This is a genomic window from Isoptericola sp. GX10416, from assembly GCF_056590155.1.
Map to the genome: position 1 here is coordinate 113392 of NZ_JBWPVO010000008.1, position 57408 is coordinate 170799.

47 protein-coding genes and 1 tRNA gene (2 of these 48 cut by a window edge) are annotated in these 57408 nt (G+C 73.1%); 27 read left to right on the forward strand and 21 right to left on the reverse strand.

The features are described 5' to 3' along the window. Window positions 1-1824, reverse strand: the 5' portion of a protein-coding gene (locus tag ACWAT2_RS12965; protein ID WP_402374408.1) for a dolichyl-phosphate-mannose--protein mannosyltransferase. 72 nt of this gene lie to the left of the window's left edge; the window shows 1824 of its 1896 coding nt (coding positions 1-1824); its start codon is at window positions 1822-1824; the stop codon falls past the left edge of the window. A 48-nt stretch (window positions 1825-1872) separates the two neighbouring features. On the opposite strand from ACWAT2_RS12965, the gene rsmI reads away from it, so the two are divergent. Then, a complete protein-coding gene (rsmI, locus tag ACWAT2_RS12970) occupies window positions 1873-2739 on the forward strand; it encodes a 16S rRNA (cytidine(1402)-2'-O)-methyltransferase (protein WP_402374410.1) in 867 nt (288 codons plus the stop codon). 37 nt (window positions 2740-2776) lie between these two features. On the opposite strand, the gene ACWAT2_RS12975 is transcribed toward rsmI, so the two are convergent. After that, entirely contained in the window at window positions 2777-3355 is a 579-nt protein-coding gene (locus tag ACWAT2_RS12975) for an isochorismatase family protein (RefSeq protein ID WP_402374412.1), read from the reverse strand. Window positions 3356-3471: 116 nt separating this feature from the next. On the opposite strand from ACWAT2_RS12975, the gene metG reads away from it, so the two are divergent. The 7 genes from metG (at window position 3472) to ACWAT2_RS13010 (ending at window position 12425) form a co-directional block, all read left to right on the forward strand. After that, window positions 3472-5268, forward strand: coding sequence for a methionine--tRNA ligase (gene metG, locus ACWAT2_RS12980; RefSeq protein ID WP_402374414.1), 1797 nt, complete (start codon window positions 3472-3474; stop codon window positions 5266-5268). 2 nt (window positions 5269-5270) lie between these two features. Then, window positions 5271-6188, forward strand: a complete 918-nt coding sequence (locus tag ACWAT2_RS12985; protein WP_402374416.1) for a TatD family hydrolase — start codon at window positions 5271-5273, stop codon at window positions 6186-6188. Between the two features lie 75 nt (window positions 6189-6263). Next, window positions 6264-7460 carry an aggregation-promoting factor C-terminal-like domain-containing protein gene (locus ACWAT2_RS12990; RefSeq protein ID WP_402374418.1) on the forward strand — a complete coding sequence of 399 codons (1197 nt, stop codon included), beginning with the start codon at window positions 6264-6266 and terminating at the stop codon, window positions 7458-7460. 278 nt (window positions 7461-7738) lie between these two features. Beyond that, window positions 7739-9001: a transglycosylase family protein gene (locus ACWAT2_RS12995; RefSeq protein WP_402374420.1), complete on the forward strand. Its 1263-nt coding sequence runs from the start codon at window positions 7739-7741 to the stop codon at window positions 8999-9001. Between the two features lie 268 nt (window positions 9002-9269). Beyond that, complete coding sequence (locus ACWAT2_RS13000) at window positions 9270-10595, forward strand: aggregation-promoting factor C-terminal-like domain-containing protein (RefSeq protein ID WP_402374422.1); 1326 nt, start codon at window positions 9270-9272, stop codon at window positions 10593-10595. A 28-nt stretch (window positions 10596-10623) separates the two neighbouring features. Further along, window positions 10624-11496, forward strand: coding sequence for a 16S rRNA (adenine(1518)-N(6)/adenine(1519)-N(6))-dimethyltransferase RsmA (rsmA, locus tag ACWAT2_RS13005; protein WP_402374424.1), 873 nt, complete (start codon window positions 10624-10626; stop codon window positions 11494-11496). Further along, on the forward strand, window positions 11493-12425 hold the full coding sequence (locus tag ACWAT2_RS13010; protein ID WP_402374426.1) for a 4-(cytidine 5'-diphospho)-2-C-methyl-D-erythritol kinase: 933 nt from the start codon (window positions 11493-11495) through the stop codon (window positions 12423-12425). The genes rsmA and ACWAT2_RS13010 overlap by 4 nt, the downstream gene beginning before the upstream one ends. 55 nt (window positions 12426-12480) lie before the next feature. Here ACWAT2_RS13010 and ACWAT2_RS13015 read toward each other — a convergent pair whose 3' ends face one another. Beyond that, window positions 12481-13458, reverse strand: a complete 978-nt coding sequence (locus tag ACWAT2_RS13015; RefSeq protein ID WP_402374428.1) for an acetylxylan esterase — start codon at window positions 13456-13458, stop codon at window positions 12481-12483. Between the two features lie 90 nt (window positions 13459-13548). On the opposite strand from ACWAT2_RS13015, the gene ACWAT2_RS13020 reads away from it, so the two are divergent. Next, window positions 13549-14088 carry a putative immunity protein gene (locus ACWAT2_RS13020; protein WP_402374430.1) on the forward strand — a complete coding sequence of 180 codons (540 nt, stop codon included), beginning with the start codon at window positions 13549-13551 and terminating at the stop codon, window positions 14086-14088. Between the two features lie 13 nt (window positions 14089-14101). Then, entirely contained in the window at window positions 14102-15937 is a 1836-nt protein-coding gene (locus ACWAT2_RS13025) for an ABC-F family ATP-binding cassette domain-containing protein (RefSeq protein ID WP_402374432.1), read from the forward strand. A gap of 61 nt (window positions 15938-15998) precedes the next feature. Here ACWAT2_RS13025 and ACWAT2_RS13030 read toward each other — a convergent pair whose 3' ends face one another. From ACWAT2_RS13030 to ACWAT2_RS13045, 4 genes are all read right to left on the reverse strand, one after another. Continuing rightward, window positions 15999-17249 (reverse strand): MFS transporter, encoded by a 1251-nt coding sequence (locus ACWAT2_RS13030; RefSeq protein WP_402374434.1) that lies wholly within the window; start codon window positions 17247-17249, stop codon window positions 15999-16001. Next, on the reverse strand, window positions 17242-17745 hold the full coding sequence (locus tag ACWAT2_RS13035; RefSeq protein ID WP_402374435.1) for a MarR family winged helix-turn-helix transcriptional regulator: 504 nt from the start codon (window positions 17743-17745) through the stop codon (window positions 17242-17244). Before ACWAT2_RS13035 ends, ACWAT2_RS13030 begins: the two co-directional genes overlap by 8 nt. A gap of 135 nt (window positions 17746-17880) precedes the next feature. After that, window positions 17881-18780 carry a hypothetical protein gene (locus ACWAT2_RS13040; RefSeq protein WP_402374437.1) on the reverse strand — a complete coding sequence of 300 codons (900 nt, stop codon included), beginning with the start codon at window positions 18778-18780 and terminating at the stop codon, window positions 17881-17883. A gap of 154 nt (window positions 18781-18934) precedes the next feature. Further along, a complete protein-coding gene (locus ACWAT2_RS13045) occupies window positions 18935-19531 on the reverse strand; it encodes a TetR/AcrR family transcriptional regulator (protein WP_402374543.1) in 597 nt (198 codons plus the stop codon). Window positions 19532-19771: 240 nt separating this feature from the next. Between ACWAT2_RS13045 and ACWAT2_RS13050 the strand changes: the two genes are divergently transcribed. The 7 genes from ACWAT2_RS13050 (at window position 19772) to ACWAT2_RS13080 (ending at window position 27361) form a co-directional block, all read left to right on the forward strand. Next, window positions 19772-19843 (forward strand) — tRNA-Gln (locus tag ACWAT2_RS13050). A 98-nt stretch (window positions 19844-19941) separates the two neighbouring features. Then, entirely contained in the window at window positions 19942-21573 is a 1632-nt protein-coding gene (gene glmU, locus ACWAT2_RS13055) for a bifunctional UDP-N-acetylglucosamine diphosphorylase/glucosamine-1-phosphate N-acetyltransferase GlmU (RefSeq protein ID WP_402374545.1), read from the forward strand. Between the two features lie 43 nt (window positions 21574-21616). Continuing rightward, window positions 21617-22600, forward strand: a complete 984-nt coding sequence (locus ACWAT2_RS13060; protein WP_402374439.1) for a ribose-phosphate diphosphokinase — start codon at window positions 21617-21619, stop codon at window positions 22598-22600. Window positions 22601-22928: 328 nt separating this feature from the next. Beyond that, window positions 22929-23531, forward strand: coding sequence for a 50S ribosomal protein L25/general stress protein Ctc (locus ACWAT2_RS13065; RefSeq protein ID WP_402374441.1), 603 nt, complete (start codon window positions 22929-22931; stop codon window positions 23529-23531). 179 nt (window positions 23532-23710) lie between these two features. Further along, a complete protein-coding gene (gene pth, locus ACWAT2_RS13070) occupies window positions 23711-24313 on the forward strand; it encodes an aminoacyl-tRNA hydrolase (protein ID WP_402374443.1) in 603 nt (200 codons plus the stop codon). A gap of 120 nt (window positions 24314-24433) precedes the next feature. Next, window positions 24434-25588: a glycosyltransferase gene (locus ACWAT2_RS13075; RefSeq protein ID WP_402374445.1), complete on the forward strand. Its 1155-nt coding sequence runs from the start codon at window positions 24434-24436 to the stop codon at window positions 25586-25588. Between the two features lie 6 nt (window positions 25589-25594). Beyond that, window positions 25595-27361: a Wzz/FepE/Etk N-terminal domain-containing protein gene (locus tag ACWAT2_RS13080; protein ID WP_402374447.1), complete on the forward strand. Its 1767-nt coding sequence runs from the start codon at window positions 25595-25597 to the stop codon at window positions 27359-27361. On the opposite strand, the gene ACWAT2_RS13085 is transcribed toward ACWAT2_RS13080, so the two are convergent. The 4 genes from ACWAT2_RS13085 to ACWAT2_RS13100 are packed head-to-tail and all read right to left on the reverse strand — an operon-like array spanning window position 27304 to window position 32916. After that, on the reverse strand, window positions 27304-28497 hold the full coding sequence (locus ACWAT2_RS13085; RefSeq protein WP_402374449.1) for a glycosyltransferase: 1194 nt from the start codon (window positions 28495-28497) through the stop codon (window positions 27304-27306). The two genes, ACWAT2_RS13080 and ACWAT2_RS13085, sit on opposite strands and share 58 nt — an antisense overlap. Next, window positions 28494-29570, reverse strand: a complete 1077-nt coding sequence (locus ACWAT2_RS13090; RefSeq protein ID WP_402374451.1) for a glycosyltransferase family 4 protein — start codon at window positions 29568-29570, stop codon at window positions 28494-28496. Before ACWAT2_RS13090 ends, ACWAT2_RS13085 begins: the two co-directional genes overlap by 4 nt. After that, on the reverse strand, window positions 29570-30886 hold the full coding sequence (locus tag ACWAT2_RS13095; RefSeq protein ID WP_402374453.1) for an O-antigen ligase family protein: 1317 nt from the start codon (window positions 30884-30886) through the stop codon (window positions 29570-29572). Before ACWAT2_RS13095 ends, ACWAT2_RS13090 begins: the two co-directional genes overlap by 1 nt. Then, a complete protein-coding gene (locus ACWAT2_RS13100; RefSeq protein WP_402374455.1) occupies window positions 30883-32916 on the reverse strand; it encodes a glycosyltransferase in 2034 nt (677 codons plus the stop codon). Before ACWAT2_RS13100 ends, ACWAT2_RS13095 begins: the two co-directional genes overlap by 4 nt. A 187-nt stretch (window positions 32917-33103) precedes the next feature. On the opposite strand from ACWAT2_RS13100, the gene ACWAT2_RS13105 reads away from it, so the two are divergent. Genes ACWAT2_RS13105 through ACWAT2_RS13125 form a run of 5 tightly spaced genes read left to right on the forward strand, consistent with a single transcriptional unit; the run spans window position 33104 to window position 38006 of the window. Beyond that, window positions 33104-34135 (forward strand): NAD-dependent epimerase/dehydratase family protein, encoded by a 1032-nt coding sequence (locus ACWAT2_RS13105; protein ID WP_402374457.1) that lies wholly within the window; start codon window positions 33104-33106, stop codon window positions 34133-34135. Next, the gene (locus ACWAT2_RS13110) at window positions 34132-35373 is read left to right on the forward strand and encodes a methyltransferase domain-containing protein (RefSeq protein WP_402374459.1); all 1242 of its coding nucleotides are present in this window, start codon (window positions 34132-34134) and stop codon (window positions 35371-35373) included. The genes ACWAT2_RS13105 and ACWAT2_RS13110 overlap by 4 nt, the downstream gene beginning before the upstream one ends. 1 nt (window position 35374) lies before the next feature. Continuing rightward, window positions 35375-36565: a class I SAM-dependent methyltransferase gene (locus ACWAT2_RS13115; protein WP_402374461.1), complete on the forward strand. Its 1191-nt coding sequence runs from the start codon at window positions 35375-35377 to the stop codon at window positions 36563-36565. Continuing rightward, the gene (locus tag ACWAT2_RS13120; protein WP_402374463.1) at window positions 36562-37359 is read left to right on the forward strand and encodes a glycosyltransferase family protein; all 798 of its coding nucleotides are present in this window, start codon (window positions 36562-36564) and stop codon (window positions 37357-37359) included. Before ACWAT2_RS13115 ends, ACWAT2_RS13120 begins: the two co-directional genes overlap by 4 nt. Continuing rightward, on the forward strand, window positions 37356-38006 hold the full coding sequence (locus ACWAT2_RS13125; RefSeq protein ID WP_402374465.1) for a PIG-L deacetylase family protein: 651 nt from the start codon (window positions 37356-37358) through the stop codon (window positions 38004-38006). Before ACWAT2_RS13120 ends, ACWAT2_RS13125 begins: the two co-directional genes overlap by 4 nt. A 51-nt stretch (window positions 38007-38057) precedes the next feature. Here the strand turns inward: ACWAT2_RS13125 and ACWAT2_RS13130 are convergent, their stop codons facing one another. The 6 genes from ACWAT2_RS13130 to ACWAT2_RS13155 all read right to left on the reverse strand — a co-directional run bounded on the left by ACWAT2_RS13130 (window position 38058) and on the right by ACWAT2_RS13155 (window position 44463). Next, window positions 38058-38990 (reverse strand): glycosyltransferase family 2 protein, encoded by a 933-nt coding sequence (locus ACWAT2_RS13130; protein WP_402374467.1) that lies wholly within the window; start codon window positions 38988-38990, stop codon window positions 38058-38060. Continuing rightward, window positions 38987-40207 (reverse strand): polysaccharide pyruvyl transferase family protein, encoded by a 1221-nt coding sequence (locus ACWAT2_RS13135; RefSeq protein WP_402374469.1) that lies wholly within the window; start codon window positions 40205-40207, stop codon window positions 38987-38989. The genes ACWAT2_RS13130 and ACWAT2_RS13135 overlap by 4 nt, the downstream gene beginning before the upstream one ends. Further along, window positions 40204-41205, reverse strand: a complete 1002-nt coding sequence (locus tag ACWAT2_RS13140; protein ID WP_402374471.1) for a glycosyltransferase family 2 protein — start codon at window positions 41203-41205, stop codon at window positions 40204-40206. The genes ACWAT2_RS13135 and ACWAT2_RS13140 overlap by 4 nt, the downstream gene beginning before the upstream one ends. Before the next feature lie 82 nt (window positions 41206-41287). Continuing rightward, complete coding sequence (locus ACWAT2_RS13145) at window positions 41288-42436, reverse strand: glycosyltransferase family 4 protein (protein WP_402374473.1); 1149 nt, start codon at window positions 42434-42436, stop codon at window positions 41288-41290. 1 nt (window position 42437) lies between these two features. Next, window positions 42438-43253, reverse strand: a complete 816-nt coding sequence (locus ACWAT2_RS13150; RefSeq protein ID WP_402374475.1) for an ABC transporter permease — start codon at window positions 43251-43253, stop codon at window positions 42438-42440. A gap of 4 nt (window positions 43254-43257) precedes the next feature. Continuing rightward, window positions 43258-44463, reverse strand: coding sequence for an ABC transporter ATP-binding protein (locus tag ACWAT2_RS13155; protein WP_402374477.1), 1206 nt, complete (start codon window positions 44461-44463; stop codon window positions 43258-43260). A gap of 209 nt (window positions 44464-44672) precedes the next feature. Here ACWAT2_RS13155 and ACWAT2_RS13160 point away from each other — a divergent pair, with 209 nt between their 5' ends. Continuing rightward, window positions 44673-47972 carry a glycoside hydrolase family protein gene (locus ACWAT2_RS13160; protein ID WP_402374479.1) on the forward strand — a complete coding sequence of 1100 codons (3300 nt, stop codon included), beginning with the start codon at window positions 44673-44675 and terminating at the stop codon, window positions 47970-47972. Window positions 47973-47974: 2 nt separating this feature from the next. Here ACWAT2_RS13160 and ACWAT2_RS13165 read toward each other — a convergent pair whose 3' ends face one another. Continuing rightward, the gene (locus ACWAT2_RS13165; RefSeq protein ID WP_402374481.1) at window positions 47975-49024 is read right to left on the reverse strand and encodes a glycosyltransferase; all 1050 of its coding nucleotides are present in this window, start codon (window positions 49022-49024) and stop codon (window positions 47975-47977) included. 137 nt (window positions 49025-49161) lie between these two features. Here ACWAT2_RS13165 and ACWAT2_RS13170 point away from each other — a divergent pair, with 137 nt between their 5' ends. Next, on the forward strand, window positions 49162-50352 hold the full coding sequence (locus ACWAT2_RS13170; protein WP_402374483.1) for a glycosyltransferase family 4 protein: 1191 nt from the start codon (window positions 49162-49164) through the stop codon (window positions 50350-50352). On the opposite strand, the gene ACWAT2_RS13175 is transcribed toward ACWAT2_RS13170, so the two are convergent. After that, complete coding sequence (locus ACWAT2_RS13175) at window positions 50312-50944, reverse strand: phosphatase PAP2 family protein (RefSeq protein ID WP_402374485.1); 633 nt, start codon at window positions 50942-50944, stop codon at window positions 50312-50314. The two genes, ACWAT2_RS13170 and ACWAT2_RS13175, sit on opposite strands and share 41 nt — an antisense overlap. 139 nt (window positions 50945-51083) lie before the next feature. Between ACWAT2_RS13175 and ACWAT2_RS13180 the strand changes: the two genes are divergently transcribed. Both ACWAT2_RS13180 and ACWAT2_RS13185 read left to right on the forward strand, forming a co-directional pair. Next, complete coding sequence (locus tag ACWAT2_RS13180) at window positions 51084-52262, forward strand: glycosyltransferase family 4 protein (RefSeq protein WP_402374487.1); 1179 nt, start codon at window positions 51084-51086, stop codon at window positions 52260-52262. Window positions 52263-52393: 131 nt separating this feature from the next. After that, window positions 52394-53452: a PDDEXK nuclease domain-containing protein gene (locus ACWAT2_RS13185; RefSeq protein WP_402374489.1), complete on the forward strand. Its 1059-nt coding sequence runs from the start codon at window positions 52394-52396 to the stop codon at window positions 53450-53452. Here ACWAT2_RS13185 and ACWAT2_RS13190 read toward each other — a convergent pair. Together ACWAT2_RS13190 and ACWAT2_RS13195 are read right to left on the reverse strand one after the other, a co-directional pair. Beyond that, a complete protein-coding gene (locus ACWAT2_RS13190; protein WP_402374491.1) occupies window positions 53421-54401 on the reverse strand; it encodes a glycosyltransferase family 2 protein in 981 nt (326 codons plus the stop codon). The two genes, ACWAT2_RS13185 and ACWAT2_RS13190, sit on opposite strands and share 32 nt — an antisense overlap. After that, window positions 54394-55275, reverse strand: coding sequence for a hypothetical protein (locus tag ACWAT2_RS13195; RefSeq protein ID WP_402374493.1), 882 nt, complete (start codon window positions 55273-55275; stop codon window positions 54394-54396). Before ACWAT2_RS13195 ends, ACWAT2_RS13190 begins: the two co-directional genes overlap by 8 nt. A gap of 201 nt (window positions 55276-55476) precedes the next feature. Here ACWAT2_RS13195 and mfd point away from each other — a divergent pair, with 201 nt between their 5' ends. Next, on the forward strand, window positions 55477-57408 hold the 5' portion of the coding sequence (mfd, locus tag ACWAT2_RS13200) for a transcription-repair coupling factor (RefSeq protein ID WP_402374495.1). It continues 1689 nt past the right edge of the window; 1932 of the gene's 3621 nt are visible here — the first part of the coding sequence; its start codon is at window positions 55477-55479; its stop codon lies off the right edge, out of view.

A 57408-nucleotide genomic window follows, 5' to 3' on the forward strand; every position in this document is an offset into this window, starting at 1 on the left:
GTAGAACGCCACCGACACCGCCGTGATCGCCAGCAGCACGCCGGCGATCACGGCGAGGGTCCCGCCGCGCCCGGACCGGTGGCGCGTGCGTTCGAGGGCCACCACCATCGGGTACAGGAGCGTGAGGATCACCCAGGGCGTGAACACGATCGAGTAGAACGTGAAGATGGTCCGCTCGGAGTAGAAGAACCACGGGGCCCAGCCGGCGATCGTGCCGGACAGGACGGCCAGGGCCCGCCAGTCGCGCAGCCAGACGCCGAGCACGATCGTCACGACGATCGCGATGGCGGCGAGGAACCACAGCAGCGGGTTGCCGATCGCCGAGACCGCGACGGCGCACGCGCCGCCGTCCGGCGGGCAGCCGTTCTCGCCGGCGGCGGAGCGCTCCCAGAAGAACGACGTGGGCCGCCACTGCACGATCCAGCCCAGCGGGTGCGAGGCGTAGGCATGATCGGAGTTCAGGCCCGTGTGGAAGCCGAACATCTGCTGGTGGTAGTACCAGAGGCTCGCGAGCCAGTCGGGCATCCACGAGACCGCCTCGTCCGGATGGTCGGCGGCCCAGGTGCGGTAGTAGCCGTCCTTGCCGACGATCCATGAGGTCCACGACCCCACGTAGGTGACCACCGCGACCGGCACGATCTGCAGGAAAGCGAGCGGGGCGTCGAGCGCCAACGACTGCAGCCAGCCGTGCCGGATGCCCGCCCGCTGCCGGGCCGTCAGGTCCCACAGCACGGTGAGCAGGCCGAACACGGCCACGAACCACAGCCCCGACCACTTGACCCCGCACGCCAGACCCAGCGCGATGCCGGCGGCCAGGCGCCACCAGCGGAACCCCAGCCCGCGCGGTCCGAACCTCGCGACGGTGCCGCCCGCCTCGAGGACCGACCCGACGCCGGCTGCCAGCCGCCGGCGGGACTGCTCGCGGTCCAGCAGCAGGCAGCCGAAGGCCACGAGCACCCAGAACATGAGGAACTGGTCCAGCAGTGCGACCCGCGAGTGGACGATCGCCTCGCCGTCGATCGCCAGGAGGAAGCCCGCGGCGAGACCCATCACCGTGCTCGAGAAGAGACGACGGGCGATCCGGACGAGCAGCAGCACGGCCAGGATGCCGACGACGGCGCTCGCCAGGCGCCACGCGAACGGGTTGGCCGGACCGCCACCGGCCTCCATGCCCAGCCAGATCATCCACTTGCCGACGGGCGGATGGACGACGTAGGCGGCCTGGTCGAGGTACGAGTCGACGTCACCCGCCTCGAACGCCGGGTTGGGGTCCTCGGGCCACTGCCGCTCGGTGCCCTCGCGTCCCAGCGTGTACGCGTCCTTGACGTAGTAGGTCTCGTCGAAGACCAGGCTGCCCGGCCGGCCGAGCTCCCACAGGCGGGTCACCGCCGCGAGCAGCGTGACCACGATCGTGCCCACCCAGCCGAGCACCTGGGCACGCCGGGTGGCCCCCAGCGCCAGGCGACGCTCGCCCAGCAGCCGCACCAGCAGGGTCTGCTCCGTGGCGGCCGGCTCGCCCGGCGTGGTCTCCGCCTCGTTCGCCGGCAGGTCCGTGCCCGACGGCGGTACGTCCGCCCCGCTCCCGGCGGCGGTGGGAGTCCCGTCGGCCGGCGTGGGCGGGGTGCGCGACGAACCGTTCTGCCCGACGCTCGGGACGGCACCGGTGATGGCGCGGAACGCGCCGGTCACGATGGGGATGCCGCGGGTGTCCGTGCGGTGGCCGTGGACGTCACGCCGTGAGGGGTACTGGCGGCGCGGCGCGGACGGCGAGTCGATCTCCGGGTTCTCACCCGTGGCGGGAGCGTCGGCATCAGGGGCGGTCACCTCGGCCACTTTAGAGGGTCATGACGTCGCCGTGGGACAGTTGCCCGCATGAGTCGTGAGGCAGGGTCCGTCGTGCTGGCCGCCACCCCCATCGGCAACGTGGAGGACGCCTCGCCGCGCCTGCTGCGCCTGCTGCAGGAGGCGGACGTCGTCGCCGCCGAGGACACCCGCCGGCTGCACGGCCTGGCCGGCCGGCTCGGCATCAAGGTCGGGGGCCGCGTGGTCTCGTACCACGAGCACAACGAGCGGGACCGGGCCGACGACCTGCTGGACGTGGTCGACGGCGGCGGGACCGTCGTCGTCGTCACCGATGCCGGGATGCCGGCCGTCTCCGACCCCGGGTTCCGGCTCGTCGAGCGTGCCGTCGAGCGGGGGCTGCCGGTCACGGCGGCGCCGGGTGCCTCGGCGGTGCTCACGGCGCTCGCGCTGTCCGGGCTGCCGACCGACCGCTTCACCTTCGACGGGTTCGTGCCGCGCAAGGCGGGGGACCGGGGCCGGTTCCTCGGCGCGCTGGTGACCGAGCCGCGCACCATGGTCTTCTTCGAGGCGCCGCACCGTGTGGTCGAGACGCTGGCCGCGATGGCCTCCGCGTTCGGCCCGGGCCGTCCTGCGGCCGTGTGCCGCGAGCTGACCAAGACGTACGAGGAGGTGCTGCGCGGCCCCCTGGGTGAGCTCGCGGCGCTGGCGGGCGAGCGGGCCGGGTCGGGTGCCGGGCTGCGCGGCGAGATCTGCGTCGTCGTCGGCGGAGCCCCGGCCGCGGAGACGCCGCGCGTGGAGGACCTGGTGCCCGAGGTCCTGGAGCGCGTGCAGGGTGGGGAGCGGCTCAAGGCCGTCGTGGCGGAGGTGGCGACGGCGGCCGGCGTCCCGAAACGGGACCTCTACGCCGCCGCCCTCGCTGCCCGCCCGCCGAGGTAGTAACGCCGGCGCCGAGGTAGGAGCGGCGGGAGCGGCGCTACCTCGCGGCGCCGGAGTCGGCGAGCTCGACGCCGGCGGCGGCCAGCTCCTCGCGCGCCCGCTCGCCCAGCTCGGGCGACACCGGCGCGGTGAGGTCCGCCAGCACCCTCGTGGAGAACCCGAGCCGCGTCGCGTCCAGCGCCGTGTGCTTGACGCAGTGCGACTCCGCCAGGCCGACGACGTCCACCGCGGTGGTACCGGCCTCCCGCAGGACCGACTCGAGCGACCGGCCCGCGACGTCGGCCCCGTCGAACCCGGAGTACCCGTGGTCGTACTGCCCCTTCTTGACCGCGACGTCGGCGGCGAGGTCCGCGAGCGCCGGGTGCAGCTCCGCGTTCGGCGAGCCCGCGACGCCGTGCACCGGCCACGAGTCGACGAAGTCCGGGGTGTCGCTGAAGTGCTCGCCCGGGTCGATGTGCCAGTCCTGGGTGGTGACGACCAGGCCGTACCGGTCGCGGTGCTCCCCGGCGTACGCGGCGACGTCGGCCGCGACACGGTTCCCGCCGTCGACGCCGAGCTCACCGCCCTCGCAGAAGGTCGGCTGGACGTCCACGACGATCAGTGCGCGCGTGCTCATGCCCACCACTGTGCCACCTTCGTCGCCACCTTCGTCGCCACCGTCGCCGCCGGCCGTGGCGGCCGGACCCTGGACGCCCGGGCCCGCGACCGTCGTCGGCCATTAGGATTCGGGGCATGACCCACATCCTCTCGGCCGTGGCATGGCCCTATGCCAACGGCCCGCGGCACATCGGCCACGTCGCCGGCTTCGGCGTTCCCTCCGACGTCTTCAGCCGGCACATGCGGATGGCGGGTCACGACGTCCTGATGGTCTCCGGCACGGACGAGCACGGCACGCCGATCCTCGTCCAGGCCGAGTCGGAGGGCGTCACCCCGCAGGAGCTCGCGGACCGCTACAACCGGGTCATCGTCGAGGACCTGACCTCCCTGGGCCTGTCCTACGACCTGTTCACGCGCACCACGACGCGCAACCACTACGCCGTCGTGCAGGAGATGTTCCGCACGGTGCACCAGAACGGCTACATGGTCGAGAAGTCGACGATGGGCGCGATCTCGCCGTCCACGGGCCGCACGCTGCCCGACCGCTTCATCGAGGGCACCTGTCCCATCTGCGGCTACGACGGCGCTCGCGGCGACCAGTGCGACAACTGCGGCAACCAGCTCGACCCGATCGACCTGAAGAACCCGCGCAGCCGCATCAACGGCGAGACGCCCAAGTTCGTCGAGTCGAACCACTTCTTCCTCGACCTGCCGGCCCTCGTCGACGCGCTGTCCTCGTGGCTCGAGAAGCGCGACGGGTGGCGGCCCAACGTGCTCAACTTCAGCCGCAACCTGCTCGACGACGTCCGCCCGCGCGCCATGACGCGCGACATCGACTGGGGCATCCCCGTGCCGCTGGAGGGGTGGGAGGACAATCCCGCCAAGCGGCTCTACGTGTGGTTCGACGCCGTGATCGGCTACCTGTCCAGCTCGATCGAATGGTCGCGACGCCAGGGCACGCCCGAGGCGTGGCGCGAGTGGTGGACGAACCCGGACGCCCGCTCGTACTACTTCATGGGCAAGGACAACATCACCTTCCACTCCCAGATCTGGCCGGCGGAGCTGCTGGCGTACGACGGTGGCGGGTCGCGCGGGGGTGCGCCGGGCCGGTTCGGCTCGCTGCAGCTCCCGACGGAGGTGGTCTCCAGCGAGTTCCTCAACGTCGAGGGCCAGAAGTTCTCCTCCTCGCGCGGCGTCGTCATCTACGTGCGCGACATGCTGGCCCGGTACCAGCCCGACGCGTTCCGCTACTACGTCGCGGCGGCGGGACCGGAGAACCAGGACGTCGACTTCACGTGGGACGGGTTCCTGCGGCGTACCAACGACGAGCTCGTCGCCGGCTGGGGCAACCTGGTCAACCGCACGGCGTCGATGGTGCACAAGAACTTCGGGCAGATCCCGACGGCGGGCGAGCTGACCGACACCGACCGTGACGTCCTGGCCGCCACGAGCAAGGCGTTCTCCGACATCGGCTCCCTCATCGAGTCCAACCGGCAGCGGGCCGCGATCGCGGAGGCGATGCGCGTCGTCGGCGACGTCAACCGCTACGTCTCCGAGACCCAGCCGTGGAAGCTCAAGACCGACCCGGAGCGGCTGGCCACCGTGCTGCACACCACGACGCAGGCGGTCAGCGACTGCAACACGCTGCTGGCACCGTTCCTGCCGCACTCGGCGCAGTCGGTGCACGAGGTCCTGGGGGGTATGGGTGAGTTCGCCCCGCAGCCGCGCATCGAGGAGGTCACCGACCTGGACGACGACTCGCGGCACTACCCGGTCATCACCGGCGACCACGACGGCGGCTACCGGTTCCCCGCGTGGGCGTCGAGCCCCGTGACGCCGGGCACCCCGATCGCGAAGCCGTCCCCGGTGTTCACCAAGCTCGACGACTCGATCGTCGAGGAAGAGCTCGAGCGGCTGCGCGAGAAGGCCTGAGCGTGGCGCGCAAGCGTGAGCGCGGGTTCCCGCGCGACCCCGAGCCGCTGCCGGTCCCCGTCGTCGACAACCACACGCACCTGGACGCGATCGCGGACCTCGTCCCCGACGGCTCGCCGGTCCCGACCGTGGCCGAGCACGTGGCCCGGGCTGCCGCCGTCGGCGTCGACCGGATGGTGCAGGTGGGCTGCGATCTGCCGTCCGTCGAGTGGACCGACGCGCTCCTGCGGGATGCGGAGGCCGACGCGCTCCTGGGTGCGGTGGCGATCCACCCCAACGAGGCGGTGCTGCACGCCGGTGTCCGGGAGGTCGGCCCCGACGGGCTCGAGCCGCAGCCGCGGCCGCACCACTCGACGTCGCTGGCGGACGCGATCGCCCGCGTCGCCGAGGTCGCCCGCGACAACCCCCGCGTGCGGGCGGTGGGGGAGACGGGCATGGACCTGTTCCGCACCGGGCCGCAGGGCGAGGAGGCGCAGCGCGAGTCGTTCCGCGCCCACGTCGCGCTCGCCAAGGAGCTCGGGCTGGCGCTGCAGATCCACGACCGCGACGCCCACGAGCAGGTGGTCGAGGTCCTGCTGGCGGACGGCGCACCGGAGCGGACCGTCTTCCACTGCTTCAGCGGGGACGCGGCGATGGCGGCGCTCGCCGCCGAGCACGGCTGGTACCTGTCCTTCGCCGGGACGGTCACCTACCCGAAGAACACCCATCTGCGCGAGGCGCTGCGCACGGTGCCGCTCGAGCTCGTCCTCGTGGAGACCGACGCGCCGTACCTGCCGCCGCACCCGTTCCGCGGGCAGCCGAACGCCCCGTACGTCGCCGCGCACACCGTGCGGGCCATGGCCGAGGTGCTCGACCGACCGCTCGCCGACGTCTGCCGAGCGGTCTCGGACAACACCGGACGGGTCTACGGGTCGTGGTGACCCCTGTCGCTCGAGCCCAGGTTCGGCTACGGTCTGGTGACCGTGGCGACACCTGAGGCTGGACGACGGCGTGACATGACCCGGAGGCGCCGTCCCCCGGAGCGGTACGTCGGCCGCCGCGGCCCCCTGGGCGCGATCACCCGCGGTGCGCTGCAGGTGCTGGTGGTCGTCGCGGTGGCGCTCGGCACGACGGGCGTCCTCGCGGCGCACAGCACGGTCACTGTCGACATGGACGGCCGGGTGCAGACTCTCGACGGCTACGGGCGCACGGTCGGCGAGGTCCTCGCGTTCCACGGCATCGAGCCGGGCCCCGACGACCTGGTGCAGCCCGTCGCCTCCGCCCCCGCGCCGCGGGACGGCGAGGTCGTGGTGCGCACCAGCAAGGAGGTCACGCTCGAGGTCGACGGCGAGACCACGAGCTTCCGGACGACGGCGCACACGGTGGGCGAGCTCCTCGCCGCCCTGGGGCCGCGGGGCGACGGCGCGGTGGCCTCGGCGTCCCGCAGCGACCCGTTGGGCCGCGGCCCGGTGCGGGTGTCCACGCGCAAGACCGTCTACGTGTCGGTCGATGGCTCGGTGCTGCCGCTGCGGACCACGCAGGCGACGGTGCGGGACGTGCTGGCCGAGGTCGAGATCTCCCTGGGCGAGGACGACCGGACGTCGGTCCCGCTGGGGGCGGCCGCCGTCGACGGCATGGTCGTGGTGGTCAACCGTGGCGGGACGGCGTCCGACATCGTCACCGAGGTCGTCCCGTTCGAGACCGAGCGCATCGAGTCCGACGACCTGCCGAAGGGGCACGAGACCGTGCGGACCCGTGGCGTGCCGGGCGAGCGCGTGACCACCTACGAGGTGCACACGCTCGACGGCGCGGAGGTCCGGCGCACGGTCGTCGACCGGTCGGTGACGGTGGAGCCCGTCGACGAGGTCGTCGTGGTGGGCACGCTGGACGTGTCGCAGGTGCAGGCCGACCCGGGGTCGGCGAAGGCCATCGGCCGGGCGATGGCGGCCGAGCGCGGCTGGGGCGACGACCAGTTCGTGTGCCTGGACAAGCTGTGGACCAAGGAGTCCAACTGGCGCTGGAACGCCGAGAACCCCTCGAGCGGGGCGTACGGCATCCCGCAGTCCCTGCCCGGGTCGAAGATGGCGTCCGCCGGATCCGATTGGCGGACCAACCCGGCCACGCAGATCTCGTGGGGCCTGGGCTACATCTCCGGGCGGTACGGCACCCCGTGCAGCGCGTGGGAGCACTCCATGTCGGTCGGCTGGTACTGACGGGGCCGGCCGGGTGCGTTCGACCGGGTGCTGGTGTGACGTCCGTCGCGAGAACCCGGGCAGTTTTCCGGCATACCGTCCCGTAGCCGGGCATAAATACCACAGGGCGTCTTGGATGTAGATCACGATGCGGTTACGGTCGTCGGAGCCACCGGATCGACGCCCGGCCCGACCGCCAGTCGGGGACCCGCCGTCGTGCCCGGACCTGCCGACGTCTGGAACATCTCTTGAACGACTGGTCCGACGACTCCGTCACGCCACCGACAGCACCCGTCCCCGTGAGTGCCGAACCCGCCACGGAGCAGACCGCCGGGGCGGCTGCGGCCGCCACCGCGCTGCGCCGCCGCCGCTGGCCGCTGATCACCATGGTGGTCGCGCTGAGCATGGTCGTCGCCGGCGGCGTGAGCTTCGCCGTCGTCGAGCAGCTCCGCAAGGACGTCACGCTCGACGTCGACGGCGAGCTCGTCTCGGTGACCACCTACGCCGACACCGTGGACGACGTCCTCGCCGAGGAGAACGTCCGCGTCGGCAGCAACGACGAGGTCACGCCCGCGGCGGGCGACGAGCTGCGTGACGGCGCCGTCGTCGAGGTCCGCTACGGCCGCGAGCTGACCGTCGAGACCGACGGCGAGGAGCAGGACGTCTGGGTCACGGCGCTCGACGCCGACGAGGCCCTGGCGGCTCTCGCCACGCGTGCCGATCAGGTCCGCCTCCTGCCGTCCCGGTCCGCGGACCGGGCGACCCTGCCCATCCGTCTCGACGCCGAGCAGCCGGTGGCGCTCGTCGTCGGCGGCGACGAGACGGTGGTCGACGACGGGGCCACGACGCTCTCGGAGCTCTTCGAGGCGGAGTCGGTCGAGATCGACGCCGACGACCGCGTCCACGTGGACCGGATCGAGGCTGCCGCGCCCGGCGACCCGACGGTGCGCGTCGTCGTGCAGGTCGTCGACGTGGAGAAGGTCACCAAGACCAAGAAGATCGCCTTCGACACCGTCACGAAGAAGGACCCCGACCGCTACAGCGACAAGGGCTCCACCGTGTCCCGCGAGGGCAAGGACGGCGAGCGGACCATCGTCAAGCGTGTGACGCGCGTCGACGGCGAGGTCGAGTCGCGCGAGAAGGTGTCGAACAAGGTCACCACCAAGCCGGTCGACGAGATCGTCGTGACCGGCACCAAGGAGCGGCCGGAGCCCGAGCCGGCGCCCGCCGACTCCGGTTCGAGCAGCTCGTCCTCGAGCGGTTCCTCGTCCAGCAGCTCCAGCTCGAGCGGTTCGTCCGGCGGCTCGTCCGGCGGCAGCGCCCCTGCCGGCGTCTGGGGCCAGCTCGCCCAGTGCGAGTCGGGCGGCAACCCGTCGACCAACACCGGCAACGGCTACTACGGGCTGTACCAGTTCTCGCTGCCGACGTGGCAGGCCGTGGGCGGCTCCGGCCTCCCTTCGGACGCGTCGGCCGCCGAGCAGACGAAGCGCGCGAAGATCCTGCAGCAGCGCTCCGGCTGGGGCCAGTGGCCGCACTGCGCCAGCAAGCTCGGCCTGCTCTGACCTGGCCGACGTAGCGCACCACCCGACGAGGTGGTCGAGAGTGCCGCGAGGTAGTACCACCTCGCGGCACTCTCGACCACCTCGTGGTGTGTCCGGGCCGAGAAGCCCTGAGGCCCGGGACCGCCAGGTGTGACGCACGTCGTGTTGCTCTCTATAACGAATCAGTTACGGTCGGGTGTCGCTCGCGCTCCGCGAGGCGTGCCAGCCGTATAGGCCGCCGCCCAGCTTTCGAGAGCCACCCCCCCACCACGTACCCCACGGGAGTTCTATGACCTCCGCACCGGAGAACAACGTGCCTCGGCCCACCACCGCCGAGACCCGCGCCGTCCGCACGCGCCACGTGCGCCGTCGTCGGACGCTGATCGCCGGCGCCACCGCCGGCGCCCTCGTCCTCGGCGTCGGCTCGGCCGTCGCCGTGTCGCAGGCTCACAAGACCGTCACGCTCGACGTCGACGGCGCTACCCGGACCGTGAGCACCTTCGCCGGTGACGTGGACGGTCTGCTGGCCGACGAGGGCGTCGCCGTCGGTGACCGCGACCTCGTCGCCCCCGCCGGGGGCACCGCGCTGTCCACCGACGACGAGATCGTCGTGCGTACCGGCAAGGAGCTCGACGTCGAGATCGACGGCAAGGAGAGCACCGCCTGGGTGACCGCGGCGGACGCCCACGAGGCGCTCAACCTGCTCGCGCAGCGCGGCGAGGACATCGCGCTCGTCGCGTCGCGGTCCGAGGACCGCGCCGAGCTGCCGCTGCAGGTGCACGACGGCGACCAGGTCGCCGTGGTGCACGACGACACCGTGGCCGTCGCCGACGGCACCGACGAGCTCGACGACGTCCTCGACGACGCCGAGGTCGCGGTGGACGAGGACGACGTCGTCACCCTGCACACCGCGGGCGACGCCGGGGTGACGGCCGAGAGCCTGCCCGAGGGCGCCGACGTGCCGCAGGTCGCCGTCGTCGTCCAGCGTGTCGAGGTCGAGCGCGTCACCCAGGTCAAGGAGATCGACTTCGACACGAAGACGAAGAAGAGCTCCGACCGGTTCGAGGACCTCGACCCCAAGGTCAAGAAGAAGGGCGAGCCCGGCTCGCGCACCGTCGTGCGGGAGATCACCACGATCGACGGCGAAGAGGTCTCGAACGAGAAGGTCACCTCCCTGGTGACCGCCGAACCGACCACCGAGGTGCTCGTCGAGGGCACCAAGGAGCGGCCGGAGCCCGAGCCGGCGACCTCGTCGTCCGGCTCCTCCTCCGGTTCGTCCGGCGGGGCGTCCACGTCCGCAACCGGCAGCTACTCGGGATCCAACCGGGAGATCGGTCAGCAGATGGCCGCGGCCCGCGGTTGGAGCGGCGGCGAGTGGACCTGCCTGGAGAACCTGTGGACCAAGGAGTCCGGCTGGTCGCACACGGCCGCCAACCCCTCCTCGGGCGCCTACGGCATTCCGCAGTCCCTGCCGGGCAGCAAGATGGCCACCGCCGGCTCCGACTGGCAGTCCAACCCGGCCACCCAGATCTCCTGGGGCCTGGACTACATCGCCGGCCGCTACGGCTCCCCGTGCGGCGCCTGGGGCCACTCGCAGGCCAACAACTGGTACTGAGAGGTCCGGTCGGGCGATACTCAGCCCCATGACTGACACCCCCGGCGCCCTGCTCGGCCCTGCGGAGATCCGCGAGCTGGCAGGGCGCCTCGGCGTCCGGCCCACCAAGACGCTCGGGCAGAACTTCGTGCACGACGGCGGCACGGTGCGCAAGATCGTCCGTGCGGCCGGGGTGCAGCCAGGCGACCGGGTCGTGGAGATCGGCCCCGGCCTGGGGTCGCTGACCCTGGGGCTGCTGGAGGCCGGCGCGTCGGTGGTCGCGGTCGAGATCGACCCCGTCCTGGCCGGGCAGGTCGCCGAGACCGTCGAGCGCCACCTGCCCGGCGCCGACCTCGAGGTGGTGACCGCGGACGCGATGGACGTCACCGAGCTGCCCGGCGAACCGCCGTCAGCCCTCGTGGCGAACCTGCCGTACAACGTGGCCGTGCCGGTGCTGCTGACGTTCCTCGAGCGTTTCGACTCGCTGCGCTCGGTGCTCGTCATGGTGCAGGCCGAGGTCGCAGACCGCCTCGCCGCCCCACCCGGGTCGCGGACCTACGGTGTACCGTCCGCCAAGGCCGCCTGGTACGGGTCCGCCCGCCGGTCGCTGACCATCGGGCGCAACGTGTTCTGGCCCGTGCCCAACGTGGACTCGGCGCTCGTCGCGTTCGAGCGGCACGAGCCGCCGTCGACGACTGCCACGCGCCAGCAGGTGTTCCGCGTGGTCGACGCTGCGTTCGCCCAGCGCCGCAAGACCCTGCGGGCCGCGCTGTCGGGCCTGTTCGGCTCCGGGGCCGCCGCCGAGGAGGAGCTGCGCGCCGCCGGCGTCGACCCTTCGCTGCGCGGTGAGCGCCTGGCGGTCTCGGACTTCGCCCGCATCGCCGAGCGCCTGGACGCCGGTGCTGGCACGGTGGACGCGTGAGCCACCTCGCTGCCGCCCCCGCGCCGTCCGTCCGCGTGCGTGCCCCGGGGAAGATCAACCTGACGCTGCGCGTCGGGCCCGTGGCCGACGACGGCTACCACCCGCTCGTGACGGTGTTCCAGGCGGTCACCCTGTACGAGGAGATCACCGCCACCGAGGTGCCCGAGGGCACGGGCATCTCGCTGACCGTCGAGGGGCCGCAGGCCGACCGGGTGCCGCTGGACTCCGGCAACCTGGCCTGGCAGGCCGTCGAGGCGATCGCCCGGCACGTGGGGCTCGACCCGAGCGTGGCGCTGCACATCGCCAAGGGCGTGCCGGTGGCCGGAGGGATGGCCGGGGGCTCGGCCGACGCTGCCGCGACGCTGCTCGCCTGCGACGCGCTGTGGGGCACCGCCCTGCCGCGGCACGAGCTCCAGAGCATCGCGGCGACGCTGGGGTCGGACGTGCCGTTCGCGCTCCTCGGGCACACCGCCGTCGGGACGGGCCGTGGGCACCTGCTGACCCCGGCGATGGCCCGTGGGGAGTTCCACTGGGCGTTCGCCACCCGCGACGAGGGGTTGTCGACCCCGGCGGTGTACCGGCGGTTCGACGAGCTCGGCGGAGGCGCCGGCTCCGACGTCAGCTCGGCCGACGACAACGGTCTGATGCAGGCCCTGCGCGCCGGCGACCCGACAGCGCTGGGCCAGGCGCTGCAGAACGACCTCGAACCGGCCGCGCTCGACCTCCGCCCCGAGCTGGAGCGCACGCTGGAGATCGCGCAGAACGGTGGCGCGCTCGGGGCGATGGTCTCCGGGTCGGGGCCGACGGTCGCCGCGTTGGCGCGCTCGCGTCAGCACGCCCTGGCGATCGCCGCGACGTGGACCGCCGAGGGGGCGGCCGACGCCGTCTGGTGCACCACCGGCCCGGCCGCGGGCGCCCGCGTCCTCTGACGAGGTGGTACCGGTCTCGCCGGGGTAGTACGGCGCCCGTCGAGGTAGGACGGCGTCACACCTCGCCGACGTGCTTGCGCAACCAGGCCAGGGTCGGGGCGAACCGGTAGTGCTGGCCGCCCTCGTGCCCGTTGTACGGATAGACGTCGATGCTCTTGTCCGAACCGCCCCAGGCGTTGTACGACGCGTACACGGTCGACGGCGGGCAGATGGCATCCATCAGGGCGACGGAGTACAGCCCGGCCGCCTGCGCGCGCCGCGCGAACGAGACCCCGTCGAGGTAGGACAGCGTGCGCCAGACGGCGTCCTCGTGCTCACGGTGCACCGACAGGTACTGGGTGATCTCGCCGTACGGAAAAGCATCCGTGATCTGTACAGCTCGCCGGAAGTGGCTGAGGAACGGCACGTTCGGTGCGGCGGCGACCACGTCGGGCAGCAGGCCCGCGACGGCGATCGCGATACCGCCACCCTGGCTCGTCCCCGCGACCGCGACGCGCGCCGGGTCGATGCCGTCGAGCTGCCGGACGGCGTCGACCGCTCGGACACCGTCGGTGAAGACCCGGCGGTAGTAGTGCTCCGCGGGGTCGAGGATCCCGCGGGTCAGGAAGCCGGGCGAGGCCGGTGCGTGGCCCACCGGGTCCGGGGTGTCACCGCCGGAACCCCAGCCCGAGCCCTGCCCTCGCGTGTCCATGATCAGGTGCGCGAAGCCCGCCGCTGCCAGCCCGAGCTGCTCGTGCGGCAGTCCGCGGCCCCCTCCGTACCCGAGGTACTCGACGACGGCGGGCAGCGGCCCGTCCACCCGTGCGGGGCGCACCAGCCACGCCTTGACGGGGTGGCCGCCGAAGCCCGGGAACGTGACGTCGTCGACCGTGATCTCCGAGAGCCCGGTGTCGACGCGCTCGACCCGCACGTCCTCGCCGTGCCCACGCGCCTCGGCGACGGTGCCGGCCCAGAACTCGTCGAAGTCGGCCGGCTCGTCGAGCTGCGGAGCGTACTGCTCGAGCTCGGGCAGGGGCAGGTCGAACTGGGCCATGCGTGGTCCTCCGTACGTGGCGCGGTGATGAGCGGCACTCTATCGCTGCCGGTCAGGCGGGCTGCCGTCCAGCAGTGGCACCATCGACGCATGTCTGGTGCCTCCGGCGACTTCGAGCTGACCGGCGACGAGCTGCGTGCGGTGGCGCGCTACGCCGCGACGTCCGCAGGCGACGTCCTCGGCGTCTTCGAGCAGGAGCGGCCTGACGACGGCCGGCCGCGCGCCGCGCTCGAGTCCGCGCGGGCGTTCGTCGACGGTGCACCGCGCAGCCGGTGGCAGCGCACGGCCGCGATGGACGCCCACCGCGCCGCTGCGGCAGCCCCGACGGAAGCGTCCCGACTGGCAGCGCAGGCGGCCGGGGATGCCGCCGCGGCGGCGTACCTGCACCCGATCGCCAAGGCGCACCAGGTGGGTCACGTCCTGCGTGCCGCGGCGAACGCCGTGCGCATCGCCGAGATCCGGGCCGGCGCCGACCTGGGCGCTGTCGAGCGGTCCCTCGCCCAGGCGCGGGACCGTGCCACGCCGGTCGTCGTGGACGTGCTCCGCCGGTACCCGCCGGCACCGGCCGGACGGAGCCGGGTGGCCCGGCTCATGACGGAGCTCGACGTCTCGCTGCGCGCTGGGAGGTGACTACCCTTCTGGGGTGGCTCATCTTCTCGGTGCGGACGGCATCTCTCTGACCATCGGCACCCGCACCCTGCTCGACGGCGTCTCGCTCGGCCTCGACGACGGCGACCGGATCGGCGTCGTCGGACCCAACGGTGCCGGCAAGTCCACCCTGCTGCGCCTCCTCGCGGGGACCGCGACGCCCGACGGCGGACGGGTCACCCGGGTGGGCGGCTCCCGGCTAGGCATGCTGGACCAGCGCGACGAGGCCCGGCCCGGAGCCACGGTGCTCGACCTGGTGCACGGCGACGACGCGACGCACGAGTGGGCGTCCGACGCCCGCATCCGCGCCGTGCACTCCGGGCTGCTCGCCGACCTGGACCTCGACCAGCCGGTGTCGACCCTCTCCGGCGGGCAACGCCGTCGGGCCGCGCTGGCGGCGCTGCTGGTGACCGACCCGGACGTGATGCTGCTCGACGAGCCCACCAACCACCTCGACGTGGAGGGCGTGGCCTGGCTGGCCGAGCACCTGCGCGACCGGTACGGCCGTGCCGGCGCGACGGGCGCGCTCGTCGTCGTGACCCACGACCGCTGGTTCCTCGACGCCGTCTGCTCGCGCATGTGGGAGGTCCGCGGCGACGGGACCGGCGCCGTCGACGGTTACGAGGGCGGGTACGCCGCCTACATCCTGGCCCGCGCCGAGCGGTCGCGGCAGGCGGCCGCCGCGGCCGAGAAGCGCAACAATCTGCTGCGCAAGGAGCTCGCGTGGCTCAAGCGCGGGGCGCCCGCGCGGACGTCCAAGCCGAAGTTCCGCCTCGACGCCGCGGCCGCGCTCATCGACGACGAGCCGCCGCCGCGCGACACGCTCGAGCTCACCCAGATGGCCACCAAGCGCCTCGGCAAGGACGTGCTCGACCTCGAGGACGTCACCGTCTCCGTCCCTCGGCCGGACGGCGGGCAGCGCACCCTGCTGGACGGCGTCACGTGGCGGCTCGGGCCCGGCGACCGCTACGGGCTCGTGGGGGTCAACGGTGCCGGCAAGACGACGGTGCTCGCGCTCCTGGCGGGGCGACGGGAGCCCGACGACGGACGTGTGCGCCGCGGCAAGACGGTCGAGGTCGCGGAGCTCACCCAGGAGGTGACGGAGCTCGACGAGGTCGGCGACCGGACGGCCGTGCAGGTGGTCGACGCCGAGAAGCGCACCGTGGTCGTGGACGGCAAGGAGATGACGGCGGGCCAGCTCACCGAACGGCTCGGGTTCACTCGCGAACGCGCGCACACGCCGGTACGGGACCTGTCCGGGGGTGAGCGCCGTCGGCTGCAGCTCCTGCGGCTGCTGGTCTCCGAGCCCAACGTGCTGCTGCTGGACGAGCCCACCAACGACCTCGACACGGACACCCTCGCCGCGGTGGAGGACCTGCTCGACGGCTGGCCCGGCACGCTCATCGTGGTCTCCCACGACCGGTACCTGCTGGAGCGGGTGTGCGACCGGCAGTGGGCGCTGCTCGGTGACGGGACCCTGCGGGACCTGCCCGGGGGAGTGGAGCAGTACCTGGAGCTGCGTCGTGCTGCGGCCGCGGGTCCGGCGGGCTCCGGCCTGCCGCGCGGCGGTGAGGTGCCGTCGTCGGGCACGGGTGCTGCCGGGCCCACGGCGTCGCCCGCGGACCAGCGGGCGGCGAAGAAGGCGGTGCAGCGGCTGGAGCGCCGGCTGACCAAGCTGGTCGAGGAGGAGAAGCAGCTCCACGACAAGATGGCCGCCGACCCGACGGACTACGAGGGTGTCGCGCGGCTCGACGCGCGGCTGCGCGAGCTGCTCGCCGAGAAGGACGAGGTCGAGATGGAGTGGCTGGAGGCCGCCGAGATCGCCGAGTGACGCCAGTCGTCCCCGCCCCCCGCCCCCGTCGTTGTGGGTGCACGACACGCCGTCCGGCGGCTCAGCCAGACGGCGTGTCGTGCACCCACAACGCGTCGCCACGCGGCCGGCCCGAGGCGAGCCACAGGGTCACCGCCATGAGTGTCAGCAGCCCGGTCGCCACGAGCAGCGGTACGGTCCAGCCGTCCGTCGCCTCGTGGACCGCGCCGAGGACCGTCGGGGCCGTCGCCGCGCACGCGTACCCGGCGGTCTGCACGACGGCGGAGGCCCGGCGGGCGGTCGCCACGGACGGCGAGCGCTGGGCGATCAGCGTGAAGATCACCGTGAAGTTGCCGCCCTGGGCTGCGCCCGCGAGGCACACCCACAGCCACCAGGCGTGCGGTGCGAGCAGCAGCCCGACGGGCAGCGACAGCCACATGACCGACAGCCCGGTGGCGACCTTCCGCGCCGAGAGCCGCCCCGCCATCCCGAGCGGCACGAGGAACGCGCCGGCCACGGCCGCGAGCTGGAACGGCGCCGCCGCCCCGCCTGCGGCCGCGGCGTCGATCCCGAGCCGGTCGGCCAGGATCGCGGGCAGCCACGCCGTCATCGCGTAGTACCCGGAGGCCTGCCCGGCGAACGCGAGCGCCAGCAGCACCACGAGCCGCCGTTGCGCACCGAGCGCCCCGGCGGTGGGTGGCGCAGCGGCCGACGGCGGCACCCCGGTGTGGCGCACGGCGAGCGCCCGGCCCGTGGGCAGCCACACGACCAGGGCTGCCACGGCGAGGAGTCCCCACCCGGCCAGCGCCCACTGCCAGCCGAACACGACCGCCAGGGGCACGGTGAGCACGGTGGTGAAGGTGGAGCCGACGTTCATCGTGGCGGTGTAGGCGCCGGTGACGGCGGCTGCGCGCCGTTGGAAGTCGCGGGCGATGACCACCGGCACGGCGACGTTGCCGAGCGTGATGCCGAGACCGAGCACGGCGGTCCCGGCGAGCGCGGTGGGGACCGACCCGGTGGACCGCAGCAGCGTTCCGCCCAGCACGCCGACCAGGGCGAGCAGGATGGTGCGCTCGGGACCGAGCCGACCGACCAGTACCGCCGCCGTCGGCGTGAACAGCGCGAAGCAGAGCACCGGCACCGACGTCAGGAGGCCGGCTCCACCGGAGGACAGGCCGAGCCCTGCGGCGACCTGGTCGACCACGGGCGGGAGCGACGTGATGGGGGCGCGCAGGTTGAGCGCCACGAGCAGCAGCGCGCCGAGCGCGCCCCAGCCGGCGCTGGTGGTGAGCACGCCGCCAGGGCGGGTGCCGCCGTCGGACGGGCTAAGCATCGAACTGCGCACCGAGGGTGCGCAGCAGGTCGGCGAGGCGGGGGCGTTCCGTGGCGGGCAGGGCGTCGAGGACGCGGGTCTCGACGTCGAGCAGGTCGCTCATCGCGGCGTCCACGCGGAGGCGACCGGACGAGGTGAGCTGGACGAGCACGCCACGGCGGTCGTCCGGGGAGCGGTGTCGCTCGACCAGGCCCCGGCGCTCGAGCCGGTCGATGCGGTTGGTCATGGTGCCGCTGGTCACGAGGGTCTGGGCCACCAGCGTGCCGGGGGAGAGCCGGTAGGGGTCGCCGGCCCGACGCAGCGCGGAGAGCACGTCGAACTCCCAGGTCTCGAGCTCGTGGCGGGCGAACGCGCCGCGCCGGGCACGGTCGAGATGGCGGGCCAGCCGGCTGATCCGGGAGAAGACGCTGAGCGGCTCGACGTCGAGGTCGGGTCGTTCACGGCGCCAGGCCGCGACGATGCGGTCGACCTCGTCCCCGGTGCGCGTGCTGTCCATGCGACGAGCGTATCGCGGGTCTCTCGACGTCAAGACTCTTGACGCGCCCCCTGATCGCTGTGGGTGCACGACACGCGGCTACGGGACTCCGTCTGACGGCGCGTCGTGCACCCACAACGATCAGGGGGGGCGGGGTCAGTGGCGACGCAGGGCCGCACGGACGCGCGCGACGACGGGTCGCAGGTCGCGCAGGTCGTCGCCGACGACGACGATCACGATCCAGCCGAGCTCCTCCAGACGCCGTCGGGCGCGGACGTCCTCACGCCACTGAGCCCGGTCGGTGCGGTGCTGGTCGCCGTCGTACTCGATGGCGATCCGCTCGGCGGGATAGACGAGGTCGACGCGCTTGACGTACCGGCCCTCCGGGTCGGTGACGACCTCGTTCACCCGCGGGCACGGCAGACCACCGGCGACCAGTCCCAGGCGCGTCACGGTCTCCGGGCTGGAATCGGTGCCCGGCCGCATGCGCGAGATCTGCTCACGCACCTGGGTGATGCCCTTGACCTTGCGCGTGCGCTCGGCCAGGTCCGTCAGCCCCGCGACAGTGGTGAGCGAGTGCTGGCGGCGCATCATCGCGTCCCCGAGGACGACGACGTCGTCGGGTCGCCGCAGCCCGACGCCGACGTGCACGAACGTCTGGGCCGCCGTCGTGACGAGCAGCCCGTCGTGCTCGACGACCTCCAGGAACGACTGCCGCGAGCGGTGCGCGACCACGCCGTCGTACCGCGGCCGGTCCTGCTGCCTGCCGGTGACTACGTGGATGGCGTCGTCGTGCTCCAGCGTCCAGGGGCGTTCGACGCCGAGCAGGTCGAGCGCCGTCGTGTGCGAGAACGCCACGTCGGGACCGAGGCGCTCGGCGAGCGCGCGGCAGGTGTCGGCCAGGCTCTCCGGCAGCGCGGCGGAGCGGACGCCGCGGAAGGGGGTCGCCAACCGGGACGAGCGGAGCCGGTGACGGGGGACGCCGTGCCGGACGGCGTCGGACACCCGGAACGGTCGGTCGAGAGGGATGCGCGGGTCGAGCGGTGGGGGAGGCATGGGCACACGGTGCCCGGGCGCCCGGCGCGGCGGGAGGGCCCACCCCGCATCTGTGGACAACCCCTCGCCCCGCGTGCTTGTGGGTGCACGACACGCCGGTTGAGGCATGAGTCAGGCGGCGCGTCGTGCACCCACAGCGGCGAAGAGGAGGGGGTCAGCTGTTGATGAGACCCGGCTTGCGCTCCATGCCCGCCAGGCCGTTCCAGGCCAGGTTGACCAGGTGGGCGGCCACGTCGGCCTTCTTCGGACGCCGGGCGTCCAGCCAGTACTGACCGGTGAGCGCCACCATCCCGACGAGCATCTGCGCGTAGAGCGGCGCGATCTTCGGGTCCAGCCCGTTGCCCTTGAACTGGTCGGCGAGGATGTGCTCGACCTGCGCGGCGACGTCGCCGATCAGCGACGAGAAGGTGCCGGTCGCCTGCGCCACGGGGGAGTCCCGCACCAGGATGCGAAACCCGTCCTCGGACGCCTCGATGTAGCCGAGCAGGGCCAGCGCGGTGCGTTCCACCATGAGCTTGGGGTGCCCGCCCTCGGCCAACGCGCCCGTCAGCGCCGACGTCAGGCTCTGCACCTCCCGGTCGACGATGACGGCGTAGATGCCCTCCTTGCCACCGAAGTGCTCGTACACCACCGGCTTGGACACCTCCGCCGTGGCGGCGATCTCCTCGACGCTGGTCCCCTCGAACCCCTTGGCGGCGAACAGGCCGCGACTCACCGCGAGCAGCTGCTCCCGGCGCTGGCTCGCGGTCATCCGGGCACGCGGGGCACGCTTGGACGCGCGGGAGTCGGCAGGCATGGGTCCATCATGCCTGGTCCGCGCGGGCCACCATGTGGTCTGCGCCACGTGGCGCTCACGTCCGGTTCGCCCGGATGTGCGCGAGCCACTCCCGGCGACCTGGCAGACTGGGCCCCGGACGCGTGACGGCGGTGCGCAGCAGGTGGGCAGTACCGCGTGCTGCGGGGAGGACCCCGGGCCGCCGTGGCGCACCGATCCGCCTTGGTGTAATCGGCAGCACACGGGTTTTTGGTGCCCTTGGTCCAGGTTCGAATCCTGGGGGCGGAGCTCTCGCGACACCCGACAGAGACGGAGTACCGGTGGTTTCCACGGACCCTCACGGCGACCAGCACGCAGCCCACGGCCCGACGCGAGCGTCGAACGGCATGCCGCGACCGGCCGCCGTCGTCGTCCTCGCCGCCGGGCAAGGGACACGCATGCGGTCCGCGACCCCCAAGGTGCTGCACGCCCTCGGCGGCCGATCCATGCTCGGGCACGCGATGACCGCGGCTCGCGAGCTCGACCCCGTGCACGTGGCCGTCGTGGTGCGCCATGAGCGCGAGCGGGTCGCCGCCGCGGCGCTCGAGCTCGACGAGTCCGCCCTCGTGGTCGACCAGGACGAGATCCCCGGGACCGGCCGGGCCGTGCAGTGCGCGCTGGACGCGCTCGACGCGCGCGCCCACGCTGCCGTGGCCGCAGACCTCGCGACCGCCGCCGAGGTGCACGACGGCGCGGAGCACCCGCTCGGGGACGGCCTCGAGGGCTCGGTGGTCGTCCTGGCCGGGGACATCCCGCTGCTCGACGGCGCCGCGCTCGGTGAGCTGCTCACCGCCCACCACGCCGACGGCAACGCCGTGACGATCCTGACGACCGAGCTCGAGGACGCCACCGGATACGGCCGCATCGTGCGCGAGCAGGGCACCGGCGACGTCGTCGCGATCGTCGAGCACGCCGATGCGACGCCCGAGCAGCGCGAGATCCGCGAGATCAACTCGTCGGTCTACGTCTTCGACGCCGCGGTGCTGCGCCGTGGCCTCGGCGGGCTGGGCTCCGACAACGCGCAGGGCGAGGTCTACCTCACCGACGTCATCGCCTCGGCCCGGGCCGAGGGCGGGGCCGTGCGCGCCCTGCTCAGCGACGACCCGATGCTCGTCGAGGGTGTCAACGACCGCCTCGCCCTGGCGACGCTCGGTGCCGAGCTCAACCGGCGCATCCTGACCGACTGGATGCGCGCCGGCGTGACCGTCGTCGACCCGGGCACCACGTGGGTGGACGCGGACGTCGAGCTCGCCCAGGACGTCACCCTCCTGCCCGGCACGCAGCTGCACGGGGCGACGCGCGTCGAGGCCGGCGCCACCATCGGGCCGGACACCACGCTGACCGACGTCGAGGTCGGCCCGGACGCCACCGTCGTGCGGACCCACGGCTCGCTCGCCGTGATCGGCGCCGGGGCCGGCGTGGGGCCGTTCGCGTACCTGCGCCCCGGCACGGTCCTCGGTGAGCGGGGCAAGATCGGGACCTTTGTCGAGACGAAGAACTCCCAGATCGGTGCGGGCTCGAAGGTGCCGCACCTGTCGTACGTCGGCGACGCCACGATCGGGGAGCAGAGCAACATCGGTGCGGCCTCGGTGACTGTCAACTACGACGGCGTCCACAAGCACCGCACCGTCATCGGCTCGCACGCCCGGACGGGGGCCGACAACATGTTCGTCGCGCCGGTGACGGTGGGCGACGGCGCCTACACCGGTGCGGGCAGCATCATCACGCGCGACGTGCCCGCGGGAGCCCTCGGCGTGAGCCGCTCGCAGCAGACGAACGTCGACGGCTGGGTCGAGCGCCGCCGTCCCGGGACGGCTGCCGCCGACGCCGCCGCGCGGGCCAACGGGGCCGGCGAGAGGCCCGGCGCCCTCGGCAGCCAGGCGCAGCGCGAGCTGGCCGAGCACAACGCCCTCACCGGGGCCGTCCCGGTGGTGCCTGACGACGACGCCGGGTCACCGGAGTCCTCCGAGTCCGCCTGATCGCTCGCCCACCGTGACCCCGTACGAAGGAAGAACCTCCCTGATGAACACCTCGATCCCCGGTACCGGAGCGCGCAACCTGGTCCTCGCGGCCGGCAGGGCGCACCCTGAGCTCGCCGACGCCGTCGCCGAGGAGCTGGGCATCGGCCTGCTGCCGCTCTCGGCGTACGACTTCGCGAACAGCGAGACGTACGTGCGGTTCGGTGAGTCGGTCCGTGGTGCGGACATCTTCCTGCTGCAGAGCCACACCGCCCCCGTCAACCAGTGGCTGATGGAGCACCTGCTCATGGTGGACGCCGCCAAGCGGGCGTCGGCCCGCACGGTGACCGCGGTGACGCCGTTCTACGGCTACGCCCGCCAGGACAAGAAGTCCCGGGGCCGCGAGCCGATCTCGGCGCGTCTGGTCGCCGACCTGCTGCGGACCGCGGGCGCGGACCGCATCATGAGCGTCGACCTGCACACGGCGCAGATCCAGGGCTTCTTCAACGGGCCGGTCGACCACCTGTGGGCGATGCCGGTGCTCACCGAGTACGTGCGCACCCGGGTCGACACCTCGAACGTGACGGTGGTCTCCCCGGACGCCGGCCGCATCCGCGTCGCGGAGCAGTGGGCCGAGAAGCTGGGCGGTAGCCCGCTCGCGTTCGTGCACAAGACCCGTGACGTCACCCGGCCGAACCAGGCGGTCGCCAACCGGGTCGTCGGTGACGTCGAGGGGCGTGAGTGCGTGCTGGTCGACGACCTCATCGACACCGGCGGCACCATCGCCGAGGCGGTCAAGGTCGTCATGGACGCCGGCGCGAAGTCCGTGCTGGTCGCGGCGACGCACGGCGTGCTCTCGGACCCCGCCGGCCAGCGGCTCAGCGAGTGCGGCGTCTCGGAGGTCGTGGTCACCGACACCTTGCCGATCTCCGCCGACAAGCGGTTCGACCGCCTGACGGTGCTCTCGATCGCGCCGCTCCTCGCCCGGGCCATCCGTGAGGTGTTCGACGACGGCTCGGTCACCTCGTTGTTCGACGGCAACAGCTGAGACGAGGCCGACAGGGCTGCGGCCGGACCCGACTTCCCTCCGCGCCGTCGCGCCAGGTACAGTAACCAGGTTGCCTCGGCGAGGGACGTCTGACGGGCGCCGGCTTTTCGCAAGAATCGCCCGCAGAGCTGGATCCGTCGGATTTCCGTGATCGACTGGGCGGCTGCCGGTAGGGCGCGCACCGCGCCGACCGTGCGGCGCCCACGATCGCGTCCGTCACGTGTCCCACGCCGACGCAGCCGCCCGTCCGCGCCGGTTCCCCTTCGCGGACAGCCGACGGCTCCCTCTGGTCGTCGGCACGCACAGACCTTAAGCAGGAGTGATCCACATGGCCGAGATCAAGCTCGCCGCCGAGGCCCGCACCGAGTTCGGCAAGGGGGCCGCCCGTCGTGCCCGCCGTGCCGGCAAGATTCCCGCCGTCCTCTACGGGCACGGCGCCGACCCGCTGCACATCAACCTGCCGGGTCACGAGACCATGCTCGCCGTCCGCCAGACGAACGCGCTCATCGGTCTCGACGTGGACGGCGAGCAGCACCTCGCGGTCGTCAAGGACGTCCAGCGTCACCCGGTCCGCGTGGAGATCGAGCACATCGACCTCCTCCTCGTGACCAAGGGCGAGAAGATCGCCGTGGACGTCACCGTCTACGTCGTGGGCGAGTCCGCGCCGGGCTCCATCCACTTCGTCGAGGAGCAGACGCTGTCCGTCGAGGCCGACGCCACGAGCATCCCGGACTCCATCGAGGTCTCCATCGAGGGCCGCGAGCCGGGCGACCACATCCTCGCCGGCGACATCGAGCTGCCGGAAGGCGTCGAGCTCCTCACGGACGCCTCGTACGCCGTCGTCGCGATCTCCGAGCCGCGCGGCGAGGAGTCCGCGGACGAGGAGTCGGCCGAGTCGGCCTCGGCCGCGAGTGACGGCTCCGCCGAGTGACCCTCGCCTGACGAGCCAGCAGCACCCGAACGCCCGACGGCGGCCCCGCGCCGCCGTCGGGCGTTCTGCGTCGTGCAACTAGGCTCCGACGTTGTGGGCGCAAAATCTGTGTGCCATATCAGGATAAAAAGGATCTTCCGGGCCAGATTTCGCGCCCACAACATGAAGGGGCAGGTGGGATGACCGACAGTCCGTGGCTCGTGATCGGGCTCGGCAACCCCGGACCGAAGTACGCCGGCAACCGGCACAACGTCGGCCAGATGGTGCTCGACCTGCTCGCCGAGCGCACCGGCAGCCGGTTCGCGAAGCACCCGCGGGCACAGGCCGTGGTCGCCGAGGCCCGTCTGGGCACGCTGCCCGGCGGTGCGCCCGGCCCGCGCGTGGTCCTGGCCAAGCCGACCACCTACATGAACACGTCCGGCGGACCCGTCTCCGCGCTGGCGCAGTACTACGGGATCGACGCAGACCACGTGCTCGCGGTCCACGACGAGGTGGACATCCCGTTCGACACGCTCAAGCTCAAGGCGAGCGGTGGCGAGGGCGGGCACAACGGCCTGCGCGACATCTCCAAGGCGCTCGGCGCGCGGGAGTACGTCCGCGTGCGCGTCGGGGTCGGGCGCCCGCCGGGTCGCATGGACACGGCGGACTACGTGCTGCGCGACTTCTCGGCCACGGAGCGCAAGGACCTGCCGATGCTCGTCGACGACGCGGCGGACGCCGTCGAGATGGTCGTCACCGACGGGCTGCTGGCCGCGCAGGGGAAGTACCACCAGCGCGGCTGAGCGGCGCACGGTGCCGGGGCGCCGATCTTCACCCGGGTGACAACGGTGCCGAGGTCTCCTCCGGGCGCTGACGGCGACGTAGCCTGACGGGACGTTCGACCCTGCGCCGAGGAGCACCGGATGACCGACGTCGTGCTCGCCCACGACTACGCCACACAGCGTGGCGGCGCCGAACGGGTCGCCCTCGCGATGACTCGGGCCTTCCCTTGTGCTCCGGTGCTCACCACGCTCTACGACCCGGACGGCACCTTCCCGGAGTTCGCCGACGTCGATCTGCGCACCTCCCGGCTGAATCGCTGGGGTGTGCTGCGACGGCACCACCGGCTCGCGCTGCCCTGGCTCGCAGGCGCGATCGACGCCCAGGTGGTCGAGGCGGACGTCCTCCTGGCCAGCTCGACCGGGTGGGCGCACGGGTACCGGGGCGCGGGGCGCACCGTCGTCTACTGCCACGCCCCGGCACGCTGGCTCTACCAGCGTGCCCGCTACCTGTCGGGGCAGGACGGACGAAGCATGCCGGAACGGGCACGCGCCGGTCTGGCCCGCGCGGCCTTGGACGTGCTCACACCTCGGCTGCGGCGGTGGGACGCCGACGCCGCGGGCCGGGCCGATCTCTACCTGGCCAACTCGACCGTGACCCGGGACGCCGTCCGTGAGGTGTACGGCATCGAGGCCGAGATCGTGCCCCCGCCGCCCGCGATGATGCCCGCGGGTGACGAACGGCCGGTGCCGGGGCTGGAGCCGGGCTTCCTGCTGTGCGTCGCGCGGCTGCTGCCGTACAAGAACGTCGACGTGCTGGTCCGCGCCGCGCGGCTCGTCGGCGGTCCCCGCCTCGTCGTCGTGGGCGAGGGGCCGGACCGGGCCCGGCTCGAGCGGATGGCGGGCGATGCCGCGGTGACGTTCACCGGGCGGGTCGACGACGCCGAGCTGCGATGGCTGTACCGGCACTGTGCCCTGCTGCTGGCCGCGTCGTACGAGGACTTCGGGCTCTCGCCGCTGGAGGCGGCAGCGTTCGGGCGCCCCGCAGTGGTGCTGGGGGCCGGCGGTTATCTCGACACCGTCGTCGACGGAGTGACCGGGCGGCACGTCGCGGCCAACGCGCCGGAGCAGTTCGCGGCCGCGACGGACGAGGCGCTGCGGGCGTCATGGTCACCGGACGCGCTGCGGCGGCACGTGAGATCCTTCTCGCAGGAGAGGTTCGCGGACCGGTTGCGCGCGGCCGTGGGGACGACGACGCAGCGCGCTCGTCCGTCGGGGGCGTCGACGAGTGGGAGGTGACCGCGGGTGACCGTCCGAGAATTCCTGCAGGTGGTCTGGGCCGGCAAGTACTACGTCCTGGTGGCCGTCCTCCTCGTGGTGGGCGGGGCGTACGTCTACCTGGACCGGCTGCAGCCCGTCTACGAGTCCACGGCCGTCGTCCAGATCAACGGCGTCGACTCGGTCACGGGCGAGAACACCGCGATACCGCCCCTGAGCGACGTCGATCCGCAGATCGTCACGTCCGATCCGGTCGCCCAGGCCGCGGCCGACGAGCTCGGGTTCGACGGGCCCCCGGAGACCTTGGTCCCGGCGGTGGGTGCGGTGTACGACCCGGACCTGCGGACGGTCTCGGTCACCGCCGAGGCCGGTTCGCCACAGGCGGCGCAGGATCTCGCCGACGCCTTCGCGGCGTCCTACGTCGGTCACCTGCCGACGTTGATCGCCGCTCAGGTCGCCATCCTCGACGAACGACGCGACGCCCTGCGCTCCCAGCTCGAGGACGTGCAGAAGGTCCTCGAGCGCGACGAGGACGACCCGCTCGCCACCGCAGAACAGGAATCGATCGTCGCCCAGTACCAAGCAGTCTCGGGTCAGCGGAGCACGCTGGAGTCGATCAGCGAGCCAGGCACCCTGGTCACGGAGGCTGGCCCCGCGGTGGCGCTCGGGCTGCCCCGCTCGAGCATCTTCGGGCTCGCCGTCCTGCTGGGTCTCGTGGCCGGGGTCGGTCTGGCCTTCGCCCGTCGAGGACTGGACTTCCACGTGCGGTCCGCGGAGGAGGCCGTCGAGGTGAGCGAGGTGAACGTGCTCGCCGAGCTGTACGGCGTCAAGGCGGCGGCCAAGCACGCCGGGGCGATCCGTCAGCTGCCGATCACCGCCCGCGCGGCGTCGCCGTTCACCGAGTCGATCCGCGAGCTGCGCACGGCGTCGCGCGTCTCGCTGGGTGCCGACCACCACAGCGTGGTCGTGGTGACCGCAGCGGACCCTGCGGCGCCGCGCTCCTTCATCGCGGCGAACCTCGCGGCGTCGTGGGCGTTGAGCGGACAACGCACCATCGCCTTCTCGGCCGACATGCGCCAGCCCCAGCTGGACGAGTGGCTGCCCGCACCGGAAGGCTGGACCGGGCCCGCGCACGAGCTGCGGCCGACGACCGTGCCGAACCTCGAGCTGCAGCCCGTCCCGGACACGGGCATGGACCCGGCCGACTACCTTGCCACCATCGAGGTGCAGGAGCTCCTCGCCACCCTGCGCCAGCGTGCCGACGTGGTCGTGGTCGACGCGCCACCTGTTCTGGCAGCGGCCGACGCGACGATCCTCGGCGGTTACTCCGACGGCGTGGTCATCCTGGCCTCGGCGGGGCGGACGGACCGGGTCGTCCTCGCGGAGGCCGTCCAGCGGCTACGGATCAACGACGTCCCGATCTCTGGGCTCGCTCTCTCCGGGGTCCGCGGCGACCGCCGCACCCAGTACGCCTCGGTGTACGGCGACGAGGAGCAGCGGGCCGTGGTCTCGGCCGACGACGGTCCGGCAGCGCCCGCCGACCCGCCCGGTCGGGTCGGCGCCGACGGCCGGAGCGCCTCGTCGTCGGCCTCGGCGGTCTCGGTCGCCTCGGCGGCGTCCGCGGCCGAGCCGTCGCCGAACCGGTCCGAACCTGCCCTGCCGGTGACGATCCCGCCGGCCGGCGCGGTGCCGCCGGACCCGCGGAAGCCGGGCGCCGCGCGGCGCCATGCGCCGGGTCAGCCGAAGCCGGCCTGGCGCCCGTTCCGGGAAGTATCGCCGTCGGCCGAGGAGTAGGACGCCCTGCTGTCCCGCGCCGTAGCGAGTGCGGCAGCCATCGCCTCGGCCTGGGCCGACCAGGTCGGCAGGTCCTCGGGCACGGGTCGGGCCGGTAGCGGACGCCGCACCGCCGCGGCCACCGCGGCCGGGAACCCGGCGGCGTCCACCGACGTCACGCGGGGGTCCGCGCTGTCGCGGAAGCCCGCCACCGGCGTCGACACCACCGGTCGCCCGACGGCCCGGTACTCGTACAGCTTGATCGGGTCGAGGCTGTCGGTGAACGCGTCGACGACGTGCGGCACCACCAGGGCGTCCGCGTGCTGGAGGTAGGCGGGCACGTCCCGGTGCGACCGGGCGCCGAGGAGCATCACCCCGGACCGGCGCAGCGCCGCCTCGTCGTCGGCCGCCAGGGCGGAGGGCCCGACCAGCACCAGGGTGGCGCCGGAACCCAGGTGCTCCGCCGTGCGACGGCACAGGGCGACGTCGAGGCGGTCGCCGTGCAGCGTCCCCAGGTACACCGCGCACGGTCCGGCCGGGAGGTCCGCGGGCCGCGCGACCGGCCGCGCGTACCGGGCGACGTCGACCCCGTTCGAGACCAGCGTGACCGGGCGGTCCGCGCCCTTCGCCCGGGCGAGCGCCGGCGAGCAGACGGTCACGACGGCGGCCTCGGACAGCACGCGCGCCTCCGCCGCGACGAGCCTGTCGTGCTCGGCCGGGGAACGATCGGCGGCGAGCCAGTCGTCGGTGACGTCGTAGAGCGCGGGCCAGTCGGTGAGGTCCAGCAGGTCCACGCCGACGAGGTCGTTGATCCACAGCGTCGGGGACTCGAGACCCAGGCGGCGTGCCGCGCGCACGATCGCGGTGGCCCGGCGGCGGTCCCCGCCCGGGTCGACCCGCCGGGGGAGGGCCTTCGTGGGGCGCAGGGTGAGCACCCGGCCAGGGGCCACCCCGTCGATCGGAGCGGCCGGGCGGGTCCCGCGCGACCACCGGGGCTGGCGGGAGTGGCGCAGATCGTGCAGCGGGTCGGACGGCGGCTCGACGAACAGCACGCGCAACCCCGGGTCGGCGCGCAGCAGTCCCGCCACCAGGTACTGGTTGCGGCGCCAGACGTCGTCCCAGGGTTCGAGGGAGACCACGACGAGGCCGGACGTCACGGGAGCACCTCCGTCAGCGGGGCGTGCCGCAGCGCCTGCTCGTAGACGGCGGTGGTCTGCGCGACCTGGGCGGCCGGCGTGCAGTGCTGCCGTTGCCGGGCGAGCGCGGCGTCGGCGACGGTGTCCCGCAGCGCGTCGTCGGACGCGAGCGCCGCCAGGGACCGCGCCATCCCGGCGACGTCGCCGGACGGGGGCAGGCAGACGGCTGCCACCCCGTCGAGCAGCTCCAGGTGCCCGCCGGCGGGGAACGCGACGACCGGCAACCGGGAGGCCATCGCCTCGAGGACGCTCAGCCCGAGCCCCTCGACCGGGCACGGGGCCAGCAGGATCCCGGCGGTCTGCATGAGGTCGACGACGTCGGTGCGGGCGCCGAGGAACCGGACGTGGGTGCCGGGCTCCAGGCCGAGCCGTGCCGCGTGCCGCTCGAGCCCGTCGCTCGACGCGCCGTCCCCGGCCACGTCGAGGCGCCATCCCGCCGCGGCCACGCCCGAGGCGACGAACGCCTCCAGCGCGAGGTCGGTCCGCTTCTCGGGCTGCAGGCGCTGGGCCACCAGCACGGTGCGGTCGCGGGCGGCCGACGGCGGAGGGTCGGGTCGGTCGTCGATGCCCGGCAGCACCACGGTCGCCTCGCCGTCCACGTGCGCGGCGACGTGGCGGGAGACGGCGAGCTGCCGGTCCACCCGGTGCCGGGCGACGCGGGTCACCAGGGGGCCGGTGAGCCCGTGGCCGCGGCGGCGGGCGAAGTGCCGGGTGCTGACGACGACGGGGATCGCGGTCCGCGGGCGTCCGGCGAACGCCACGGTCGCCGCCACCTCCGCGGCGGTCATGTGGACGTGCAGCACGTCGGCGAGCTGCCGGTGCTGGACCAGGGCACGGACGAGCGCCCCCGTCGTCGTCGCGGGGGAGTACGTCGGCCCCGAACCGGTGGGGCGCAGCTCGGCGAGCATGGGGCCGGGCGCCCCGCCCAGCACGTGGACGGCGTGGCCGGCGTCGTGCTGGGCGCGGGCCAGCCGGGCCACGTGCCGTTCGACCCCGGCGAAGCCGTCGGAGGCCATGGCGTGCAGGATCCTCATCACCGGACCGCCGGGTCTGGACGCAGGACGCTCTCGAGGCTCGGCGTGGGCGTCTGCTGCGCGGCGTGGAGGGCTTGCACGCCGAGGCAGACTCCGGCGACGAGGAACGGGATCGAGGTCTGGATCGCCACCCAGAACAGGTCGAACTGCGCCTGCACGAGGCGCGAGACGACGAGCGCCAGCGCGAGGGACCCGTAGCGGCGGTCGACCCGCCACAGGACCACGATCATCCCGGCGAACATCACCAGGAACCCGACGAGGCCCACGGTGCCGGCTGACGTGAGGACCTCCAGCTCGGCGTTGGGCGGCTGGAAGGCGTAGTCGGCACGATCCGCCGTCCACCACCGCAAGCCGACCCCGAACGCCGGATTCTGATTCCAGACGGACAGCGCCTGCTCGTACCAGGTGAGCCGTTGGTAGGCGGAGTTGTGCTGGTTGTCGGACTCCAGCTGATCGCTCACGAGGGTCAGGACGTACACGGCGGCGATCGCGACGGCGAGCAGGATGAGCTTGGAACGCCGTCGGCCGGGTTCCGGCCGGAGCACGAGGATGACAAGGGCCACAGCCAGGCCGATCATCGCCTGCCGGGACTGGGATGCGACGACCGCGAGCGTGCAGAGCCAGAACAGCGGGAGCGCCCAGCGTTTCGGCCAGCCCAGCCAGGCCGGTCGGGCGTAGGCCACCACCGCGGCGAACGAGATCACGTCGCCGGCAAAGTTCTTGTGCATGTTGAACGGCCACGTGGGATAGACCGGGCCCAGGTCCCCGGCAGCGACCTGTCTGCCCCAGGTGACCACCGTGGCGACGGCGAGCACCCCGCAGGCGCCCATGAAGAGCGCCATCCCGAGGCGTGCGCGACCGCTGCGCCCGACCGCCCAGCCGACCACGAGGGCGCCGCTGATCAGCAGCCAGGCGTGGAACCACTCGACGGTGTTCGCCTGGTAGGGGTTGGCGACCACGGTGAACAGCGTGGCGACCTGGTACAGCGCGTTCAGCCAGAGCATCGCGCGCATCGGCCGGGAGAACGGCCGCGGCGCGAAGACCAGGGCGATCCAGAACGCGCCGAACAGCACGATGTCGGAGATCGTCAGGTCGACGCCCCCGGAGCCGAACCGCTCGACGACGACCACGGCTGGCATCGCGACCACCGGGACGCTCAGGGGGTCGTGCAGCAGGAGCCCGCAGACGAGCACGGCGAGCGCGGCGATCCCGGCATACTCGCGGTTGATGATCGACGCGGCGCCGAGCACGATCAGGACTCCCGCGAGCCCGAGCGCGACGAGGAACCACGCGGCGGCCCGCCCGGTCCGCCTCATGCGCCCTCGTCCTGCCGGGTCCGCACCCGGTCCGACGTCGTGGCGGGGCCGCGCAGGTAGAGCCGCAGCCGTCGTCGGGCCGCGGCGCCCCGTCCGTCGCGCAGGACCAGGGCGCGGGCCGCCGACCCGGCCACCTGGGCGAGCCGCGCCGTCGTCCACCCGAGCGGGCCGAAGTGCTTGCGGAAGTACCGCTCCTGCGAGGTGTGGAAGATCGACTCGCGCAGGGTGGGGTCGGTGCTGGTCGCCCCGCCCAGGTGCAGGGCCGTGGCCTCCTCGGCCACGACGTGCCGCCACCCGGCGCGGGCGGCCCGGTAGGCCCAGTCGGTCTCCTCGGCGTAGAGGAAGAACCGCTCGTCGAGGCCGCCGACCTCGGCGAGCGCGTCGCGGGACAGCAGCAGGACGGACCCGATGACGAACGTCCCGTGCCGACCGGGGCCGACGAGTCGCGCCAGGCCGAGCGCCTCCGCCCACGACCTGACCGGGGAGGGGAACGGCCAGGAGACCCGTGCGGCGGCGCCCTCGCCGTCGGTCTGGACGGGGCCGACGCTCGCCACGTCGGGCTCTGCGCGCAGGACGCCGGCCAGCGCGGCGACCGTCTCCGGGCTGACCACCGCGTCCGGGTTGAGCAGCAGGACGTCGGTGTCCGGCGCCTGCCTGTCGGCCAGGGCGACGTTGACTCCGGCAGCGAAGCCGAGGTTACGACCCGGGTCGAGGTAGCGCGCTCCGAGCCGCTCGGCGATGTCGCGGACCGCGGGCAGGGAGGAGTTGTCGACCACGGTCACCGGGTGCTTGCCGGCCAGCGGCTCGAGTGCCGCCTGCACCAGCTCCGGGGCCCCGTAGGCCACCAGGACCACCTCGGCGGGTTCCCGCGCGGGACGTTCCTCGGGCGCCGGCCGGCCCGGCCCGCGGGCGGCGGGCGCACCGGGCTGCGACAGCGCTGCGGCGTACAGCTCGCGGTACCGGTCCGCCACGGCCTGCCAGGTGCAGTCGCGCGCCCGGGCGAGCCCGGTGACGCGTAGCCGCCCGGCCAGGCCCGGCTCGTCCCGCACGCGGTGCAAGGCGGCCCGCAGCGCCGCCGGGTCGTCCGGCGGCACGAGCAGGCCGGCACCGCCGACGACGTCGGGGAGCGCGCCGGTCGCAGCCGCCACCACGGGCGTGCCGCAGGCCATCGCCTCGACCGCGACGCGGCCGAACTGCTCCACCCACGACGGGGTGGCGCGCGAGGGGACGACGAGGGCGTCCGCCTCGCGGTACAGCGCGGCCAGGTCTTCCGCGGGAAGGGGACCGACGAACCGGATCCGCTCGCCGGCCGGTGTGGCGAGTGCACGCAGCTCGGCCTCCGCCGACCCGGCGCCGGCGATCATCAGGGTCAGGGTGTCGTCGTCGAGCACGGCGCGGACCGCGACGTCGACGCCCTTGTGCGGCTCGAGGCGCCCGGCGACGACGGCGTGGAACCCGCCGTCGGGCCGCCGTCCGGCCCCGGAGGTGCCCGGGTGGAAGACGCCGGTGTCCACGCCCAGCGGCACCGTCTCGATCCGGCACCGCGCGCCCTTGCCGCGCAGCACGTGCCGCGCACCCTCGTTGCAGACCGAGACCCCGGAGGCACCGCGCAGCGCGCGGGCCTCGAACCACCGGAACGGCCACGGGTACCGCTTGGGGATGTTCTGCGCGGAGTAGAGCACGTACGGCGGCACGGTGCGGCCGGTCAGACGGCGCAGCGCGCGCAGGGCGAGTACCTCCGCCGTTGCGAGGGCGAAGGGTTCCTCGTGCAGGTCGAGCACGTCCCAGCCCTCGCCCAGCGCGCGCCAGAGCGGCCGGGGGGTGTAGAGGAACAGGGCGGGGTGGCGGCCGATCGTCCGGGCACCGACCACGTCCTCGCCGGGCCGCGCCGCGAGGCCGACGGGCGTGCCGCCCACGTCCCAGGTGCGAGCGCACAGCAGCCGGACGGTCGCCCCGGTGGCACGCAGCGCCTCCTCGCGCGCCCGCCATGACGCGACGACCGCGCTGTGGGAGATACGCAGGACCTTCATGCCGCAATCCTCCACCGGTCGAGGCCCGGAACCGAGCCGGTGGGGCGACTTTCACCCGGCATTCCACCCGCCCTGCGCCTGTCGTGCCGACGACGGCGGCAGTAGGTTCGACGACGAGAGGCGGTGGCCGTGCGTGCGGTACGCCGCGAGCGGTGCGGGCCGCGGCCCGACGGATCGAAGAGGTGTCATGCGCGTACTCGTCGACGGCGACCGGGGCTACCTCGGTGCGGTGCTCGTCCCCGTCCTGCAGGCCGCGGGCCATGACGTCGTCGGACTCGACGCCGGGTGGTACGACGGCTGCGACTTCGGCCCGCAGCCCGGCGGGTACGAGCAGCGCACCGGGGACGTCCGCGACGTCGTCGCCGCGGACCTCGCCGGGTTCGACGCCGTCGTGCACCTTGCGGCGATCTCGAACGACCCGATCGGGCACCTGCACCCGGAGGCCACCTACGACGTCAACGCGCGCGGCGCGATCCATATGGCGCAGAGGGCCAAGGCGGCCGGCGTCGAGCGGTTCCTGTTCTCCTCCTCGTGCTCGCTCTACGGGGCGGCCGGGGACGGCAAGGTGGCCGAGGACGGCGCTTTCAACCCCGTCACCCCGTACGGGGAGTCGAAGGTCATGGCCGAGCAGGGCATCTCCGCGCTCGCCGACGACGCGTTCTCCCCGACCTACCTGCGCAACGCCACGGCCTACGGATCCTCCCCCCGGCTGCGGGCGGACATCGTCGTCAACAACCTCACCGGCACCGCGTTCACCCGCGGCGAGGTCCGGCTGCAGTCCGACGGCAGCCCGTGGCGGCCGCTCGTGCACGCGGACGACATCGCGCACGCTTTCCTCGCAGCCCTGGAGGCACCACGCGAGGTGGTGCACGACGAGGCGTTCAACGTCGGCCGCGACGAGGACGTCGTGCAGATCCGCACCATCGCCGAGCAGGTCAGCGAGATCACCGGAGCACCCGTGACGTTCGCCGACGGGGCCGGACCCGACACCCGCGACTACCAGGTCGACTTCGCCAAGATCGGCGAGCTCCTGCCGGCGTTCCGGCCACGCTGGACCGTTCCGGACGGCATCCAGGAGATCTGGACCCACGCCGGGGAGCGCGGGCTGACTCTCGAGGACTTCGAGGGCCCGCGGTACGTCCGCCTGCGGGCGGTGCAGGCGCTCGCGGACGCCGGCCGGCTCGACCTGACGACGTTGCGGACCCGGGTGGCGGCGTGAGCGCCCCGTCGTGCCGGCTCTGCGGGGCGGAGCTGACCCGCACGTTCGTCGACCTCGGGATGTCGCCGCCGTGTGAGAGCTACTTGCGGTCCGACCAGCTTGACCACGGCGAGACCTTCTACCCGCTGCACGTCCGGGTCTGCGCCGAGTGCTTGCTCGTCCAGCTGCCCGCCTACCTTACGGCGGACGAGATCTTCAGCGACTACGCGTACTTCTCCTCCTACTCCGACTCCTGGGTCGCGCACGCGCGCAAGTTCGTGGACGACGCCGCGAGCCGGCTGGGTCTCGGCGACGACTCGTTCGTCGTCGAGATCGCGAGCAACGACGGGTATCTCCTGCAACACGTGGTGGAGCGAGGGATTCGATGCCTCGGCGTGGAACCTGCCGCGAACGTGGCGCGCGTGGCCGTCGAGCGAGGCGTGCCGACCGTCGTGGAGTTCCTGGGTGAGGACACCGGGCGGCGCGTGGCTGCCGAGCACGGACGTGCCGACCTCGTCGTCGCCAACAACGTGTTCGCGCACGTGCCGGACATCGTCGACTTCGCTCGAGGTCTACGCGAGATCGTCGCCGACGACGGTCGGGTGAGCATCGAGATCCCGCACCTGCTCCGCCTCATCGAGGGCAACGAGTACGACACGATCTACCACGAGCACTACTCCTACCTGTCCCTGCTGACCACGCAGCGTGTGCTCGCCGCGGCCGGGCTGACCGTCGTCGACGTCGAGGAGATGGAGTCTCATGGGGGGTCCTTGCGCACGTGGTCGGTTCCGACGGAGAACGCACCCGGACCGAGCCCAGCGGTCGCGGCGGTCCTCTCCGACGAGGCTGCGGCAGGGCTCGACACGCTCGCCGGTCATCGGGGATTCGCGACCCAGGTCGCGAGGGTGCGCAACGATGTCGTCGAGTTTCTCGTCCGAGCTTCCCGCGAGGGCAAGCGCGTGGTCGCCTATGGTGCCCCGGGCAAGGGCAACACGCTGTTGAACCACTGCGGCATCCGTTCCGACCTGATCGAGTTCGCCGTGGACCGCAGCCCCCACAAGCACGGCATGTTCCTGCCGGGAACACACATCCCGATCTACCCCGTCGAGGCGTTGTACGAGGCCAGGCCCGACTACGTCGTGGTGATGCCCTGGAACCTGCGCCGCGAGATCTCGGCTCAGCTCACGGACGTGGCCGACTGGGGGGCGAGGCTCGTGGTCGCGCTGCCCCGGCTCGAGATCTTCGAACCCGGAACGTGACGTGACGCGGCCTCCTGCCCCGGCCTGGCACTGTCGCTGGTGCGGCGGCTCTGCCGGCGACGTCGTGCTGGACCTGGGCGACCAGCCCCCCGCCGGTCTGCTGCCCCGTCCCGGCGATGCACTCCCGGACCCGACGGAGCCGCTGCGCATGATCCTCTGCGCCACGTGCGGACTCGCGCAGCTCGAGGAGGACGGTCGGCCGCCGGTGGAAGAACCCGGCGTCGAACCCTCGGCGATGGTGGAGCAGGGACGACGGGTCGTGGCGAGACTCGCCTCCGAGGGCCTGCTGAGGCCCGGCTCGACGTATCGTCAGTTTCCGAGCCCCCACGGCGGGGACTGGGGACCGATGCTCCGTGCCGCCGGCGCGAGCCCCTGGTCGGAGGACGACGGCGAGCCCGCCGACGTCGTGCTGGACGTGTTCGGGCTCATGCACGATGCTGACGTCGCGGCAGCGTGGGACCGTCGGGTACGTGGTCTTGGGACAGGATCTGTCCTGGTGGTCCAGTACCACTCCCTGGCAGGAGACCTCCGGACCGGGTCCTGGCACACGTTGCGGCCGGGACACTACGGCTACTTCAGCGCACCGGTGCTCCTCGCGATGGCGGACCGCTCGGGCCTCGTGCCGGTCGGCGCCTGGGAGACGGAGCTGCAGGGCGGGACGGGGGTGCTCGTGCTCGCCAGGCCGGGGTCGGACCGTGGATCTCGTGGTGCGGCCGGTTCGGCCGCGCAGCTGGAACGGCAGGAACGCGCTCTCGGTGTGCTGGACGCAGCGGCGCTGCGGTCGCTCGGCGACATCGCCGGCCGCGCCGCGGCCGCTCTGGGCGACTACCTCGCCCGCTGCGACGCCGTGGGCCTACGGGTCGCCGGCTACTCCGCCGCTTCCCGGACCCCGGTGATACTGACGATGTCCGGCACGGGCACCCGGGAGCTGCTCGCCGTCGCCGATGCCGCGCCCGGCAAGCAGGGCCGGTGCCTGCCGGTCGGCCGCGTACCGGTGGTGGCCCCCGAGGCCCTCCCGGAGCTCCAGCCGGACCGCGTCGTCCTGTTCGTCCCCGAGCTGTTGGACGAGGTCCGCCAGACCTGCCCGGAGGTGGAGGAGCGTGGCGGTCGATGGGTGGTGCTCGATCCGTACCCCATCGAGAAGGACCCGGCGGCGAGGGCCGCCGTCGAACGACGAGAGGGAGCGCGATGAAGGTCGTCCTGTTCTGCGGTGGGCTGGGGATGCGCATCCGAGCCTCCGAGGACCCGGTGCCCAAGCCCATGTTCACCGTCGGGGACCGGCCGGTCCTGTGGCACATGATGCGCTACTACGCCGCCTACGGGCACAAGGAGTTCATCCTCTGCCTCGGTTTCGGCGCCCGAGCCATCAAGGACTACTTCCTGAACTATCAGGAGACCCACTCCAACGACTTCGTCCTGCACGACGGAGGACGGTCGGTCGAGCTGCTCGGCACCGATATCGCGGACTGGACTATCACGTTCGTCGACACGGGACTCGAGACGCCCATCGGCGAGCGGCTCCGGCGGGTCCGCGAGCACCTCGGCGACGACGAGCTGTTCTTCGCCAACTACGGGGACGTCCTCACGGACGTTCCGCTCGACCGCATGGTCGAACAGGTCCGTGCGGACGGAGCCGTCGGCACGCTGGTGGCCGTCTGCCCGCCCGACTCGTTCCACACCGTCGCGCTCGCAGACGACCGGGTGGTCGGGGTGCGGTCTGCCACGGACCTGGACCTGCGGATCAACGGCGGCTACTTCGTCCTGACGCAGGGCATCTTCGACTACCTCGGCCGGGGCGAGGACCTCGTCGGGGACGCGTTGCCCCGGGCCGCCGCCGACGGCCGTTTCCTCGCCTGGCGGCACGACGGCTTCTGGGCGCCGATGGACACGCTCAAGGAGAGGGCCACCCTGGAGTCGCTCCACCAGCGCGGCGAGGCACCGTGGGAGATCTGGAGCCGACGCCATCCCGAGGAGGTCGGCGCATGATCGGGCTGACACCGGTAGCCGCCGGCCCGCTGTCGGTCCTTGCCCTGGGCGCGCATCCCGACGACGTCGAGATCGGCTGCGGAGGGACCCTGCTCGAGCTCGCCTCGCGCCCCGACGTCACGGTGACGGTCGTGGTGGCTTCGGGGACGCCCGGCCGCCGCGACGAGGCGCGTGTCGCAGCCGGAAAGTTCTTCCCCGGTGCGGACATCCACTTCCTGGGCCTCGACGACGGCAGCCTCCCGGCCCGCTGGGCGGAGCTCAAGGAGGGCCTGGTCGGCGTCCGCGAGGACGTGGCTCTCCCCGACCTGGTCCTCTGCCCCCGCCGAGAAGACCTGCACCAGGACCACGCGCTCCTGGCAGAGACGGTCACCCAGGTCTGGCGCGACGTGCTCGTCCTGGAGTACGAGATCCCCAAGTGGGACGGCGACCTGGGACGCGCCACCCACTACGTGCCGGTCGGCACCGCGAACGCCCACCGCAAGGTCGAGCTGCTCGACGAGGTCTACCCGTCCCAGCGCGACCGGGACTGGTGGGATCACGAGACCTTCCTCGGGCTCATGCGCCTGCGCGGCGTCGAGTGCCGGTCGCGGTACGCCGAGGCCTTCGTCGCCCGCAAGGTCGTGCTGGACCTGACGGCGTCGGCCTGACAAGGTCTGTCGGGGCGCCGTTTCGACGGTTGGGGCCGGCTCCCGGGACCGTCAGACGTGGACCTCATGGGTGCCGACGTAGCGACCCTTCGTCAGCCGGACAAGGTTTCGCTTGACGTCGAACGGCAAGAGGCGCCAGTTCGGGATTGTCCAGCCGGAGGCCACCGCGCCCAACGCTCGGAAACGCTCGGGGACGGGGACGGGAGCGCCGAGGGCCTCCACGGCCATGCGGTACGTGAGGTACCACTCGGGGAGTCCATAGCGTCGTGGGTGGTCGGGATCGATGATGCGGGACTGGTCCGCGATGTCGGCGGTGCGCAGCTTGTTGCTCTGTGCCTCGTGCCGACGGGCCTCGTAGAGCTGTTCGTCGACCTGGACCCACCGTGACCGCAGAGCCATCCGGATCCCCAGGGCCACGTCGCTGCTGAAGTAGACCGGCATGCCGCCGATGCCCCGGATGAACCCGGTGCGCATCACGGCCCCGTACCCGATCGCCTGGTAGACGTCGCGGGTGAGGAACGTCCGGGCGCGCTCGGCCGGTCCCGGCGTGAGGAAGTCGAGCTCGTCGTCGTCCATGCGGCCACTGACCTGGCTGTCGGCGTCGATGTAGACGACTTTGGAGAAGGCAACGTCAGCTCTCGGGTGACGGCCCAGGGCCTCGACACAGGCGCGCAGGTGCCCGGGGCGCACCCGGTCGTCGGAGGCGTTCCACATGAACAGGTCGGAGCGCGCGGCACCCAGGACCCGGTTGTAGTTGCGCGGCATCCCGATGTTGCGCTCGCCAGTGACGAGCCGGAAGCGGTCGTCCGCAGCGGCGAACGCGGCGGCGATGTCTCGGGTGCCGTCGGTCGAGCCGTTGTCCGCCACGACCACCTCGATGTTCTCGAGCTCCTGGTCGCGCAGCGCGGCCAGACTCTGCTCCAGGTACCGGCTCGCGTTGTAGACCGGCATGCCGACGGTGACGGCAGGGGTGGTGCTCCTCATGACCGGATCCGATCCACCGGGCGCCCGGCGGCTGGCAGCAACCCGGCCAGCTCGCGGAACTCGGCAAGTGCGCGTTCTCGCAACGTCTCGGCGACCTCCCGGATGGCGGCGGCCTCCGTGGTCGCCCGGCTCTCGAGCTGGTCGACCAACTCGTGGACGTCTTGCGCGCGGGCGACGGGCAGGTCGGCGCAGTACCGAACCTGCCCGAACCGCGCCATGAGGTCGCGGTTCTTCGGGCCGTAGCCGAGGCTGACGGTGGGGATGCCGGAGGTCAGGGCGGCGACGGTGCCGTGATAGCGGGAGACCACGGCGAGGTCGGTCGTCGCCACGGTGTCCCGCATCGTGTCGTAGTCGTCATAGGCAGCGGTGCGCAGGTGCGATGCCTGGTGCCCGAGCTCGACCTGGCAGCGAGTGACGATCGTTTCGATGACGTCGGCGTCGATCGCGGCTCCGCCGAACAGGACGATGTCTCGGCCGCCCCCGACGAGTCCGCAGACGGTCCGGACGAGCTCGGACTCGTAGCGGTCCGCGTCGAGCGCGCTGCCGTCCGCCGCTGTCGCGCCGCGTGCGTTGAAGACCCCCACGGCGACGGACGGGCGGGCACCGCCGTCGGGCGTGCGGTCGCGCACGGGCAGTGACAGAACCACGTCGAGCACCTCGGACGGTGTCGGCGCACCGAGAGCCTCGACGACGCGCACGGAGTGCGCGTCGCGCACCGTGATGGTCGTAGCGCCCCGAAGAGCCGCACGCACCAGCAGCCGTGCGGGACCGCGCGGTAGGTCGTCCGCACCGATGGACCAGAAGATCACGGGACGGCGGCGCAGACGTGCGCACCACGTGTACGTCGTCACGGTCCAGGCCGTCGTCGCGGCCCGGAGGCGCGTCACCTCGAGGAGGCCGCCTCCGGCGAGGACGACGGCATCGAGGTCGCCGACCACCCGCCAGGCCCAGGCCAGGTCGGCGAACCTGGCGCGTAGACGGGCCGCCCGAGACCGGCTGGTGCGCGGCCGCGTCCAAGCCACCGTCTCGATCCCGGGCCGTGCCACCGACTCGGGCGCCGGGACGACAGCGACGGCGTGGACCGGGGGCTCGCCGGCGTCGGCCCGTACCTCGGCGAGCGCCCCTTCCAGTCCGTCCACGAACGCGTCGAGCGTGACGTCGTTGCCGCGGTTGCCGATGCCGAACGCTCCGAGCAAGCCGATCCTGATCGAAGTCATCGTGCCACCTGCTCCCCGGAGCCGGGCACGACCGCGCCGCGCGGGCGCTGTCCCTCCGCCTCTCTGCCGGGCGCCTGTGACCGGGCACGACGCCACCGCTCGCGGGTCCAGTCGACCGGTGCGCCGGGCGCGAACCGGGCGAGCCACCACAGGTCCCCGAGAGCGCGCACCGGGTGGCCGTCGCGGAGGCCGTCCCGAGCGGACGCCGTGGCTCGCCAGGCCGCATACCGGCGGTTGCGCGCGAGGCTCGCGCGGTAGTCCGCGGCGAGGTCTTCCCGTCCCCGTTCGCGGGCGGCCCACGCGTGCAGCGACACGACGTGGTCGATGCTGCGGCACAGCTCGCGGTACCGGCGGGTGTTGTTGTCGGCATGCCGGCGATAGTCGACCAGTGTGGCGTCGACGAAGCGGAACGGCCCCTCGAGGGCGAGCCGGATCACGAGGTCCAGGTCCTGGGCGCGTCGGAACGCCGGGTGGAATCCACCGATCCGGATGAACGTCTCCCGGCGCGTCATGAGGTTCGGCAGGATGATGCCCATGGTCCGGCGGAGCACCTCGTGCACGTCGCGGACCTGGTGCTGATCGGCCGGGACCAGCTCGCTACCGTCCTCGTCGACGGTCCGCATCCCGCAGTAGCTCGCGACCGTCTCGTCGTCCGCCATCGCCGCGACCTGCCGCTCGATGCGCTCAGGGTGCCACCGATCGTCGTCGTCGAGGAAGACCAGCAGCTCGCCGCGGGTGTGCGACACCCCGACGTTGCGGGCCACGGACACCCCGCCCGCCAGCTGGTGCACGACGTGGATCCCGCCGCACGCCGAGGCGATCCGGAGGATCGCCTCAGGGTCCTCGGAGCCGTCGTCGACCAGGACGACCTCGATCCGGGGATACGTCTGGGCGGCTACCGAGTCGAGCGCCTCCCTCAGGAACGGGCCACCCCGATTGGTCGCGACGACCACGCTGACCAGTGCCGGAGCGCCGGGAGGTGCGGCAGGAGAAGACACGTACGGATTCACCTCATTCGCGTCGACCGCGGACTGTCGTCGTAGCGGTCCGTGACCATCGCGCCGATGGCGCGCTGACATCTCACCCTGCTATCCGACCACCGCCCTCGAGCCGGTCGACGAGCTCGTCGAGTGCGAGGGACCAGTCCCGCACCGAGGCCCTCGCACGGCGGCCGAGGTCCGTGCGGAGATACGGGTCGTCGACGAGTCGGCGCAGCTCCGCCGCGAGAGCGGCAGGATCGTCCGGCGCGACGAGCAACGACCCGTCGGACGAGATCTCGGCGATGCCGCCGACCCGAGACGCGACGGTGGCGAGCCCGGACGCCAGGCCCTCGAGGACGGTGAGCGGGCACGGGTCCGGCCATCGCGAGGGAACGACGGCGACGTCCGCTTCGCGCAGAACTGCCGCGACCTCCGCCCGGGGCAGGAACGGCCGCCAGGTGACGCGCTCGCCGAGGCCCGATGCGCGTCGCCGCAGATCGCGCTCATAGGGGGTGAGTGGCGCCGTCGGGCTGAAGCCGGCGGCGCCGACCACGGTGACCTGGAGCCGCGGGTCGTCGACAAGGCGTACCGCTTCGAGGAGGACGTCCGGTCCCTTGGCCCGCAGGACTCGGCCGACGAAGACGACTTCGACGCGCTCACGCTCCGGCTTGTCGGGCGCCGGGCGGAAGAGCTCCGTGTCCACCCCGTTGCGGACCACGACCACGCGTTCGCGCAGGGAGACGGGGAGCCTGTCGCGGGTGCGGTCCGCGAGGAACTCGCTGACGCAGACGATCCGTTCGGCGTTCTCCAGCGTCCGCCCCGCCTCGCGACGGGAGTAGGTTCGCAGCAGCTCGTTGTGGGCGTAGAGCACGGGTGTGTGACGCGAGCGGTCGACGGCGCCGACGAGCTGGGGGGCGTTGTGCGCGAACACGACCGATGGAGGCCAGGAGTCCTGGTCCGTGACGGCGGCGGCGTAGCGCCGTCGGGTCCGTTGTCGCCCCAGCCCGAGCCGGCCCGTCACGGCGTCGATCTGGCGGTCGTGCCGTCCGGCGGGAGCTTCGGCGTACTCGACCGCTTCCGCGCTGTCGTAGCGGTCGGGATAGGTTCCACGGGCGACCGAGACCCGGGTGATCCGGCCTCGCGAGGCCGCTGCTGTGGCCAGGCCGTGCACCACGGTCGGGATCGCGCTGCCGGTCCGGGGGGAGTAGTGGTCCCCCGGGGTGATCACGTGGACGTGTGGCAGGGCCACGTCAGATCACGTCCGCAAAGCCGCGTTCCATCTTCTGGAACACCAGGGTCCCACCGAGGAAGACTAGCCCGGCGGCCGCGATGACGCTACAGAGCTGCCAGGCGGGGGGCATCGGCGTGCCCAGCGTCGCCCAGCGGAAGCACTCCAGGAGCCAGGTCAGAGGGTTGAGGTTGAACAGCCAGAGCAGGTCGTCGGGCACGTTCTCCAGGGAGTACGCCACCGGGGTGGCGTAGAGCAGGATCTGCATGACCCACGGGAGCGCATAGTTGACGTCGCGGTACGTGACGGTCACGGCGGAGGCGGCGAGCCCGATGCCGGAACCCAGCAGGACTGCCACCGCGACCCACACCGGCAGGGACAGCAGCGGCCAGCCCACCGGGACGCCGTACACGATCAGCAGCACCACGAGCAGCGACGAGGCGACGAGGAAGTCCAGCATGACGGCGAGCACGGAGGACAGCGGGACGAGCATGCGTGGGAAGAAGACCTTGGCCACCAGCGACTGGTTGGCCACCAGCGACGGGGCGGAGCGCGTGACGATCCCGTTGAACAGGTTCCACACGAGCATGCCGGCGAAGCTGAAGACGAAGTAGGGCACGTCCCCGCTCGACAGGTTGGCCACCTGGCCGAACACGATGGAGAAGATGCCGGCAGCGGCGAGCGGCTGCAGGACCACCCAGGCCACGCCGATGACCGTCTGGCGGTAGCGCAGGATGATGTCGCGCATGCCGAACCGGTAGAGGACCTCGCGAGACTCCCACAGCTCCCGCCAGGCGGGGAGGTTCAGACGTCCCGGGGGGGTGATGACGGTCGTCATGGGATCACCACTTCTCGTACTCGAAGTCAGCCAGGACCATGCCGTGGCTGAGCGCCTCGTCGGAGGTGACCTCCGCGTACGGAGCCTTGGGCAGGATCTCGAACGCCCCCGCGCCTTCCCAGGCGTCGAGCACCCCGGCCTTGCAGACGTACATGTCGTACGTGTAGCGGCCGGGCTTGAGCCAGAGGTCCTTGATGGTCAGCGCGCCTCGCTGAGGCGAGGCCGGGTCCAGCCACATGCCCACCAGACGGGAGTCGCACTGCACGACGACGTTGCCGTCCGCGTCGTTGATGTGGCACGAGACGAAGTACTGGCCGACGACTTCGGGATTGGCGTTCACCGCAAACTCGATCGTCTTGTCCGCCGTCGGCTCCATCATCTCCTCGGCGATCTGAGTCTCGGTGAATCGCAGCTCGCCGGTCCCTGCGCGCCGTTCGGGGTCCTGCTGAGCGATCTGGAAGCTCGTGAACGTCCGTCGATACTCCGCGAGGGCGTCCTCCACGCCGCCTTGGAACGTCAGGCGACCACGGTCGAGGAAGAGGGCCGAGCTGCACAGGGCGGAGACCGTCTGCGCCTGGTGGCTGACGTAGAGGACGGTGCGACCCGACTGAGCCGCCTGCCGCATCTTGGCGAGCGACTTGGCCTGAAACTCCGCGTCACCGACGGCGAGGACCTCGTCGATGGCGAGGATCTCGGTCTCGAGGTGGGCGGCGACGGAGAAGGCCAACCGGACGTACATCCCCGAGGAGTACCGCTTGACCGGCGTGTCGAGGAACTTCTCGACCCCGGAGAAGTCGACGATCTCGTCGAAGCGGCGCTGGATCTCCCGGCGCCGCATGCCGAGCAGAGTGCCGTTGAGGTAGACGTTCTCGCGGCCCGTGAGCTCGGGGTGGAACCCGGTGCCGACCTCCAGCAGGCTGCCGACCCGTCCGCCCAGCTCGACGCGCCCCGAGCTGGGGGCGGTGATCCGGGTGAGGATCTTCAGCAGAGTGCTCTTGCCGGCGCCGTTGCGGCCGATGATTCCGACAGCCTCGCCCCAGGGGATCTCGAGGTCGATGTCGGCCAGCGCCTCGAACGTCTCGTAGGTGGCGCGCCGCAGGGGGTGGCGCAGTCTTCGGACGAGCGCCTCGGTCGCACGGTTGGTGCGTCGCTCGGAGGCGATCCGATAGGTCTTGCCCAACCCCTGGGTGGAGATGGCGGATCCAGTCATGCGTCCTGTCCGTGCTCTCGAAGATGCGTCGACGTCTGGTCGAACGGCCTGGGTCAACAGTAGGAAGACATCAGTGGCGATGGCCGTCTCGATCCGGGTGAAATGGCCCGTCGGAGCCCGGTTCACCCGGTGGGACCGGTCGTTCGTGCGCGCTGTTGATCGACGATGGGGAAGGCGGCATGGCGCCCGGCCCTGCGTGGGAGGTAGCGATGACGACAGGCACAGCGAGTCGCGAGCGTCGTCGTCGTGCCCAGGTGGTGGCCGCCGCCGTCGGCGTCGTGGCGCTGCTGGGAGTGGCCGCAGCCTCATCTTCGTGGACCGGCGGCGACGATCCCGACGACGTCGGTGGTGCCGTCCTGGCGGACGCTGCGGTGTCGGGTACCGCACCTGCCGTGAGAGGTCCGGTTCCGGTGTGCGGGTTCGGCGACCTGGCACAGGTCACCGACGACGGCGTGGTCGATGAGGAGCTGGACGGCCTCGCCGTGGCCGTCCCGGATGTCACCCCGGTGGGAGGAGCGACGTTGATCGACTTCCAGGTGCGTGGTGGGACGGCGTACGTCCTCTCGTTCGACGGCGACTCGACCTATCGGGTGGATCGGTACGACGCCGTCGACGGTTCGGCGGCCGGCGGGTTCGATGTGCCGCTACGACTCGACGACGGCTACGAGTCGTTCACGACCGGGGACTTCCAGGTGGACGATGAAGGGTACGTCTACCTGCTCGACACCCTGATGGGTCGCCGCGACCTGCTCCGGATCGGTCCCGAGGGTGAGCGGGACTGGACAGCCACTCTCCCCCCGTCGACCGAGAGCCGGGGCGATCTCCTCGACCTGTACGGGACGGTGCTGTTGAGCGAGGACGAGGGCGTCGTGGGTGTCCACGAGGGTTCCGCGGGAATGCACCAGATCGCTGCGGACGGCACGGTCCTAGGGTTCGACGATGCGTTCCCCGGCGGGGTGGAGGGTGTGCTGGACGACGGGGCGGTGGTGCTCGCGCAGAACGATGGCAGCCGGTTGGAGCTTCGGGGGCGCACGCGGGACGGGGCGACGACGTTCGCGCTGGGTGGTGAGGACGGGCCGGACGGGCTCGGCCGTGGCGGGCAGTACCTCCCGCGCTCGATGGACGGCGTCGTCAGCGGGCCGGGCGGCGAAGGCCTGCTGGTCGCCGTTGACCAGCTCGGCCTGGAGTGGTACTCGCCGGACGGCGCCCGCCTCGGCGTCTGGCCCGTCTCCCGGGGCGACCTCGACCACGAGCTGCTGCTCGACGCGCGCGCCGGTGTGGCACGGGACGATGACGCCTCGTACCTTCTCGCGGGGACGCAGGACGGCACCTCGCTCGTGCGAGTCTCGGACGGGCGGATGCGGTATCAGCTCACCGCCCCGGTGAAGTACAACGCCGGCACGGACTCCTTCCTGTCGGTGATGGGCATGGGTCTCGGCCTGACGACTCCGGCGGAGTACGGGTACTTCGGGCCGGGGGACGAGCCCGCGGTGTCGCTGTCCGTCGACGACGCCTGGGCCCCGGTGTCCGACCGCTACGTGGTGCGCTATCAGGTCCGGGGCGACCCCCGGCTGCGGGACCCGGTCGCGAGCGAGTGGCAGCAGGTCGAGCTCCCGGCCGACGGGGGCGAGGTGGCGCTCGCGCTGCCGGACGCGCGCGCCGGGGTGTACGAGGTCGACGCCCACCTCGTCGACGTGGGCACCGACGAGGCGGTCTCCGGCGACTGCCTGCGCTACACGGTCGGGCCTGACGGTGCGGACCTCGACCTGGCCTCGATGGCCGACGGCGCGGGGTGGGGCGGCGCGAGCCCGCTGCGTGGGGTGCAGCTCGCGGACGCCCTGGGCTTCGGCAGTCACCGGGTCCAGCTCGACGTCGCCGCGCTGGTGCCAGACCCGACCGCCGAGCCGAGCAGGGACGGCCTCGAGTGGGGCTCGCTGCCGTCCGAGGGGGTGCGCAGCGCGGAGGGCGAGGCGCCGTCGGACCCGTTCACCGAGCTGCGCCGCGCGAGCGAGCTGGCCGACGAGCTCGGGGTGCGACTCGTGGTCCAGCTGGGCTCCGGTGGGGGCGCCGAGCATGCAGCCGTCGAGGCAGGCACGTGGGAGGGCTGGGTGCGCGAGATCGTCGCCGAGGTCTCCCGCCAGGCACCGGGGATCGTGCACTGGGAACCCTGGAACGAGCCGAACGCGACCGGCTTCGACGACGGCGGCGACTACGTCCGCGACGTGGCCGCGCCGTTCGCCCGTGGCGCCCGGGAGGCGAACCCGGACGTGCTCGTCGTCGGCGGCAACTCTCTGGGCGTGGCGCTCGACTGGTGGGAGGACGTCGTGGCCGCCGAGGGTTGCGGCACCATGGACGTCGTCGGCATCCACCCCTACACCGGCCTGAACCGCTCGTGGGAGGAGGAGGGGTTCTCCGAGCCGGGCCGCGAGCTGGACGAGCTGCGTGAGATCCTCGAACCCTGCGGCGACCTGCCCTGGTGGGACACCGAGACCGGCTGGTGGTCCGACGGCGTGGTCAACTTCTGGGCCGGTGGCTCCGACGTCGCGCGCAAGCTCCTCTGGTACCGCCTCGAGGGGATCGAGGAGTGGACCTACTTCTTCTCCGAGGGCGGCTGGGGCGAGACCGGCAACTCGTGGTCGGCGATCCAGCACGACGGATACGTCAAGCCGTTGGGTGCCGCGGCCGCGGCGACGACCCACCTGCTCGACCAATATGCCGAACTCGAGCTGCTGGACGCGCCCGCCCCGGGGACGTACGCCGTCCGGGGCACGGGCGAGGGCGGCGAGCTGCTGGCGCTGTGGACGGACGATCTGGCATCGACCCTGACGCTTGCCGCGCCCGGCGGTGCGCAGGTCGAGCTCGTCGACCAGTACGGGGCGCGTCGGCCCCTCGACGTCCCGGCCGACGGTGTCGCCCTGCCCGTCAGCGGTGCGCCCGCCTTCGTCGTCGCACCGCCCGGCACGGGCCTGACGGCCGCCGCATCGGAGCCGTACGGGGAGGACGTGCTGGAGGGACGGCCGGTGCGTGCCTCGTCGACCCACGAGGACGCCGACGCCGCCGCCATCACCTCCGGGACGTTCAACGTGCGCGACCCGTGGCGGTCCGGGCGGCTCGCGGACGGCTCCGTCGACGAGAACCCGACCGTGACGGTCCGTACCGCCGACCCGGTCGAGATCGACCGGATCGCGGTGGCGACGGCCGGCATCCGCTGCTGCACGGCGGGCCTGCGGGACTACACCGTCGAGGTGCGCGACGCGGCAGGAGACTGGCAGGTGGTCGGCGAGGTGACGGGCCAGCTCTTCGACCGGGTGGCGATGCTGCGCTTCGACCCCCTGACCGTCACCGGCGTGCGGGTGTCGGTCCCCATGACCACCGAACGCGAGGTGCCGGTGCTGGACCTCAACTACTCGGGCGTCGTCGGTGGGCCGCACCCGGCGTTCATGGAGCTCGTCACCGAGAGCGACTACCAGGTCGCGATCAGCGCCGTCCGCGCGTGGGGACCCTCGTGAGGTCAGAGTCCGAGGACCTCGCGCCAGATCACCGCGTGCGCCGCGGCGCTCGCCTCCCACGTGAACTGTCGGGCACGCTCGCGGCCACGGCGGACGCGCTCGGCCGCGCCGTCGCCGTCGAGCGCGTGCACGATCCCGTCGGCGAGGCTCGCCCCGTCCGGCTCCACGAGCGTCCCGGCGTCCCCGCACACCTCGGGCAGGGACGACCGGTTCGCCGCGACGACGTCCACACCGGCGGCCATGGCCTCCAGCGCCGGCAGGCCGAACCCCTCGTACAGCGACGGGACCACCACCGCCTCGGCGGAGGCGACGACGCGCGGCAGCAGGTCGGCGTCGACGAGCCCGGCGAGGTGGGTGCCCGGCAGCGGCCCGAACAGGTCGCTGCGCCGGCCCGACGGCGGCCCGCACAGCACCAGCTCGACGTCCGGGTGGGCGGAGCGCACCTTGGGCCAGGCGTCGGCCAGTCCGGCGAGATTCTTGCGGCGGGACGACCCGCCGGCGTGCAGCACGTACCTGCGCGGCAGGCCGAGACGGTCCCGCTCGGCGGCGGACAGGGGCTCGGGGTCGAACCAGCGCGGGTCCACCCCGTTGTGCACGACGTGGACGTGCTCCAGCCCGAGCCGCTCGGCGACGTCGTCGGCCGCGAACTTCGACGGGGAGACGACGGCGGCGGCCCGGCGGGTCTCGGCGGCGGCGAAGGGCTCGGGGTCGGACTCGTCGTCGAACCGCCACGCCACGGTGTCGTGGACGGTCACGACCTCCGGCACCCGGGACGGCGGCATGGCGAGCCCCATGCGGTGCACGGCCGTGGCGCCGCGGTAGAGGGTCGCGCCGACGGCCTGCCGCACCGTGCCGGGGGCCCGGGTGAGCAGCCAGCGGGGCACGCGGACGGTGCCCGGCAGGTCGGCCCGCAGGCCGCGGGCGATCTCGCGGCGCACCTCGACGTCCCCGCCGAGCGCCACCTCGGCCCGCGCGGCGACCTCCTCCTCGTAGACCTGCTGCCCCATGGGCACAGGGACGGCGATCGTGCCGAGTACCAGTCGTGTGGTCACAGGTCCTCCGTCGACGGTGCGGGCCACCGATTCTGCCCGCCGGGCCGGGCGACCGCACCCATCGGTGTGCTCCGCCGTCGGCCCGCGAGGCACGTGGTGGGGCGCGCCGCGCGGCCCGGCAGCGAGGGGGTGGCGGCGTGCTGAGCGTCGCGCTGGTGACGAGCTCGTTCCTGCCGCGCGTCGGCGGGGTCGAGGAGCACGTGCGCCAGGTGGCCCGTGACCTGCATCGACGCGGGCACCGGGTGACGGTCTGGGCGGTGGACCAGGGCGACGACGGACCGGCGGAGGTCGACGGCGTCCGCGTGCGCTACCTGCCGTGCCCGCTGCCGGCGCGGGACGCCGCGTCCCTCGCACGATTCACCCGCGACGTCACCCGGGCGGCGCTCGTCTGGCGGGACGCGGTGCGCGCCGACCGCCCGGACGTGCTGCACGTGCACTGCTTCGGGCCGAACGGCCCGTGGGCCGCCGCGACCGCGCGGTGGGCGGGCATCCCGCTGGTCCTCACCTCGCACGGAGAGACGTTCGCCGACGCGAACGGCGTGTTCGACAGGTCCCGCCTGCTCGCCACCGCGCTGCGCCGGACCGTGTCGCGGGCGATCGCGGTGACCGGCCCGTCCCGCTTCACGCTGGAGGACCTGGAGCGCCGCTTCGGCCTCGCGGCGGGGAGCGGCATCGTCGTCCCGAACGGCGTCGACCTCCACGAGGCGGGCGACGGTGCGGCCACGGAGGCACCCGCAGGGCTGCCCGGTCGCTACCTGCTGGCGGTGGGCCGGATGGTCCGGGTCAAGGGGTTCGACCTGTTGCTGGAGGCGTTCTCGCGGCTCGCCGTCGGCGATCCCGGGCTCGGGCTGGTGCTGGCGGGCGACGGGCCGGAGGCTGCGGCGCTCGCGCGACGGGCCGACGATCTGGGGCTGGCGGACCGGGTGGTCCTGCCCGGTCGCCTGGCGCCCGCCGGCGTCGCGGCAGCCATGCATGGCGCCGCGGCAGTCGTGGTGCCCAGCCGGTTCGAGTCGTTCGGGATCGTGGTCCTGGAGGCCTGGCGGGCGGGGGTGCCGGTGGTCGCCACCACGCGGGGCGGCCCGCCGGAGTTCGTCACCGACGGCGTCGACGGGGTGCTCGTCGACCCCGAGGACGTCCCGGCACTCACCCGTGCTCTGGCGCGGGTGCTCGGCGACCAGGACGCCGCCTTCCGCCTCGGCGGGGCGGGTGCGCGTTCGGTCCGCGACTACTCGTGGGGGCGCGTGGTCGACGCCTACCTGGAGCTGTACGGGCACGCTGCGCCCGCGGCTACCCACGGTCTCGTGCCCCGGGCAGCCGACCGCGCCTGACCGCCCCCCGCCCCAGCACGCCCAGCGCGGTGGCGGTCACGGCGGCGACGAGCAGGACCGAGCCGACGACGTCGCCGGGCCGGTGGGCGTGGTTGACCACCGACCCGAGGGCCGCGGCGACGACCAGGAACGCTGCGCCGGTCAGGACCGCCGGCGTGGGGTCGCGTGGCCAGAGCAGGACGACGGCCAGGACGAGCGCGGTGGTGGCCGCGACGTGCGTCGACGGGAACGTGTTGACGTCCGGCCCGCCGCTCAGCCCCGTGCCCGCCCCCGGGCGGTCCAGCACCTGGCGCAACCCGTACGCGGCCACGGTCGAGACCGCCACGACGAGCAGCGCCGTCGTGACCGCCGCCCAGCGGCGCCGGACGAGCGCGAGCACGCCGAGCATGACGACGACGGCGGCGAGCAGCAGCGGGAAGACGCGACGCAGCAGCTCCCCGACCGGCTCGAACCAGTCGAGACCGACGACGACGCGGAGGCGGAGCCACTCGTCGGCCCCCCGGCCCGGCGCGGTGTGCACGGAGACGAGGTAGACCAGGGCGCACCCGACGGCGCAGGCAGCACCGGTCAGCAGCAGCGCGCGTCGGCTCATCGGACTCCGATCCCTCGTGACGATCATCCCGTGACCGTCCCGCGGGGCCGAGGCGCGTCCGGGTGAAACTCCGGGTGAACCACCCGTCCCGGACCGCCGGCGCCGGCGCCGCCGCGTCTCCGCCGGATAGCGTGCGAGGGTGCACCCCACGGTGGCCCACCTCGACCACTCCCGCGCCCACGGCGGCGCCGAGCTGGCCCTGCGCCGCACCGTGCTGGCCGCGGAGGGCTGGACGCCGCAGGTCTTCCTCCCCGAGCCGCTCGCTGGGCGGCCTGCCGGCGGAGCCGGTGACGCCGACGTCGCCGACGGGCCGTTCGGCGACCTCCCGCGTCGAGGCGTCCCCGTCCACGTCGCGGGACCCGCGCAGCGGGCCGGGCTGTCCACGGGTACGGGGCTCGCGGGCGGGCTGCGGGGCACGGCCGGCCTGCTCGGGGTGGCCCGGGCGCTGCGGGCCGACCCGGCGTTCCGGGGCGCCGCCGTCGTGCACGCCAACACCACGCGCGCCGCGGTCTACGGGGCGCTCGCGGTGGACCGGCGGCGGCAGGCGTTCGTGGTCCACCTGCGCGACCTCGTCACCGCGGAGGGCATGGGCCGGCTCGCCCACGAGGCGATGCGGCGGTGGGTGCTGGGCCGGGCCGACGCCGTCGTCGCGAACTCCCGCGCCACGCTGGACTCGGCGCGCCCCTACCTGGCCGCCGGGGCCGAGCAGCTCGTCCTGCAGAGCCCCCTCGGGCTCGAGGACCCGGTGCCCGCCGGGACCGTCGCGGACGAGGTCCGCACCGTCGGCATGGTCGCCCGGCTCGCGCCGTGGAAGGGGCAGGAACTGCTGGTGCGGGCCTTCGCCCGGGCCTTCCCGGCCGGTGACGTCCGGCTGCGGCTCGTCGGTGCCGCCCAGTTCGGCGAGGACGACGACGTCGCGCTGCGCGACCTCGCCGGCCGTCTCGGCGTCGCCGAACGCGTCGACCTCATCGGGCACGTCGAGGACGTGGCGGCCGAGATCCGTGCCCTCGACGTGTGCGTGCAGGCGTCGCTCCGGCCCGAGCCGATGGGCCAGAACGTGCTCCAGTACCTCGCGCTGGGCCGGCCGACCGTCGTCGCCGGGGCCGGCGGGCCGCTCGAGTGGGTGACCGACGGCGAGAACGGGCTCGTCTTCACACCGGGCTCGGTCGAGTCGCTCGCTGCTGCGCTCGGCCGGTTGGCCGACGACCACGCCCTGCGGGCGCGCCTGGCGGCCGCCGCTGCCGCGACGCCCGGCATCGCCTCCGACGCCGAGGTGGCGCGGCGGCTGGGCGAGCTGTTCGGCTCGCTCGGCCGCTGAGCAGGACCACCGCCACCTCGCAACCGCTTGGAGCTCGCCACGATCGCAGCGAGCCGGAGCGGTGTCGTCGATGCTCGCCGATCGCCCGGGCAGCGGAGGCGCTGTCGGTGGGGTGGGGCACGATGTCGCGCATGACGTCTCCGGGGAACGAGCTCGAGCCGGTCGGTTATGCCGAGCTGTTGGCTGATCTGAAGGCGCGGGTGCGCGCGACGCGGTTTCGGGCGGCGCGGGCGGCGAACACCGAGGTGTTGCGCCTGTACTGGTCGGTGGGGCACGACATCCTCGAGCGGCAGCAGACTGCGGGCTGGGGGAGCAAGGTCGTCACGTCGTTGGCGGCGGACCTGCAGCGCGAGTTTCCTGACCAGCGTGGCTGGTCGCGCTCGAACCTGCTGTACATGCGGCGGGCCGCAGAGACTTGGCCCACCGAGGAGGAGTTCGTCCACCACGTTGGTGGACGATTGCCGTGGCGGCACGTGACCGTGCTGCTCGACCGGCTCAAGAGCCGCGAGGAGCGGGACTGGTACGCCGCCCGGGCGGTGGAGGACGGGTGGTCGCGCGCGGTGCTCGAGCACCAGATCAAGGCGGACCTTCGCGGTGCCGTCGGAGCGGCGCCGACGAACTTCACCGCTGCCCTCGAGACCCCGGACTCCGAGCTGGCGCAGCAGCTGGTCAAGGACCCCTACGTCTTCGAGCATCTGGCCCTCGTGGAGAAGGTCGCCGAGCGCGATGTCGAGCAGGCGCTGATGGACCGGCTGCAGGACACGATGCTCGAGCTCGGTCGCAGGATGGCGTTCGTCGGACGCCAGGTGCGCCTGAGCGTGCCGGACGACGCGAGCGACCGCGTCGACGAGTTCTTCGTCGACCTGCTGTTCTTCCACGTCGAGCAGCTGCGCTACGTCGTGGTCGAGCTCAAGATCGGTCCCTTCGAGCCCGCCCACGTCGGCCAGCTGGGAACGTACGTGGCGATCGTCGACGACCAGTTCCGTCGCCCCGAGATCCACGCGCCGACGATCGGGATCCTGCTGTGCACCGGAAAGTCCGGGCCCACCGTGCGGTACGCGCTGGCCAGCACCAGCGCGCCCGTCGCCGTCGCGGACTACCAGGGGCTGCCGGCGGACGCTCGCGGCGTGCTGCCCAGCGCGGCAGAGCTCGAGGCCGTCATCGAGGACGAGCTCGACCACCGCCCCTGACGACGTCGGTGCGCCGGGCGACCGCTCCGGCCCGCAGCCCGACGACGACGCCGGCCAGCTCGATCGGCGTGCGGACGACGGCGCCGACCAGGCGGCGTGCCGAGTCCTGGGACGGTGTCCGCACGGCACGCCCGGCTGCCGAGCGCACCTCTCGGGCGGTGTGCCGCAGGACCGTCACCGGGTAGGCCCGGGTGTGCGACGCCGTCGGGCCGAAGACCCGCACCAACATGGCGGCGTGGTTGCGGCGCGCGACGTAGTGCCAGCGGCGGTCGAACCGGTCGCCCCGGATGCTGTACGGCGCGGAGACGTGCCGCACCACGGCGGCCGGGTTGAACACCAGCCGGCGCCCGAGGGCCCGCTGGCGCAGCGCGATGTCGGACTCCTCGCACACGCACGGTGCCGGGTAGCCCCCATGGACGCCGCCGACGTCGAGGATGGCCTGCCGGCGGAACGACATGTTCGCCCCGAGGAAGTGGTCGACGGCGACCACGCGGCCGGGATCGGCGGTGAAGTTCCCGAGCAGGCGCCCGTCCGGCAGGAGACGGCCGATCGCGTCGAGGCCCACGCGGTCCTCGCCGGGGACGCCGTTGACGATGCGGCCACCGACGCCCGTCACGGCCGGGTCGGCGTAGGGCGCGAGGATCTCGTCGAGCCACGTCTCGGTGACGTAGGCGTCGTCGTCGACGAACGCGACCACGTCGCCGCGTGCCGCGGTGACGCCGAGGGCCCGGGACTCGGGCGTCCGGCCGGCACCGAGGTCGTTGCGCAGGTAGAGCGCGCCCGGGAAGTCCTCGACGACGGCCCGCGTGGCGCCGTCGGGCGACGCGTCCACGACCAGCACCTCCAGCGGTGCGGTACGCAGCGCGGCGAGGTGCTCGAGGCACTGGCGGACGTGGTCGGGCCGCCGGAAGGTCGGGATGACGACGGAGGCCGTGAGCTGGTCAGGCACGGCGCGCCTCCGGCGCGATCGTGGACAGGCGGAACCACTCCGGGTGGCGCCGCAGCGGTGTGGTCAGCACAGCCCGGCGAGGTCGGCGTGCTCGGGACGCCCAGCGTCGGTAGACCTCCGGGCGGGAGTACGCCGCCGAGTGGCCGGACCAGCCGAACTTGCGGCGCATGTCCGCGTCGTCGCGCACCCAGGAGTAGTGCACCACTGCCTCGTCGAGGCCGATCACCTCGTGCACGATCGTGTCGGGGCCGTGGGCCGGGTCGGTATTCCGCGCGCGGAGGTCGACGCGGTGGTGGATCGCCGCGTCCGCCTGGCGCGCGCACGTCAGTGTGGTTCCGGGGCGGACCGCCAGCGGCCCGGGATAGCCGGCGACAGGCCGCCAGAACCGGGTGGACGCTTCCAAGTAGCGGCCACCCGACGGCGCGTCGCCCACACGTGCATAGAGCCACCGTGCCGGGTAGTCCAGGGCGGTGGCCCCGACGTCGTGCGCCCGACCGATCGCGGCGAAGAACGTGGCCGGCGCGGCGAGCACCTCGTCCGTGTCGAGCTGCAGCACCCAGTCCGCGCCGTCGGAGGCCCGGTCGAGCGCCGCCTGGCGCTGGTGGGTGTCGTTGTCGAGGGGCTCGTGGTCCGCCCGGTAGTAGTCGCCAGGCACGTACTCGCACTTCCCGGCGACGTCGAGGTCCTTGATGATCCCAAGGCACTCCTCGACCGGCAGCGGAGTGCCGGACCATGACGTGCTGCTGCGGTCGTAGGACACCACGATCCGGTCCACGCGGTCGTAGTACGCGCGGACGCTCGCGGCGAGATAGGCCGGGTCCGCGGCGAGCACGTACGCGTTGAGGCGGATCGGCGACGGACGGGCTGACGGCACACCTGCAGCGTAGGCGCAGCGCGGCGCCGTCGGACGGGGCTCCGGCGGGTGAAACCCGGCGCGGGGCACGGGTTCACCCCGGGCCGTGGCGCCGGATCGCCGCTCACTCCCTGTGGGTGACGCGGCGTACCCTGGGACCGTCAGCCCGCACGCCCCGTCCCGGGGTGAGGTGGGCCCGTCGCCGTGCGCCCGAAGGACTTCATGAACCTCACAGGCATCGTTCCTGCTCTGCTCGCCGACCCCGGTGCGGCCGCCGCCCTGGAGGCCGTGCCGCTCGGCGGTGAGGTCGACGTCGTCGGCCCGAAGGGCGTGCGTGCCCCGCTCGTCGCCGCCGCGGCCGAGAAGCGTCCCCTCGTGGTGGTCACCGCCACCGGGCGCGACGCCGACGAGCTCGCGGCCGCCGTGCGCGCCTACCTGCCGGACGACCGCTACGACGACGTCGCGGTCCTGCCGGCGTGGGAGACGTTGCCGCACGAGCGCCTCAGCCCGCGCGCCGACACGGTGGCCAAGCGGCTCGCGGTGTTCCGGCGGCTGGCGCACCCGGCCGACGAGCCCGGCCAGACCGGCCCGGTCAACGTCCTGATCATGCCGGTGCGCGCGCTGCTGCAGCCGGTCGTCGACGGGCTCGGCGAGCTGGTCCCGGTGGAGCTGCACACAAGTCAAACGGCGGACCTCACCGACATCGGCGACCGTCTCGTCGCGGCGGCCTACACCCGGGTGGACATGGTGGAGCGTCGCGGTGAGTTCGCGGTGCGCGGCGGCATCCTCGACGTCTTCCCACCTACGGAGGACCACCCGCTGCGCCTCGAGTTCTGGGGCGACGAGGTCTCGGAGATCCGGTGGTTCTCGGTGGCGGACCAGCGGTCGCTGGAGATCGCCGACCGGGGGCTGTGGGCGCCGCCGTGCCGCGAGATCCTGCTCACCGACGCGGTGCGTCGGCGGGCGGCGGAGCTGACCGAGCAGCTCCCCGGCGCGATGGACATGCTCGACAAGCTGGCCGCCGGCATCGCGGTCGAGGGCATGGAGTCCCTGGCGCCGGTGCTGGTGGAGCGGATGGTGCCGGTCCTGGAGCTGGTCAGGTCCGACTCGCTGCTCGTCCTCGACGAGCCGGAGCGGGTGCGCCGGCGCGCGCACGACCTGGTGGCCACGACGGAGGAGTTCCTCGCGGCGGCCTGGACGGGCGCCGTCGCGGGTGGCGAGGCGCCGCTCGACCTGTCTGCCGCGTCGTTCGCGACGTTCGCCGAGACGCGCGAGGTCGCCGCCCGCCGGGGGCTCGGCTGGTGGACGCTCTCGGCCTTCTCGCTGGAGGCGGCCGGAGCCGAGGCGGACGACGACGGCGTCGCGGCCGCGGTGTCGACCTCGGACGACGACGCGACCACCTTCACGATCGCGGCGCGCGACGTCGAGTCGTACCGCGGCGACGTCGCCCGGGCGCTCGACGATGTGCAAGGGCTGCAGAAGGCCGGCTGGCGCCTGGTCCTGACCACCGAGGGACCTGGCCCGGCGCAGCGCATGACCGAGCAGCTCCGCGCCGCGGACACGGCCGCCCGTCTCGTCACCGAGCTGGACGACGTGCCCGAGGGCGGCGTCGTGCACGTGGCGCCCGCACTGGTGGGCAAGGGGTTCGTGGTCCCGGAGCTGCAGCTCGCGGTGTTCAGCGAGTCGGACCTCACGGGCCGCCAGGGGTCGTCGACCCGGGACATGCGGCGGATGCCCTCGCGGCGACGCAACGTCGTCGACCCCCTGCAGCTCACGGCCGGCGACTTCGTGGTGCACGAGCAGCACGGCGTCGGCCGGTTCGTCGAGATGGTGCAGCGCACCCTCGGTGCGGGCGCGAGCGCCGCGACGCGCGAGTACCTGGTCATCGAGTACGCCTCGTCCAAGCGGGGGCAGCCGGGCGACCGCCTGTTCGTGCCCACCGACCAGCTCGACCAGGTCACCAAGTACACCGGTGGCGAGTCGCCGAGCCTGTCCAAGATGGGCGGTGCCGACTGGAAGAACACCAAGGCGCGTGCCCGCAAGCACGTCAAGGAGATCGCGAGCGAGCTCATCCGGCTCTACTCCGCGCGGATGGCCACGCAGGGGCACGCGTTCGGGCCGGACACACCGTGGCAGCGCGAGCTGGAGGACGCC

Coding starts and splice junctions, on each gene's coding strand:
- rsmI (WP_402374410.1), top strand. CDS start 1,873: ATGAGTCGTGAGGCAGGGTCCGTCGTGCTGGCCGCCACCCCCATCGGC.
- ACWAT2_RS12975 (WP_402374412.1), bottom strand. CDS start 3,355: ATGAGCACGCGCGCACTGATCGTCGTGGACGTCCAGCCGACCTTCTGC.
- metG (WP_402374414.1), top strand. CDS start 3,472: ATGACCCACATCCTCTCGGCCGTGGCATGGCCCTATGCCAACGGCCCG.
- ACWAT2_RS12990 (WP_402374418.1), top strand. CDS start 6,264: ATGACCCGGAGGCGCCGTCCCCCGGAGCGGTACGTCGGCCGCCGCGGC.
- ACWAT2_RS13000 (WP_402374422.1), top strand. CDS start 9,270: ATGACCTCCGCACCGGAGAACAACGTGCCTCGGCCCACCACCGCCGAG.
- rsmA (WP_402374424.1), top strand. CDS start 10,624: ATGACTGACACCCCCGGCGCCCTGCTCGGCCCTGCGGAGATCCGCGAG.
- ACWAT2_RS13015 (WP_402374428.1), bottom strand. CDS start 13,458: ATGGCCCAGTTCGACCTGCCCCTGCCCGAGCTCGAGCAGTACGCTCCG.
- ACWAT2_RS13020 (WP_402374430.1), top strand. CDS start 13,549: ATGTCTGGTGCCTCCGGCGACTTCGAGCTGACCGGCGACGAGCTGCGT.
- ACWAT2_RS13030 (WP_402374434.1), bottom strand. CDS start 17,249: ATGCTTAGCCCGTCCGACGGCGGCACCCGCCCTGGCGGCGTGCTCACC.
- ACWAT2_RS13035 (WP_402374435.1), bottom strand. CDS start 17,745: ATGGACAGCACGCGCACCGGGGACGAGGTCGACCGCATCGTCGCGGCC.
- ACWAT2_RS13040 (WP_402374437.1), bottom strand. CDS start 18,780: ATGCCTCCCCCACCGCTCGACCCGCGCATCCCTCTCGACCGACCGTTC.
- ACWAT2_RS13045 (WP_402374543.1), bottom strand. CDS start 19,531: ATGACCGCGAGCCAGCGCCGGGAGCAGCTGCTCGCGGTGAGTCGCGGC.
- glmU (WP_402374545.1), top strand. CDS start 19,942: ATGCCGCGACCGGCCGCCGTCGTCGTCCTCGCCGCCGGGCAAGGGACA.
- ACWAT2_RS13060 (WP_402374439.1), top strand. CDS start 21,617: ATGAACACCTCGATCCCCGGTACCGGAGCGCGCAACCTGGTCCTCGCG.
- ACWAT2_RS13065 (WP_402374441.1), top strand. CDS start 22,929: ATGGCCGAGATCAAGCTCGCCGCCGAGGCCCGCACCGAGTTCGGCAAG.
- pth (WP_402374443.1), top strand. CDS start 23,711: ATGACCGACAGTCCGTGGCTCGTGATCGGGCTCGGCAACCCCGGACCG.
- ACWAT2_RS13075 (WP_402374445.1), top strand. CDS start 24,434: ATGACCGACGTCGTGCTCGCCCACGACTACGCCACACAGCGTGGCGGC.
- ACWAT2_RS13090 (WP_402374451.1), bottom strand. CDS start 29,570: ATGAGGATCCTGCACGCCATGGCCTCCGACGGCTTCGCCGGGGTCGAA.
- ACWAT2_RS13095 (WP_402374453.1), bottom strand. CDS start 30,886: ATGAGGCGGACCGGGCGGGCCGCCGCGTGGTTCCTCGTCGCGCTCGGG.
- ACWAT2_RS13100 (WP_402374455.1), bottom strand. CDS start 32,916: ATGAAGGTCCTGCGTATCTCCCACAGCGCGGTCGTCGCGTCATGGCGG.
- ACWAT2_RS13105 (WP_402374457.1), top strand. CDS start 33,104: ATGCGCGTACTCGTCGACGGCGACCGGGGCTACCTCGGTGCGGTGCTC.
- ACWAT2_RS13120 (WP_402374463.1), top strand. CDS start 36,562: ATGAAGGTCGTCCTGTTCTGCGGTGGGCTGGGGATGCGCATCCGAGCC.
- ACWAT2_RS13125 (WP_402374465.1), top strand. CDS start 37,356: ATGATCGGGCTGACACCGGTAGCCGCCGGCCCGCTGTCGGTCCTTGCC.
- ACWAT2_RS13130 (WP_402374467.1), bottom strand. CDS start 38,990: ATGAGGAGCACCACCCCTGCCGTCACCGTCGGCATGCCGGTCTACAAC.
- ACWAT2_RS13135 (WP_402374469.1), bottom strand. CDS start 40,207: ATGACTTCGATCAGGATCGGCTTGCTCGGAGCGTTCGGCATCGGCAAC.
- ACWAT2_RS13150 (WP_402374475.1), bottom strand. CDS start 43,253: ATGACGACCGTCATCACCCCCCCGGGACGTCTGAACCTCCCCGCCTGG.
- ACWAT2_RS13155 (WP_402374477.1), bottom strand. CDS start 44,463: ATGACTGGATCCGCCATCTCCACCCAGGGGTTGGGCAAGACCTATCGG.
- ACWAT2_RS13160 (WP_402374479.1), top strand. CDS start 44,673: ATGACGACAGGCACAGCGAGTCGCGAGCGTCGTCGTCGTGCCCAGGTG.
- ACWAT2_RS13175 (WP_402374485.1), bottom strand. CDS start 50,944: ATGAGCCGACGCGCGCTGCTGCTGACCGGTGCTGCCTGCGCCGTCGGG.
- ACWAT2_RS13185 (WP_402374489.1), top strand. CDS start 52,394: ATGACGTCTCCGGGGAACGAGCTCGAGCCGGTCGGTTATGCCGAGCTG.